50 protein-coding genes and 1 pseudogene are annotated in these 49,112 nt (G+C 69.9%); 19 read left to right on the top strand and 32 right to left on the bottom strand.

Features of this window, described 5'->3' with window-relative positions:
• Positions 1-199: MspA family porin (locus tag RT2_RS22870; protein WP_174556720.1), on the top strand; the 199-nt coding region annotated here is incomplete at its 5' end.
• Between the two features lie 55 nt (positions 200-254).
• Here RT2_RS22870 and dapE read toward each other — a convergent pair.
• From dapE to RT2_RS22840, 6 genes are all read right to left on the bottom strand, one after another.
• A complete protein-coding gene (gene dapE / locus RT2_RS22865; protein ID WP_092776509.1) occupies positions 255-1,340 on the bottom strand; it encodes a succinyl-diaminopimelate desuccinylase in 1,086 nt (361 codons plus the stop codon).
• Between the two features lie 91 nt (positions 1,341-1,431).
• The gene (locus RT2_RS22860; protein WP_072847102.1) at positions 1,432-1,662 is read right to left on the bottom strand and encodes a hypothetical protein; all 231 of its coding nucleotides are present in this window, start codon (positions 1,660-1,662) and stop codon (positions 1,432-1,434) included.
• A gap of 568 nt (positions 1,663-2,230) precedes the next feature.
• Positions 2,231-2,440, bottom strand: coding sequence for a hypothetical protein (locus tag RT2_RS22855; protein WP_072847101.1), 210 nt, complete (start codon positions 2,438-2,440; stop codon positions 2,231-2,233).
• Between the two features lie 68 nt (positions 2,441-2,508).
• The gene (locus tag RT2_RS25660; RefSeq protein WP_139191341.1) at positions 2,509-3,489 is read right to left on the bottom strand and encodes a hypothetical protein; all 981 of its coding nucleotides are present in this window, start codon (positions 3,487-3,489) and stop codon (positions 2,509-2,511) included.
• A 392-nt stretch (positions 3,490-3,881) separates the two neighbouring features.
• Positions 3,882-5,027 (bottom strand): hypothetical protein, encoded by a 1,146-nt coding sequence (locus RT2_RS22845; protein ID WP_072847099.1) that lies wholly within the window; start codon positions 5,025-5,027, stop codon positions 3,882-3,884.
• Between the two features lie 46 nt (positions 5,028-5,073).
• Entirely contained in the window at positions 5,074-5,292 is a 219-nt protein-coding gene (locus RT2_RS22840; RefSeq protein WP_072847098.1) for a hypothetical protein, read from the bottom strand.
• Positions 5,293-5,593: 301 nt separating this feature from the next.
• Here RT2_RS22840 and RT2_RS22835 point away from each other — a divergent pair, with 301 nt between their 5' ends.
• Entirely contained in the window at positions 5,594-6,040 is a 447-nt protein-coding gene (locus RT2_RS22835; RefSeq protein ID WP_072847097.1) for a GNAT family N-acetyltransferase, read from the top strand.
• Between the two features lie 171 nt (positions 6,041-6,211).
• Here RT2_RS22835 and RT2_RS22830 read toward each other — a convergent pair whose 3' ends face one another.
• Positions 6,212-6,754 (bottom strand): hypothetical protein, encoded by a 543-nt coding sequence (locus tag RT2_RS22830; RefSeq protein ID WP_245709568.1) that lies wholly within the window; start codon positions 6,752-6,754, stop codon positions 6,212-6,214.
• Positions 6,755-6,934: 180 nt separating this feature from the next.
• On the opposite strand from RT2_RS22830, the gene dapD reads away from it, so the two are divergent.
• Both dapD and RT2_RS22820 read left to right on the top strand, forming a co-directional pair.
• The gene (gene dapD, locus RT2_RS22825; RefSeq protein ID WP_072847096.1) at positions 6,935-7,888 is read left to right on the top strand and encodes a 2,3,4,5-tetrahydropyridine-2,6-dicarboxylate N-succinyltransferase; all 954 of its coding nucleotides are present in this window, start codon (positions 6,935-6,937) and stop codon (positions 7,886-7,888) included.
• Positions 7,888-9,282, top strand: coding sequence for an amino acid permease (locus tag RT2_RS22820; protein ID WP_072847095.1), 1,395 nt, complete (start codon positions 7,888-7,890; stop codon positions 9,280-9,282). The genes dapD and RT2_RS22820 overlap by 1 nt, the downstream gene beginning before the upstream one ends.
• 15 nt (positions 9,283-9,297) lie before the next feature.
• Here the strand turns inward: RT2_RS22820 and RT2_RS22815 are convergent, their stop codons facing one another.
• Positions 9,298-10,056 (bottom strand): SDR family NAD(P)-dependent oxidoreductase, encoded by a 759-nt coding sequence (locus tag RT2_RS22815; protein ID WP_072847094.1) that lies wholly within the window; start codon positions 10,054-10,056, stop codon positions 9,298-9,300.
• 186 nt (positions 10,057-10,242) lie between these two features.
• Between RT2_RS22815 and RT2_RS22810 the strand changes: the two genes are divergently transcribed.
• The 3 genes from RT2_RS22810 to RT2_RS22800 all read left to right on the top strand — a co-directional run bounded on the left by RT2_RS22810 (position 10,243) and on the right by RT2_RS22800 (position 13,208).
• Positions 10,243-11,052: an enoyl-CoA hydratase gene (locus RT2_RS22810; RefSeq protein WP_072847093.1), complete on the top strand. Its 810-nt coding sequence runs from the start codon at positions 10,243-10,245 to the stop codon at positions 11,050-11,052.
• Positions 11,053-11,186: 134 nt separating this feature from the next.
• Entirely contained in the window at positions 11,187-11,651 is a 465-nt protein-coding gene (locus RT2_RS22805; RefSeq protein WP_245709569.1) for a hypothetical protein, read from the top strand.
• 120 nt (positions 11,652-11,771) lie between these two features.
• On the top strand, positions 11,772-13,208 hold the full coding sequence (locus RT2_RS22800) for an HNH endonuclease signature motif containing protein (protein WP_072847091.1): 1,437 nt from the start codon (positions 11,772-11,774) through the stop codon (positions 13,206-13,208).
• Between the two features lie 95 nt (positions 13,209-13,303).
• Here the strand turns inward: RT2_RS22800 and RT2_RS22795 are convergent, their stop codons facing one another.
• The 11 genes from RT2_RS22795 to RT2_RS22745 form a co-directional block, all read right to left on the bottom strand.
• Positions 13,304-13,684, bottom strand: coding sequence for a PPOX class F420-dependent oxidoreductase (locus RT2_RS22795; RefSeq protein WP_169888516.1), 381 nt, complete (start codon positions 13,682-13,684; stop codon positions 13,304-13,306).
• A 75-nt stretch (positions 13,685-13,759) separates the two neighbouring features.
• Positions 13,760-14,146 carry a DUF2568 domain-containing protein gene (locus tag RT2_RS22790; RefSeq protein WP_092776473.1) on the bottom strand — a complete coding sequence of 129 codons (387 nt, stop codon included), beginning with the start codon at positions 14,144-14,146 and terminating at the stop codon, positions 13,760-13,762.
• Positions 14,143-15,177 (bottom strand): NADPH-dependent curcumin/dihydrocurcumin reductase, encoded by a 1,035-nt coding sequence (gene curA / locus RT2_RS22785; protein WP_072847089.1) that lies wholly within the window; start codon positions 15,175-15,177, stop codon positions 14,143-14,145. Before curA ends, RT2_RS22790 begins: the two co-directional genes overlap by 4 nt.
• 62 nt (positions 15,178-15,239) lie before the next feature.
• On the bottom strand, positions 15,240-16,637 hold the full coding sequence (locus tag RT2_RS22780) for an acyl-CoA synthetase (RefSeq protein WP_072847088.1): 1,398 nt from the start codon (positions 16,635-16,637) through the stop codon (positions 15,240-15,242).
• A gap of 44 nt (positions 16,638-16,681) precedes the next feature.
• The gene (locus RT2_RS22775) at positions 16,682-17,584 is read right to left on the bottom strand and encodes a proline dehydrogenase family protein (RefSeq protein ID WP_083577562.1); all 903 of its coding nucleotides are present in this window, start codon (positions 17,582-17,584) and stop codon (positions 16,682-16,684) included.
• A gap of 68 nt (positions 17,585-17,652) precedes the next feature.
• Positions 17,653-19,296, bottom strand: coding sequence for an L-glutamate gamma-semialdehyde dehydrogenase (gene pruA, locus RT2_RS22770; protein ID WP_072847086.1), 1,644 nt, complete (start codon positions 19,294-19,296; stop codon positions 17,653-17,655).
• 163 nt (positions 19,297-19,459) lie between these two features.
• The gene (gene dapC, locus RT2_RS22765) at positions 19,460-20,563 is read right to left on the bottom strand and encodes a succinyldiaminopimelate transaminase (RefSeq protein ID WP_072847085.1); all 1,104 of its coding nucleotides are present in this window, start codon (positions 20,561-20,563) and stop codon (positions 19,460-19,462) included.
• A 1-nt stretch (position 20,564) separates the two neighbouring features.
• Positions 20,565-20,888, bottom strand: coding sequence for a ferredoxin (gene fdxA, locus RT2_RS22760; RefSeq protein ID WP_072847084.1), 324 nt, complete (start codon positions 20,886-20,888; stop codon positions 20,565-20,567).
• Between the two features lie 138 nt (positions 20,889-21,026).
• Entirely contained in the window at positions 21,027-21,803 is a 777-nt protein-coding gene (locus RT2_RS22755; RefSeq protein WP_072847083.1) for a hypothetical protein, read from the bottom strand.
• The gene (locus RT2_RS22750) at positions 21,800-24,358 is read right to left on the bottom strand and encodes a bifunctional FO biosynthesis protein CofGH (protein WP_072847107.1); all 2,559 of its coding nucleotides are present in this window, start codon (positions 24,356-24,358) and stop codon (positions 21,800-21,802) included. The genes RT2_RS22755 and RT2_RS22750 overlap by 4 nt, the downstream gene beginning before the upstream one ends.
• Before the next feature lie 109 nt (positions 24,359-24,467).
• Positions 24,468-24,653 carry an Rv3202a family protein gene (locus tag RT2_RS22745; RefSeq protein ID WP_072847082.1) on the bottom strand — a complete coding sequence of 62 codons (186 nt, stop codon included), beginning with the start codon at positions 24,651-24,653 and terminating at the stop codon, positions 24,468-24,470.
• A gap of 156 nt (positions 24,654-24,809) precedes the next feature.
• On the opposite strand from RT2_RS22745, the gene RT2_RS22740 reads away from it, so the two are divergent.
• The 5 genes from RT2_RS22740 (at position 24,810) to RT2_RS22720 (ending at position 31,721) form a co-directional block, all read left to right on the top strand.
• Positions 24,810-25,289 carry a PH domain-containing protein gene (locus tag RT2_RS22740; protein ID WP_174556746.1) on the top strand — a complete coding sequence of 160 codons (480 nt, stop codon included), beginning with the start codon at positions 24,810-24,812 and terminating at the stop codon, positions 25,287-25,289.
• Positions 25,286-26,872 (top strand): PH domain-containing protein, encoded by a 1,587-nt coding sequence (locus RT2_RS22735; protein ID WP_072847080.1) that lies wholly within the window; start codon positions 25,286-25,288, stop codon positions 26,870-26,872. The genes RT2_RS22740 and RT2_RS22735 overlap by 4 nt, the downstream gene beginning before the upstream one ends.
• Positions 26,873-26,987: 115 nt before the next feature.
• Positions 26,988-27,929 (top strand): esterase/lipase family protein, encoded by a 942-nt coding sequence (locus RT2_RS22730; RefSeq protein WP_169888513.1) that lies wholly within the window; start codon positions 26,988-26,990, stop codon positions 27,927-27,929.
• 82 nt (positions 27,930-28,011) lie between these two features.
• Positions 28,012-31,011, top strand: coding sequence for an alpha-mannosidase (locus RT2_RS22725; RefSeq protein ID WP_072847078.1), 3,000 nt, complete (start codon positions 28,012-28,014; stop codon positions 31,009-31,011).
• Positions 31,012-31,031: 20 nt separating this feature from the next.
• Positions 31,032-31,721, top strand: coding sequence for a uracil-DNA glycosylase (locus tag RT2_RS22720; protein ID WP_072847106.1), 690 nt, complete (start codon positions 31,032-31,034; stop codon positions 31,719-31,721).
• On the opposite strand, the gene RT2_RS22715 is transcribed toward RT2_RS22720, so the two are convergent.
• The 7 genes from RT2_RS22715 to RT2_RS26895 all read right to left on the bottom strand — a co-directional run bounded on the left by RT2_RS22715 (position 31,718) and on the right by RT2_RS26895 (position 39,026).
• On the bottom strand, positions 31,718-33,067 hold the full coding sequence (locus RT2_RS22715; protein ID WP_245709553.1) for a YncE family protein: 1,350 nt from the start codon (positions 33,065-33,067) through the stop codon (positions 31,718-31,720). The genes RT2_RS22720 and RT2_RS22715 overlap by 4 nt on opposite strands.
• A gap of 100 nt (positions 33,068-33,167) precedes the next feature.
• Positions 33,168-33,584, bottom strand: a complete 417-nt coding sequence (locus RT2_RS22710) for a hypothetical protein (protein ID WP_072847077.1) — start codon at positions 33,582-33,584, stop codon at positions 33,168-33,170.
• A gap of 22 nt (positions 33,585-33,606) precedes the next feature.
• Positions 33,607-33,762 carry a hypothetical protein gene (locus RT2_RS26075; protein WP_169888510.1) on the bottom strand — a complete coding sequence of 52 codons (156 nt, stop codon included), beginning with the start codon at positions 33,760-33,762 and terminating at the stop codon, positions 33,607-33,609.
• 101 nt (positions 33,763-33,863) lie between these two features.
• The gene (mshB, locus tag RT2_RS26165; protein ID WP_217635632.1) at positions 33,864-34,757 is read right to left on the bottom strand and encodes an N-acetyl-1-D-myo-inositol-2-amino-2-deoxy-alpha-D-glucopyranoside deacetylase; all 894 of its coding nucleotides are present in this window, start codon (positions 34,755-34,757) and stop codon (positions 33,864-33,866) included.
• The gene (locus tag RT2_RS22700; protein ID WP_072847104.1) at positions 34,757-36,574 is read right to left on the bottom strand and encodes an ABC transporter family substrate-binding protein; all 1,818 of its coding nucleotides are present in this window, start codon (positions 36,572-36,574) and stop codon (positions 34,757-34,759) included. Before RT2_RS22700 ends, mshB begins: the two co-directional genes overlap by 1 nt.
• 152 nt (positions 36,575-36,726) lie before the next feature.
• Entirely contained in the window at positions 36,727-38,634 is a 1,908-nt protein-coding gene (gene typA, locus RT2_RS22695) for a translational GTPase TypA (RefSeq protein WP_072847076.1), read from the bottom strand.
• A 170-nt stretch (positions 38,635-38,804) separates the two neighbouring features.
• The gene (locus RT2_RS26895; protein WP_072847075.1) at positions 38,805-39,026 is read right to left on the bottom strand and encodes a LuxR C-terminal-related transcriptional regulator; all 222 of its coding nucleotides are present in this window, start codon (positions 39,024-39,026) and stop codon (positions 38,805-38,807) included.
• A gap of 154 nt (positions 39,027-39,180) precedes the next feature.
• Between RT2_RS26895 and RT2_RS26060 the strand changes: the two genes are divergently transcribed.
• The gene (locus tag RT2_RS26060) at positions 39,181-39,357 is read left to right on the top strand and encodes a hypothetical protein (protein WP_092776476.1); all 177 of its coding nucleotides are present in this window, start codon (positions 39,181-39,183) and stop codon (positions 39,355-39,357) included.
• 336 nt (positions 39,358-39,693) lie between these two features.
• Here RT2_RS26060 and RT2_RS22685 read toward each other — a convergent pair whose 3' ends face one another.
• Positions 39,694-40,107, bottom strand: a complete 414-nt coding sequence (locus RT2_RS22685) for a (deoxy)nucleoside triphosphate pyrophosphohydrolase (RefSeq protein ID WP_072847074.1) — start codon at positions 40,105-40,107, stop codon at positions 39,694-39,696.
• 15 nt (positions 40,108-40,122) lie between these two features.
• Between RT2_RS22685 and RT2_RS22680 the strand changes: the two genes are divergently transcribed.
• Positions 40,123-40,410, top strand: coding sequence for a 4a-hydroxytetrahydrobiopterin dehydratase (locus RT2_RS22680; RefSeq protein WP_072847073.1), 288 nt, complete (start codon positions 40,123-40,125; stop codon positions 40,408-40,410).
• On the opposite strand, the gene RT2_RS22675 is transcribed toward RT2_RS22680, so the two are convergent.
• The gene (locus RT2_RS22675) at positions 40,355-41,635 is read right to left on the bottom strand and encodes a mannosyltransferase (RefSeq protein WP_072847072.1); all 1,281 of its coding nucleotides are present in this window, start codon (positions 41,633-41,635) and stop codon (positions 40,355-40,357) included. The genes RT2_RS22680 and RT2_RS22675 overlap by 56 nt on opposite strands.
• Positions 41,636-41,999: 364 nt before the next feature.
• Between RT2_RS22675 and RT2_RS22670 the strand changes: the two genes are divergently transcribed.
• The 4 genes from RT2_RS22670 to RT2_RS22650 all read left to right on the top strand — a co-directional run bounded on the left by RT2_RS22670 (position 42,000) and on the right by RT2_RS22650 (position 44,499).
• A complete protein-coding gene (locus tag RT2_RS22670; protein ID WP_174556745.1) occupies positions 42,000-42,752 on the top strand; it encodes an Rv1157c family protein in 753 nt (250 codons plus the stop codon).
• Between the two features lie 104 nt (positions 42,753-42,856).
• Positions 42,857-43,210 carry a hypothetical protein gene (locus RT2_RS22665; protein WP_072847070.1) on the top strand — a complete coding sequence of 118 codons (354 nt, stop codon included), beginning with the start codon at positions 42,857-42,859 and terminating at the stop codon, positions 43,208-43,210.
• An 18-nt stretch (positions 43,211-43,228) separates the two neighbouring features.
• Complete coding sequence (locus RT2_RS22660) at positions 43,229-43,765, top strand: nuclear transport factor 2 family protein (protein WP_072847069.1); 537 nt, start codon at positions 43,229-43,231, stop codon at positions 43,763-43,765.
• Between the two features lie 245 nt (positions 43,766-44,010).
• The gene (locus RT2_RS22650; RefSeq protein WP_139191319.1) at positions 44,011-44,499 is read left to right on the top strand and encodes a hypothetical protein; all 489 of its coding nucleotides are present in this window, start codon (positions 44,011-44,013) and stop codon (positions 44,497-44,499) included.
• A 41-nt stretch (positions 44,500-44,540) separates the two neighbouring features.
• Here the strand turns inward: RT2_RS22650 and RT2_RS22645 are convergent, their stop codons facing one another.
• From RT2_RS22645 to RT2_RS22625, 4 genes and pseudogenes are all read right to left on the bottom strand, one after another.
• Positions 44,541-45,260, bottom strand: coding sequence for a DUF1906 domain-containing protein (locus tag RT2_RS22645; RefSeq protein WP_072847066.1), 720 nt, complete (start codon positions 45,258-45,260; stop codon positions 44,541-44,543).
• 152 nt (positions 45,261-45,412) lie between these two features.
• Positions 45,413-46,033: a CBS domain-containing protein gene (locus RT2_RS26655; protein ID WP_255312564.1), complete on the bottom strand. Its 621-nt coding sequence runs from the start codon at positions 46,031-46,033 to the stop codon at positions 45,413-45,415.
• Between the two features lie 48 nt (positions 46,034-46,081).
• A pseudogene (locus RT2_RS26650) lies at positions 46,082-47,491 on the bottom strand (chloride channel protein); the annotation flags it as partial.
• A 103-nt stretch (positions 47,492-47,594) separates the two neighbouring features.
• A complete protein-coding gene (locus RT2_RS22625; protein WP_072847065.1) occupies positions 47,595-48,338 on the bottom strand; it encodes a CPBP family intramembrane glutamic endopeptidase in 744 nt (247 codons plus the stop codon).
• Positions 48,339-48,508: 170 nt separating this feature from the next.
• Here RT2_RS22625 and RT2_RS22620 point away from each other — a divergent pair.
• On the top strand, positions 48,509-49,112 hold a 604-nt coding region (locus RT2_RS22620; RefSeq protein WP_139280382.1), incomplete at its 3' end, for a DNA glycosylase AlkZ-like family protein.

Below are 49,112 nucleotides of genomic sequence, written 5' to 3'. Positions count from 1 at the left end.
TGCCTACGGCGCCGAGAGCCACTCCGGCTCGCACTCGTTCAAGGGCACGAGCGGATCGGTCACCTACGCCGACTCGACCATGGCGGTCAACGGCTGCGCCGGCTACGCGCAGGCCCGCTCCTTCGCGACCGTCACGGTGAACACCGACACCGTCACCAGCACCACCACCCTGTGGGGCCAGCCCTTCAGCATCGGCTGAGACAGCCACACCCGTTCCGGCCCCGCCTCGTTCACCGAGGCGGGGCCGGACGCGTTCAGGCGCTGAGGTACCCGCGCAGGACGGCGGTGACGTCGGTGATCTGCTGCACCGGGACGCGCTCGTCGCGCTTGTGCGCCAGGTTCGGGTCGCCGGGGCCGTAGTTCACCGCGGGGATGCCCAGCGCGGAGAAGCGGGACACGTCGGTCCAGCCGTACTTGGCCCGGAACTGCCCGCCCGCGGCCTCGATCAGCGCGGCCGCCGCCGGGGCGCCCAGACCGGGCAGCGCGCCGGGCGAGGAGTCGGTCACCTCGAGGTCGAGGTCCAGGCCACCGAGCACCTCGCGGACGTGCGCGATCGCCTGCTCGACGCTGCGGTCCGGCGCGAACCGGAAGTTGACGTCCACGTCGGCCGCGTCGGGCACCACGTTGCCCGCCACGCCCCCGGAGATCCGCACCGCCGACAGCCCCTCCCGGTACACGCAGCCGTCGATGTCCACCGACCTCGGCTGGTAATCCGCGAGCCGCGCGAGGAGCGGGGCCAGCTTGTGGATCGCGTTGTCCCCCAGCCAGGACCGCGCCGAGTGTGCGCGGGTACCGGACGCGGTGAGCCGCACCCGCAGGGTGCCCTGGCAGCCCGCCTCGATGAAGCCGCCGGACGGCTCGCCCAGGACCGCGACGTCGGCCTGCAGCCACTCGGGCAGCTCGCGCTCGATGCGGCCGAGCCCGTTGTACTGCGCGGCGATCTCCTCGCAGTCGTAGAAGACCAGCGTCAGGTCGTGCGCGAGGTCGGAGATCGTGGCGGCCAGGTGCAGGAACACCGCGTCACCGGACTTCATGTCGACGGTGCCGCAGCCGTGCAGCACGTCGCCCTCCACCGCGTCCACGGTGCGCCGGCTCGGCACGTTGTCCGCGATCGGCACGGTGTCCAGGTGCCCGGCCAGCATCACCCGACTGGGCAGGCCGCGGTTGGTGCGGGCCAGCACCGAGTTGCCGCTGCGGATCACCTCGAAGCCGGTCGTCTGCTCGCGCAACGCGGCCTCGACGACGTCGGCGATCAGCGATTCGTCCTGGGAGACGCTGGGGATGTCCACCAGCGCGGCGGTCAGGTCGATGGGGTCGGCATGCAGGTCCAGGCGCGGCAGAGTGGTCACCCGACCAGGTTAGGCGGCTCCGCCGCCCGTGCGTCCTTCTGGCCCGTGGTGGGGCCGAAGAGACGCACGGGAGCGGGGTGCATCAGTTGTTGGTGATCTGGAAGCCAGCACCCGGACACGGAACCGTCGCGCCACTGTCCGTGCAGGTACGGCCGTTCAGGTTGGCGAGGATGATTTTGGCCGACTGGACAACTGCACCATAGGCGATGCCGAGGGAGGGGATGCCGAGGGCATTCCCTATGACGATCCCGGCCCACTCGTTGCCCCGGCCGATCTTGCGGCTGGATCCTTCTTCGGTAGCGAACCCGTCCACGACGGTGTCAACAACGAGTCCCAGCGCAGTGGCGTCACTACGCCTTCGCAAGCGACGAGCTCGATCCCGGCCACGACGTCGACTTCCTTGACTAGCCTGCCTCCCTCGACGACGACTGAGGCGCCCACTTCCCCGCAACTCCCTGAAATCCAGGGTGTTGCGGGGACCGCTAGAACGCGCCAGGTGAAGGGGCCGAACGGACAGGAACATCCGCGATGGGCGGGACTGACGGCAAGGACCGGTCCGACGCATACGGGCCGGTCCCCTTCACGCCACACGGTGGTCGGTGTCCTGGCAACCGCCGTCGCCCAGGGATGGACGGCCTGAAGACGACCCCGCTGCACCGGAGGCAGTGCGGCTGATCCGCTGCGGTCCGCAACGGATCCGCCGCCACCCCGGAGATCACATCAGCCCGAAGGGCCCCACCGTTTCGGTGGGGCCCTTCTTCGGTTCCCGGCCCGGCGGCCGTGGACCAGCTCGGTGCTGGCGCCCGGCACCAGTGATGGCGGGCTATCCCTCGCCGGGACCGTTCTGCGGTCGCGTTGGGTGGGTCGTCATGTGGCGCCGGTCAGTCGGTGGTGCCGGTCGGCTTGTAGGCGCGGGCGCACGCGGTGACGTAGCTGAGGAGCCCGACGAGGGCGGTAACCGCGAATTCGGTGCCGAGGAAATAGGCGAACACCAGGGTCGAGAGAACCACCACGATCACGGTGGTCAGGGGATGGGTATACCAGCAGAAGAGGCCGTTGCCTCGGGGGCGGTTGCCATCGGTCGAGTTCACGGTGTCTCCGTTGGGGTAGGGGCGGCTGAGGGGCCGGAAGTGGATGGATACAGGTATCGGGCGGGCGCTCACTCTCTGAGTGCCTTCTCCTGCGTCGGGTTCGGCTGGGAATCGGGTGCCGGCTTGCTCCGCTTCAGGGACTTCTTCCGGCTCGTGCTCAGACGGGAGGGCTTGTTGTCGGCGCTGGCGGCCAACTGTCGTGCCTCGAGCTCAGCCTTGGCCTGCTTCTGAAGGGCACGTCGTTCGTCGTAGCTGAACGGGCTGAGAAGGCTGTACCAGTGGCGGTCCGTTGCTCCGATCGCGGACAGCGAAGCCTTGACCCACTCGACCCGTATGTCGAGGAGGCCATGGTTCTTGAGATCCGCGATGCCGGCCTGGACAGACCGCTCGGACATGCCGTACCACCCCGCGGCGCCCTGGTTGGTCAGCCAGACCTCAGCCTTGTTGCTGGTCTCGGAGGCGATGATCAGTAGCATCGCCAATCCCGGGAGCGACAGACGCTCGAACCACTCCTCCGTCCAAAACTCGGGTGGGATCACGAAGTACGTCTCCCAGCGGTCGCCCTTCTTCTGCCCGGGCTTGCTGTAATCGGCCTTGCCGTCCTCGCGCCGCGGTTTGACCACCACGCCATGCGGGAGGCGTCTGCGCTCGACCAGTCCGCGGTCCTCGAGATCGTTCCACGCGGCTGAGACATGTGTGGGTGTCCACTTCCGGCCCTTCTCGGTGCATAGCGCCCGGGCCAAGACACCAGCACGCAGTGGAGGCTCCCCCTTGTCGTCTCGGGCCTGCACCAGGGACTGGACCGTGAGCAGCAGGAGGTATAGCTGAAGCGATCGACGCTTCCGGTCGGTGACGATCGGTCCGAGGACGCTTGGCCGATGAATCTCGGAATTGGGCTGCTGCACCAGGACGTGACGAGCCACCGTGTACCTGCGGCCGGTCAACTTGAGAAGGTCCTCCCTCGTTTCCGCTGGTGAAGATATGGATTCAGCAGGTGGTGTGCTGCTCGGCATCTCCGCGACTCGCCCGGATCTCTTGTTTGCTTGCATGCCACCAGAGTAGGCGTACTGATCGGACCATCTCCGCACTTACAGCCGTAAGTCAATGTTGGTTTGGTGCTGAACCATGGGAAGATACTTATGCGACACGCAAACGGGAAGCCGACGATGAGAAGCCCTGGGAAACCGTAAGAATGTAGGGCGGATACGCGCGGGTCCCCGTTGGTGGATCACCTGCGTCAGGGTCGGCGTGGAGCAACTGAGGTTTTTCGGCTCGTCGGCGGCATCAGGGCCTGGGCCGCGGCGTCCACCCCTCCGGCGGGCTTATAGCGTGCAAGTTGGCTCGCGGGCCGGGCGCCACCGCGGGCTGCTCCCGGCCAGCACGGCGTCGATCGCGTGGCCAGCCAGGCAGGTCCGCCGGGTGGTGCCGGTGGACGCGGAGCCTACGTCGGCTCCGCGGCGGGTTGGGTCATCCAGTCGTCGACGATCTGCTGGAGCACGGCGGGCCGCTTCTTCTTGACGGGCTCGATCGCCCCGACGTGGGCCTTGACCTTCTCGATCCACTCGAGGTCGAACTGGTAGGGCAGTCGCTCGGTGGTGCGCGGGGCTCTGGTCGGCGTGCGCCGCAGCTCGTCGTAGGGGAACAGATCGAGCATCCCGAGCATCTGCTGCGGCGTCGGTGCGATCGCCTTGCCGGGCTCGACCCAGCCGATCAGCGTGTTGCCGGCGCTCTCGACGCACACGCCTTGCTTGTGCGAGATGTCGTGGCGGATCTGGCGGACCTCGTTGAAGAACTCGGACCGGATGTCGTTCTTCGTCCACGGCTGCCCAGCATCGTCGGCGCCGTGTGCGGCAGCGAGGCGTGGACGGTACGTGTCCTCCCACGCGGCGTGGACGTTGGTGACCCACTGCTGATAGGACATCCGGTAGATCGGGGGAGGCGTACCTCCGGTCCTCAGGGTCTGCATGGACGCCGCGAAGTTCCCGTAGGTGGCGACGAGCGGCTCGACGGTGCTCGCAGCCGTCAGGCTGGACATGGGGATCGTGCGCTCGCCAGCGTCTGCGACGAACGTCATGGTGGCCACGTCCAGGTGGTCACCGGTGGCTCGATCGGCGGCCTTGGACTCCTGCCAGTGGACTACGTTCCGTGAGAGCGCGTGGTTTGCCGTGAGCGCGAGTATCAGCGAAATCCGGTACTCGTCGGCGAAGTCAGCGATGACCTCGTCGACGGTCTGGGTCGCCAGCCGGTCGTCGGTGGTGAGCGCGAGGTGCGCTACCTGGGCGGCATCACGAACACCGGACAGCAGGGCTCGGAGTTCGGCGGTCGTGCCGGGCGCGGTCGTCATGTCCTGATACCCGCGCAGAGTGGCGGCGAACGGGCCGACCACCGCGGCCAGATCACTGCCTTCGGGCGGAGCGTCTGCATCGCCAGCGTGAAGATAGTCCCCGAGCGCCCACTGGACTCCGCGGAACACGTTGTCGACCAGCACCCTCTGTCCATCGGACATCATGCCCAGGATCGGGTCGAGGGTGTCGCGAACGTGGCCCGTGAGTTGAATCCATCGGCCGAGCTGATCATCGAGATGCATCCGATGAGGCTACGAGGTGGCGCCTCAGGCGTGACGGCATGTCCCGTCAGTCGTCGGTGGGCGGGGTGCGGCGGCGGCGCTGGTGGCGGACCACCAGCGCGGTGCCAGCCGTGGTGCAGATGAGGATCGCGGCGGCGAGTGCGACCGCGAGGATCTGAGCGGCGGCCGGGTCGGCCTGGGCGACGCCGGTGATGGCGTTGGCTGCGGCGTTGGCGATGCCGGTGATGGCTTCTGCTGCTTCGGGCGTGGAGATCGTGCGGGTCATGGTGGCCCCCTTGGCTCGTGGGCCCGTGCTGGTCGCTGAGGGCCCTTACGTGCTTTGGTTCGAGTCGTGGGGGCGGTTCACAGGGTGGGTGCCGGTGCGGCCTGGGCCGGGGTCGCTGGCGTCTCGGGCCGGCACTTCGCCGGCACCGCGGTGTCGGCGTGGTCGGCCCGGTGTCGTGCTCGGGAGCCCGGGCGTGCGAGCCGCGGTCCGGATGTTGCGTTTGGGTGTCGTGACCTGTACCGATGACACGTCCTGCTGCCTGCGGTACGCCGTGCATCGGTGAAGGTCTCAAACTGATGGCATGACGTTGAAGTTGACCGATCATTTCGGCGCGGACCGCCGGTGGTGCCCGCCGTTCGACCGCGCGGTTGCGTACGAGAGGGAGGACTGGTGGGTCGGGCCGAGTCACTGCGGTGACGACCCCTGGTACGTGCAGGTGCTGGAGGGCGCTGCGGAGGTGGCCCGTGTCGAGCTGGATGATCTTGGTGAAATCAACCCGGAGCACGTGGGGGTGCCGGAGCTGGACCGGGATCGGTTGGAGATCCAGCGCGTCGAGGTGGCTATTGCGGCTCGGGGCCGCGGTGTTGGCACCGGGGTGGTGCGCGCTCTTGAGGAGCGGCATGCGGATCGGCGGCTCTTCGCGTACAGCGATGCAGACAGTTTCTGGGGTTCGTTGGGGTGGGATCGGTTCGATCCCCCACGGGGTGAGCGCGTCGCGACATTGTTTATTCAGCCGGTCCGCGAGTGAGTCCCAGCAGCCCGCCACCGCGGCGGTCGGGCCGTTTTGGCGACTGGTCGAGTCCGGCCCGGGAGTCACCCCGTATTGCCGAGGCCTCGACGACCACAGAGCACAGCGCCCGACGACCTCTCGAACGGCACCCGTGGGCGCGAGAGGTCGCCGGGCGGGCGGGCAGTTACGTCAGGGAACGACAACTTCCGTCGACACCGGGAAACTCGGGCGGTCGGTCCGCATGGTCAGCTGAACCCGACCCGGACCCGTGCCGACCTGCACGATCATCGGCCGGGAACTCGTATTGGACGCGGGTACGTACCGAGTCACGGTGCCGCTCTGACCTGTGTCGAGGTTCCGCCAGTCGACGATCGCATTGACGTCGCAGGCCAGGATGGTCGGTGCCCACTCCCCCAGCGGCGAGAAGCCCTGCGTGATTCGCAGCTCGACGGAATGGACGGCCCCCGGCACCTCCGAGTACTGCCCCAGCGGTCCGTCGAACGCATTTCCGGCGGCGGTCAGCATGCCGGCACAGATGCCGTTCCCCAGCGTCCATACCGGTGCCATCTTGACGGGCGCCTGTTCACAGGTTCGCGGCCCCACATTCGACCAGCCGAGCTGGCAGGTGTCCGCCGCGTCAGTGGCGCCGGCCACCCCCGGCGCCGCAACGGCCATCGCGGTGCCGATGAGTGCGGTCACCGTGGCCGAGGCAGTTCTCTTTGTAATTGTCATGCGCCAATCATTGTGTAGCGCTGCGTACCTTGCCCGGTATCTACCGAATGTTCCGAATCGCCGCCGGTCAGCCGAGCCGTGCCGGTCGCGGGGCCCTCGCGCGCGGCGACGGTCCGCCCACTCGCACCGTCGACGCAGGCCGGTCGGGGTCCACCGGCCCGGCCGGTATTCTGACTACCCGTGAGCATTCAGGGAGCATCCGCAGTCGGCATCGCAAACATCACCACGGGCGGCGTCGTCCTCGACACCTGGTACCCCGAGCCCGTCCTCGGCGAGTTCGCCCAGGCCGGGACCGTCGTACTCGACGCCGGCGACGTGCCCGCCGAGCTGTCCGCGCTGACCGGCGAGGACGAGGCCCGCGGGGTCCGCCAGGTCGCGGTCCGCGTGACCATCGCCGACCTGGCCGCCGCCCCCCTCGACGCGCACGACGCCTACCTGCGCCTGCACCTGCTCTCGCACCGCCTGGTCCAGCCGCACCGTCTGAACCTCGACGGCGTCTTCGGCCTGCTCGCGAACGTGGTGTGGACGAACTTCGGCCCCTGCGCGGTCGAGGGCTTCGAGCTGGTCCGCGCCAAGCTGCGCGCCCGCGGCCCGGTCACCGTGTTCAGCGTGGACAAGTTCCCGCGGCTGGTGGACTACGTGGTCCCGTCCGGCGTGCGGATCGCCGACGCGGACCGGGTCCGTCTCGGCGCGCACCTGGCGTCGGGCACCACCGTCATGCATGAGGGCTTCGTGAACTTCAACGCCGGCACCCTCGGCAACTCGATGGTCGAGGGCCGCATCTCGGCGGGCGTGGTCGTCGACGACGGCTCCGACGTCGGCGGCGGCGCGTCGATCATGGGCACCCTCTCCGGTGGCGGCAAGGAGGTCATCTCGGTGGGCAAGCGCTGCCTGCTGGGCGCGAACTCCGGCCTCGGCATCTCGCTCGGCGACGACTGCGTCGTCGAGGCGGGCCTCTACATCACCGCGGGCACCAAGGTGCAGGGCCCGGACGGCACCGTCGTCAAGGCCAAGGACCTCAACGGCACCTCCAACATCCTGCTGCGGCGCAACTCCGTCAGCGGCGCAGTCGAGGTCGTCGCGCACAAGGGCACCGGCGTCGAGCTGAACGCCGCCCTGCACGCGAACGACTGATGACCGCGAACTCGACCTCCCCGGCGCCGCTCGAGGAGCAGGGCGACGCCAGCCACCTCGGCCACGGGCTCAAGGTCCGTCATCTGACGATGATGGGTCTCGGGTCCGCCATCGGGGCCGGCCTGTTCCTGGGCACCGGCGTGGGCATCGCGAAGGCCGGCCCCGCCGTGCTGATCTCGTACGTGATCGCCGGCATCGTGGTGATCGCGGTGATGCGGATGCTCGGCGAGATGGGTGCCGCGATCCCCGCGAGCGGGTCGTTCAGCCACTACGCCCGGATCGGCATCGGCGAGTGGGCCGGGTTCACCATGGGCTGGCTGTACTGGTTCATGCTGATCATGGTGCTGGGCGCCGAGATCACCGGCGCCTCCGCGATCGTGCACGGCTGGCTGCCCGGGGTACCTCAGTGGGTGGTCGCGCTGGTGTTCGTCACCTTCTTCGCGGTGGTGAACCTGGCGAAGGTCAGCAACTTCGGGGAGTTCGAGTTCTGGTTCGCGGCCATCAAGGTCACCGTCATCGTCGCGTTCCTCGTCATCGGCGTGCTGCTGGTGTTCGGCCTGCTGCCGGACACCGACCCGGTCGGGATGACCAACCTCGTCGGGCAGGGCGGCTTCATGCCCAACGGCTTCGCCGGCATCGCCGCGGGACTGCTCGTCGTCGCGTTCGCGTTCGGCGGCATCGAGATCGTGACCATCGCCGCGGCGGAGTCGAAGGACCCCGAGCGGTCAATCGCGACCGCGGTGCGCAGCGTGGTGTGGCGGATCAGCCTGTTCTACATCGGCTCGATCTCCATCATGGTGCTGGTGCTGCCGTGGAACTCGCCGCAGCTGCAGAGCGGGCCGTTCGTCGCGGTGCTGAGCGAGGCGAACCTGCCGTACGTCGCGGGGCTGATGGAGCTGATCGTGGTGGTCGCGCTGCTGTCGGCGTTCAACGCGAACGTGTACGGCACCTCGCGGATGGCGTACTCGCTGGCCCGACGCGGCGACGGCCCGAAGGCCCTCGGCGTGCTCTCCAAGACCGGGGTGCCCACCAACGCGGTGGTGCTGTCCGTGTTCTTCGGCTTCGTCAGCGTGCTGCTCAACTGGCTGCTGCCGGACTCGCTGCTATCGATCCTGCTCAACGCGGTCGGGGCCGCGCTGCTGGTGATCTGGATCTTCATCGTGGTCTCGCAGCTGCGGCTGCGCCGGCGGCTCGAGGCCGAGGGCAAGCTGACCCTGCGGATGTGGGGCTTCCCCTACCTGAGCTGGGCCACCCTGGCCGCCCTCATCGGGCTGATCCTGTTGATGCTCACCGACGCCGACGCCCGCAACCAGCTGATCTCCACGACAGTGCTGTTTCTCGTGATCGCCGCGCTGTCGGTGCTCAACGCGAGGCTGCGCAAGGCCGCACTCTGACCGCCTCGGTCCCGCTCAACGCGCGGTGAAGCCGCCGTCGATCGACAGAGCCGCACCGGTGACGAACGACGCCTCGTCGCTCAGCAGGAACGCGACGAACGGTGCGATCTCGTCCGGCTGTGCAACGCGGTTGACCGGGTGCAGGGCGGCTATCTGCGCCATCGCCTCGTCGGTGGGTGCCATGGACCCGCGGGAGAGCGGCGTGTCGACCCCTCCGGTGGTGATGGCGTTGACCCGGACGCCCCGCTCGGCAACCTCCAGCGCGACGGACCTGGTCAGGCCCACGACGGCGTGCTTGGCGGCAACGTAGGGCGCGACCTCGGGGAGCGCGACGACCCCCAGGTTCGACGCGTTGTTGACGATCGCCCCGCGGGTCTCGAGGACCGCGGGAATCTGGTGCTTGAGGCAGTTGAAGACGCTGGTGACGTTCTGCGCGAACTCCGCGTCCCAGTCGGCGCCGTCGATACCGGATACCGGACCGGACGCATTGACACCGCCCGCGTTGTTGAACGCCCCGTCCAGCCGCCCGAACTCGGCGACCGCGGCGGCGACCAGCGCCGCGGCATCCGCCTCCACCGACACATCCGCCGGCACGAAGATCGCGGTGCCACCCGCGGCGCGGATGCTCACGGCAGCGTCCTCACCGACGTCCCTGCGGCGGGCACCGAGCACTACCGCGGCGCCCTCCGCCGTGAGCCGCCGAGCAACCGCGAGACCGATGCCGGAGGTGCCGCCGGTGACGATGAAGACCTTTGAGTCCAGGCGCGAAGACATGATGAGTCCTTTCGGGAGATCTACTGAAGGTGGCGACGTGGTCGCCTGAATCAGACTGCGAGATCCCGGGACTCGGCGCTGGCGGGAATCGGACGACGCGTTTGGCGAGCGCGTCTCGTCGGGTTGGCGCCGGATACGCCGTAGTGTCGGCGCGATCTACGTCCGTCGTTGAACAGGAGACCGGCAGTGAGCTTTGTCCTGGTCGAGCGGCCCCGCGAGAATGTGGCCCTGGTGACCCTCAACCGCCCGGAGCGGATGAACGCCATGGCCTTCGACGTGATGGTCCCGCTCAAGGAGTCCCTCGAGTCGATCAGCAACGACAACTCGGTGCGTGCGGTGGTGCTCACCGGCGCGGGCCGCGGGTTCTGCTCCGGAGCCGACCAGTCCTCCGCCGGCAGCCCGCCGCACATCGACGGCCTGACCAGGCCGTCGATCGCGCTGCGCGCCATGGAGATCCTCGATGACGTGGTGCTGGCGATCCGCCGCATGCACCAGCCGGTGATCGCCGCCGTCAACGGCGCCGCCATCGGCGGCGGGTTCTGCCTGTCGCTGGCCGCGGACATCCGGCTGGCCTCGCGCGACGCCTACTTCCGGGCGGCGGGCATCAACAACCGGCTGACCGCCAGCGAACTCGGTCTGAGCTATCTGCTGCCGCGCGCGATCGGCTCGTCGAGGGCGTTCGAGATCATGCTCTCCGGCCGCGACATCGACGCCGCCGAGGCCGAACGGATCGGCCTGGTCTCCCGCCTGGTCGACCGCCCCAACCTGCTCGACGAGTCGTTCACATTGGCGGAACGGGTCGCGGCCTTCTCCCGGCCCGGTGTGGAGCTGACCAAGCGGACGCTGTGGTCGAGCCTGGACGCGTCGTCGATGGCCCAGCACATGAACCAGGAGGGCCTGGGCCAGCTGATGGTCCGGCTGATGACCGACAACTTCGAGGAGGCCACCCTCGCGCGGCGGGAGAAGCGGGAGCCGGTGTTCCGGGACAGCAAGTAGGTCGGCCGGGCCTGGTGCGATCCGCATCGTTGCCATCCCCCAGGCACGAACACCCAGTAGCGACGGATACGCCTCGCAGTGAAATTGGGAGGCGACAGTTGGCCGGACGTAAGCGTTGGTCATGGCGAGCGGTGGTGGTTGCGCTGACCGCAGCCGCTGCGGTCACCTGGCTGACAGCCGTCGTGACCGCCGACATCCGCCGTGCGCCTGATGCGAATTGCATCGCTGTCGACTCCAGCTTGATGGACATGATCGCAGGTAGGCCGGCCTCCGACCCCCTCGAGCCGCTCGAGGCAGTCGCTGTCCGCGACCCCTGGACCCGCAGCAAGGCATCCGTGTCGCCATTCGACAACTACTACGCGATCGCCATGCAGTTCCGGAGGAGCGACGGTTCGACATCCCACGGCGTGTGGGGATTGGGCGGGGGCTCACTTCCCCCAGAGGGGCAAGCGCTGAAGGTGATCGCCGACAGCGCACCGCTCGTCAGTGTGGACCAATCAGCCCGACAGAGCACCGTCTGGCCAGACACCGAGATGTTCTTTCCCGAGGACGCCAACGCGGTGAAGGAAGCCCAACAATGTCTGGCCTCCAGGTCATGACCGAGCCCGCCCAGGACAAAGACCGAGCCCCTCGCGAACAGGAATTATTCCGATTCGCACCCCTTTTGACCAGCATAAATAAACTAGAAATCGAATGCACGTGCGAGTAGAATTTGGTGTATGAAACTCGACGCCATGCTCACCGACCCCGCCCGGGTCGAGGCACGGCGACTCGACGAAACCGAGATTTTGGCGGCGGTGCCGGAGCTGGTTCAGGACATGCGCATGAGGGAGGCGCTACTGGTCCGGTTGGTCCGCGATGCCGATCAGCGTTGCCTCCCCGAACACGTCGGCGCCGCCGACACCACCGCCTGGCTCGCCGGTGCCACCCGGATGCACCGTGCCCGCGCCGCCCAGATCGTCCGCCTCGCCCGCGAGCTGCCCCTGCACCCGCAGGTGGCCGAGGTACTGGACGACGGACGGATCGAACTCGCCCACGTCCAGGTGATCGTCAACTTCCTCGCTCGCCTCGCGAAACTCACCCGCGACTTCGACATCGAACCCGCCGAAACCGACTGGGAGCACCCCGACCCCGAGACCGGACGCCCAGACGACTGCGAGGCCTACCTGCTCATCGCCGCCCAGGTCGAAGACCCCACACAGCTCCGCAACAGGGCCCGTGAACTGGAGATCCTGTTCGAGCGCGACAACGACCTGCCGTCCGACGCAGAGAACCCCGAACTCAACGAGTTCCACGCCAGCGCCACCCTGGGCGGTCGGGTGCTCGTGAAGGGCAGTTTCGACGCCGAGACCGGCGAAGCCTTGCAGACCGCCCTGTCCGGCCTGTCGAAGCCGCACCCGAGCACCGACGAGCATGGCCACTCGATCCGCGACCCCCGATCCGCCGCCAAGCGCCGCGCCGACGCCCTCGGACAGATCATCCGCGGACACCTCGACGCGGCACGCGGACCGATGGAAGGTGGGGAACGACCCCACGTCACCGTGACCATCGACGTCGATGCCTTGAGAGACGCGGTCTCAGCGACCGCACCCACACCCGCGACCGGAGCGTGGCGAGACAACGACTGGGACTACCACCGCGACAACGCAACCGGACCAGTCGGCGCCGGACGCTACGACGGCTGTTCAGACGTCCGGCCGCCTCGGCACTACCGCCGACGCCGCCACGCCACCATGCCCTGGGCCGGCCCGATCTCCGCGGCCATCGCCGCACGCATCTCCTGCGACGCCCAGGTCACCCCGATCTTCGTCGACCGGGGCGGCAACCCACTCGACGTCGGCCGCACCACCCGAATCATCTCCCCGAAACTCCGCAAAGCACTGGTGGCCAGGGACTGCGGATGCGCCTTCCCTGGCTGCGGCCGACCCGCCGGCTGGACCGACGCCCACCATATTTGGCATTGGTCCAAGGGCGGCCCGACCGCGCTGTCGAACCTCGTGCTGCTCTGCAAGAAGCACCACACGATCATCCACAGGAACCACTGGGCCGTGCAGATCGAACCGGACGGGTTCCCGTGGTTCACCCCACCCGCCTGGGTGGACCCGCTGCGAAGACCGAGGCCGGCTCACAACCGGCGCGCGATCCACGGAACCTGACCAGGCACAGGCCTGAACACTCACCCACAACCGGACCGGTTGTGGCCGAGACACACTCGGCCGCAACCGGTCTGCGCGGTCCGACGGGCCGACTGTCAGCCGCCCTGAACCGACTCCAGCCCAAACGCGATGACCCGCTCCGGGTGGATGCGAATCAGCTCCGGCGACATGCCCGGAGCCCACGGCGCCACCCCGGTCAACGCCTCCGCCCGACCGCGGATCTCCACGCACCGCACCACCCACGGCTGGACCGAGGCCAGGTCGTCCACCACGAACGCGACCCGGTCGTTGGTCGCGAGGTTCCGGAACTTCTTGCTGGCGCCCAGATTCCGGCCACCGATGTCGATGGTGCCGAGTTCTGCGTTGTAGCGGAACCCGACCGGACTGTTCTGCGGCGCGACTCGCGGGTTGACCGTCGCCAGCCTGCCGAGTCGCTGCGTATCGAGGTAGGCGACCTGGTCCGCGCTGAGTGTCACCGAGGCTTCTGTCATGACAATCTCCCGTCGCTGGTCCGTGCAGCCGTCACGCTAGGACCTCGACCTCGGTTCAGGTCAAGAGCGCCGCGCCCGCATCTCTCGTCGGCACAGTTCCCCGAAGACCCCCGCCGCCACCACGAAGAACACCAGCCCCACGACTGGTCCCAGGAACACCCCGGCGACGACGGCCGTCGCCGCGAACAACGCGACCTGCACGTACAGCCTGGCCGGATTCGGCAGTCGGCGGCCTGACGTCGGCGCCATCCACACCGCCCAGACAGCCGCCGCAACCGCCGGCAGCGCCACCGCAAATATCACCTTCCCGAGCAGCGAATCCGTCGACGCGGCGCCGGCCAGCGCCAGCAACACCAGCATCGACAACTCGCACAGGAAGGAGACGACCTCGAGCGGGCCGACCCGCGGCACCGCGGTGGCATCGCGCACCTCGTGCGCCCCGCTCACTGCTCGGCCATTCCGACGTTGACGACGACCTTTCCGAAGTTGCGGCCCGCGAGCATCCCGATGAACGCCTCGGGCGCATTCTCCAGGCCGTCCACGATGTCCTCGCGGTACTGCACCCGCCCCTGGTGGATCCACTCGGACATCTCGCCGATGAAGTCGGCGTACATCGCGCCTACGAATTCGCTCTGGATGAACCCCCGCAGGGTGAGGCTCTTGGTGAGGATGTGACTCATCAGCGCGGGCGCCCGGTCCGGCCCCTCCGGCCGCGTGGTCAGGTTGTACTGCGACACCAGCCCACATACCGGCACCCGGGCGTAGGTGTTGAGCCGCGGCAGCACCGCGTCCCAGACCGCCCCGCCGACGTTCTCGAAGTACACGTCGATGCCGTCCGGGACGGCGGCGGCCAACTGGTCGACGAAGTCCGGCGCACGGTGGTCGACGGCCGCGTCGAAGCCCAGTTCCGCCAGGTACGCACACTTCTCCGGCCCACCCGCGATCCCGACGGCCCGGGCGCCCTTGATCTTCGCGATCTGGCCGACCGCGGAACCCACCGGCCCGGTCGCAGCGGCCACCACCACCGTCTCGCCCGGCTGCGGCTTGCCGATCGCCAGCAGGCCGGCATAGGCGGTGAAACCCGGCATCCCCAGCACCCCGAGCGCCATCCGCGGCGGCCCCAGTCGCGGGTCCAGCTTGCGGACGTGGTGGGCGTCCGCGGCCGCGTACTCCTGCCATCCCGAGAACGCCAGCACGACGTCGCCCTTGGCGAATCCCGGTTCCCTGGACTCGATCACGTCGCACACTGTGCCGCCGACCATCACGTCACCCACCGCCATCGGCGCGGCGTAGGACTTCGCGTCGCTCATCCGGCCGCGCATGTACGGGTCCAACGAGAGATACCTGGTCTTGAGCAGCAACTGCCCGTCGCTGATCGACGGGATCGGCGCCGACTCGATCCGGAAGTCGGACCTCTGCGGCTCCCCTACGGGACGTGACGCGAGCACGATACGGGTGTTCTCGGCAGGCAGGGTCATGCTTCCTGAGGCTAGTCCCGTCGGACGCGAAATGCGCTGCACACGCACCGGCGCTGCACGCTTCAGCCCAGCAGCTTCTTCTGCACCTTGCCCATCGCGTTGCGCGGCAGCGAGTCCACCACGCGCACCTCGCGGGGCCGCTTGTGCGCCGACAGTTCACCGGCCACGTGCGCGATCAGCGCGTCCGGGTCAACGCCCTCGCCCACCACGTACGCCACCAGTCGCTGCCCGAGGTCGGCGTCGGGCAACCCGACCACCGCCACCTCGCGCACCGTCGGGTGCCCGAGCAGCGAGGTCTCCACCTCGCCCGCCCCGATCCGGTAGCCCCCGGACTTGATCAGGTCGGTCGACTCCCGGCCGACGATCCGGTGGAACCCGCCCTCGTCGATCGCCGCCACGTCGCCGGTCTTGAACCAGCCGTCCTCGGTCCAGCACTCGGCGGTGGCGTCGGGCCGGTTCAGGTACCCGTCGAAGAGCATCGGCCCGCGCACCTGTAGACCGCCGATCGACTCGCCGTCGTGCGGCACCGGCGCCCCGTCCTCGTCGACGAGCCGGGTCGTCACCCCCGTCACCGGCAGCCCGACCCAGCCGGGCCTGCGTTCGCCGTCCGCGCGGGTGCTCAGTGTGATCATCGTCTCGCTCATCCCGTAGCGCTCGATCGGCGTCAGACCGGTCAACGCGACCAGTCGCTCGAACACCGGGACCGGCAGCGGGGCACTGCCGGAGACCAGCAACCGCGCGCCGGCGAGGGCCCGGGCCGACTCCTCGTCGCGGGCCACCCGCGACCACACCGTCGGCACCCCGAAGTACATCGACCCGCCAGCCCGCGCGTAGGCCTCGGGTGTGGGGCTGACGGTGTGCACGAGGCGGCTGCCCACCCGCAGCGGACCGAGCAGACCCAGGATCAGTCCGTGCACGTGGAAGAGCGGAAGTCCGTGCACCAGTGTGTCGTTCGAGGTCCACTGCCACGCCTGGGCCAACGCGTCCAGCCCGGCGGCGATCGCCTGGCGGCTCAGCAGCACGCCCTTGGGCGGCCCGGTGGTGCCGGAGGTGTAGAGGACGAAGGCGATCGACGAGGGGCGCGGTTCCGGGTGCCCGTGCCAGTCGCGGGCGTTCACCCGCACCGGGACGACCGGCAACTCGGTCCCCTCCGGCGCCTGTCCGAGCCAGGCCTGGGCACCCGAGTCGGACAGGATGTGTGCGATCTCCGCAGGACCGGAGTCCGGCGGCACTGGCACCACGGTGACGCCCGCGAACAGGCAGCCGACCACCGCGATCACCGTCGCGGCGCTCGGCGTCGCTAGGACGGCGACCCGCTTGGCTCCGGCGATGCGCCGGGCCAGGGCCCCGGCGCCCCCGACGATGTCGCTGCGCGAGAGCACGTCGTCGCCGATCCGGACGGCATCGGGCAGGTCGTCGCCCCGGGCGACAGCGAGGGGGTTCAGTGAACTCAGGAGCACGCCGCCCAGCGTCTCACACCGCGGCGGACGGCCCGTGGACCAGTTCAGCCGTGCGTCACCAGCGAACGCAGGAAGAAGGTGAGGTTGGCGGGCCGTTCGGCGAGACGCCGCATGAAGTAGCCGTACCACTGCGCCCCGTACGGCACGTACACCCGCACCTGGTCACCCTCGGCCGCCAGCCGCGCCTGCTCGACGTCCCGGATGCCGTAGAGCATCTGGTGCTCGAACTCCGCCGGACCGCGGCCCACCTGCCCCACCAGGTCCTGCGTCTGTTCGATCACCACCGGGTCGTGCGAGGCGACCATCGGGTAGCCCCGGCCCCGCATCAGAATCTCCAGGCACCGCAGGTACGACGCGTCGACCTCCGAGCGGCGTTGGTATGCAACCGATTCCGGCTCGTTGTACGCCCCCTTGCACAGGCGGATCCGCGAGCCCGCCACGGCAAGGTCCCGGCAGTCCCCCTCGGTCCGGCGCAGGTAGGCCTGCAGCACCGCCCCAAGCCAGTGGAAGTCGGCCCGCAGCTCGGTCACCACGGCGAGTGTCTCGTCGGTGGTGGTGTGGTCCTCCGCGTCGACGGTCACCCACACGCCCGCGGCCTGCGCTGCCGTGCACAGCGCGTGGGCGTGCTCGCGTGCCACCCGGAGACCGTCCCGCGGCAGCGCCAGGCCGAGCGCGGACAGCTTCACCGACACCTCCAGGCGGCGGACGCCGCCGACCGTGGCCTCGGGTTGGTCGGCGAGTTCGCTCAGCAGCGCGCGGTACTCGGCGAGCGCCGCGCGGGCCTGCTCCGGCTCGGCGGTGTCCTCCCCCAGGTGGTCGATGCTGATCGACCGGCCCGAGTCGAGGATCGTGCGGGCGGCCGCCAGTGCGGCCGGCCGGTCCTGCCCCGCGACGAACCGGGTGACGATGGACCGGGTGACCGGGGCCCGGGTGATCGCCGACTTCATCCGCGGCGAACGGGCCGCGGCGAGGATCGCCGGCCGCAGCGGGTTGCCCAACGCCCCGGACACGGCGATCAGTCCCGCGGTCCCATGTGCGGGTACCGATAGTCGGTCGGCGGGACGAAGGTCTCCTTGACCGTGCGGGCCGACGTCCAGCGCAGCAGGTTGATCGGCGAGCCGGCCTTGTCGTTGGTGCCCGATGCCCGCGCCCCGCCGAACGGCTGCTGCCCCACCACCGCGCCGGTCGGTTTGTCGTTGACATAGAAGTTGCCCGCCGCGAATCGTAGTGCGGCACCGGCTCTCTCGATCGCCGCCCGGTCGTCGGCGATCACCGCGCCGGTGAGCGCGTACGGGGCGGTGGTGTCGACGATGTCGAGGACCGACTCGAACGCATCGGGCGCCGAGTCGTCGTAGACGTACAACGAGAGCAGCGGTCCGAAGTACTCGGTGGCGAAGCATTCGTCGCCGGGGTCGTCCGCGAGCAGCACCGTGGGCCTGACGAAGAAGCCCTCGGTGTCGTCGTACTTCCCGCCGACGGCGACGCTCACCCCCTCGGCCCCGCGGGCCCGTTCGATGGCGGCGACGTTCTTCTCGTACGCGGCCCGGTCGATCAGGGCGCCGCCGAAGTTCGACAGGTCGGTGACGTCGCCGTAGCTGAGTTGGTCCACCTCGGCGAGGAAGTCCTCGCCCATCTCCGCCCACACCGACGCGGGCACGTAGGCCCGCGAGGCGGCGGAACACTTCTGGCCCTGGTACTCGAAGGCGCCGCGCACCAGCGCCGTCCGCAGCACGTCCGGGTTGGCGGACGCGTGCGCCACCACGAAGTCCTTGCCGCCGGTCTCCCCGACCAGACGCGGGTAGCCGTGGTAGCGGTCGATGTTGGAGGCGACCTCGCGCCACAGGTGTTGGAAGGTCCTCGTCGAGCCGGTGAAGTGAATGCCGGCCAACCGCGGATCACCCAGTGCCACATCCGATACCGCGGCGCCGGGGCCGGTCACCAGGTTGATGACACCCGGCGGCAGGCCGGCCTCCTCGAGCAGCCGCATCGTCCAGTAGGCCGCCAGCGTCTGGGTGGTCGACGGCTTCCACACCACGGTGTTGCCCATCAGCGCCGGCGCCGTCGGCAGGTTGCCCGCGATCGCCGAGAAGTTGAACGGGGTGACGGCGTACACGAACCCCTCGAGCGGCCGGTACTCCATCCGGTTCCACACCCCCGGACCCGACATCGGCTGGTCCGCCAGGATCTGCCGGGCGAAGTGCACGTTGAACCGCCAGAAGTCGACGAGCTCGCACGGCGCGTCGATCTCCGCCTGCTGCACCGACTTCGACTGTCCGAGCATCGTTGCCGCGGCGATGGTCTCGCGCCACGGCCCGGCCAACAGGTCGGCCGCGCGCAGCAGCACCGCGGCCCGCTCGTCGAAGGGCAGGTCCCGCCAGGCCGGACCCGCCGCGACCGCGGCCTCCACCGCGGCGTCGGCGTCCTCGTGGGTGGCGGATGTCAGGGTGCCGAGCACGGCGGAGTGCCGGTGCGGCTGCACCACGTCGATCCAGTCGCCCGAACCCTGCCGGTGGACGCCGCCGATGACGTGCGAGAGCGGTGTCGGTTCGGCGGCCAGGTCCGCGAGCTTCGAGGCCAACCGCGCCCGCTCGGGACTGCCCGGTGCGTAGGAGTGCACCGGCTCGTTGCCCGGACGAGGAACCTGTGTGACGGCATCCATGCTGCCTCCTGCCCACGGTGACGCTCCCGGGACGGTGCCCCGGCAACGAGGTACTCCGACCCCAGGCTAGCGCAGCGACAGCGCGCAACAGGAAGGACGCGCGCGATCGATGATCATCGATCGCGCGCGTCCTTTCGGTCGTTCCCGCTGACAGCCAGACGCGTCAGCGCTGGAGGCGTCCCGCCGCAGCCGCGATCCGCTCGTCCGTACCGGTCAGCGCGATCCGCACGTGCTGTCCGCTGCCCGGACCGTAGAAGTCCCCGGGCGCGACCAGGATGCCGCGGTCGGCGAACCAGTCCACGGTGTCGCGGCAGGGCTCGCCGCGGGTCGCCCACAGGTACAGCCCGGCTTCGGAGTTGTCCACAGTGAACCCGGCGTCCCGCACGGCACCGAGCAGCACCTCACGGCGCATCCGGTACCGCTCACGCTGCTCGTCCTCGTGGTCGTCGTCGCTCAGCGCCGCGGTCATCGCGGCCTGCACGGGCAGCGGCATGATCATGCCGGCGTGCTTGCGTACCTCGAGCAGCTCCGCGACCAGTGCCGGATCGCCGGTGACGAAGCCGGCCCGGTAGCTGGCCAGGTTGGACGTCTTCGACAGCGAGTGCACGGCCAGCAGGCCAGTGTGGTCGCCGTCGCATACCCGAGGGTCGAGGACGGAGTAGCCCTCCGCCTCCCAGGTCAGCCCGAGGTAGCACTCGTCGGAGACCACAATCGCTCCGCGCTCGCGGGCGAACTCGACCGTCTTGCGCAGGTGGTCGATGCCGAGCACCTTGCCGGTCGGGTTCGACGGCGAGTTCACGAAGATCAGCGCCGGGCTCTCCGGTCCCAGCCGGGTCATCCCGTCGGCACGCAGCACCCGGCAACCGGCCAGCAGACCGCCGACCTCGTAGGTCGGGTACGCGACCTCGGGAATGACGACCAGGTCGTCCGGCCCGAGCCCGAGCAGCCGCGGCAGCCAGGCGATCATCTCCTTGGTGCCGAGCGCGGGCAGCACCGCGTCGGGATGCAGTCCGGTGACCCCGTACCGGCGCGCCAGCGCGCCGACCGCGGCAGCCCGCAGCTCGGGGGTGCCGTGCGTCGTCGGGTACCCGGGCACCTCCGACACCGAGGCCAGGGCCTCACGGATCAGCGGCGCGACCGGGTCGACCGGGGTACCGACGGACAGGTTGACGATCCCGTCAGGGTGCGACTCCGCCTTCGCCTTGGCGGCGGCGAGGGAGTCCCAGGGAAAGTCGGGCAGGGCATGCGAGACGGCCGAGCGAGGCAATTTAGTCCTCGCCCATGGGCGGAAGTGCCTTGATGAACGGCGGGTCGTAGTCGACCTTGCCCAGCTTGGCGGCGCCGCCCGGCGACCCCAACTCCACGAAGAAGTCGACGTTCGCGCTGACGTAGTCGTTCCACTGGTCCGGGACGTCGTCCTCGTAGAAGATCGCCTCGACAGGGCAGACCGGCTCACAGGCGCCGCAGTCCACGCACTCGTCGGGGTGGATGTAGAGCATCCGGCCGCCCTCGTAAATACAGTCGACAGGGCATTCCTCGATGCAGGCCTTGTCAAGCACATCTACGCACGGTTCAGCAATCGTGTAGGGCACTGCCGCTCCCCTTGCCTTTCTCCACGGACCGGATGTTCTGGGCGTGTTCAAGCTACGAAACGCCCAGGGCCTCCTAGTATCACCCTTCCTCGCGACCAACGCCCGCGCAGGGTGCCCTCAGCACACGGGTCCCCGACCTCAGACGGTGCTGCCCCTGCGCTCGATGGCGTCCACCGCACCGCGGACCGTGTGCCCGTCGACCCACCGCATGGCCATCACCGCCGCCTCCACCAGTGCGCCCCGTTCGCCCAGGTAGTCGGCGACCGCACCGACGAACGGCACGCGGCCGAGCACCTGGTACGGCCGGGCCGGCAGCGGCCGCTTGTGCAGTTCGTCGGGGATCGCCCGCAGCGTCCGCGCCGTGTTCCACATGCCACCGAGCATCGCGAACGGCTTCCAACCGTCGCGCGCCGGAGCATCCTCGTGCGGGTTCGTCAGCTCGGTTCGGGCGTCGGTCTCGCGCTGGCACAGCACGGAGGCCAGCAGGTCGACCTGCGCGCTGCGCTCGGTCACCCCCAGCTCCCGCGCGACGGCGATCAGCACCAGCGCCTGGTTGGCGAACCCCAACAGGTCCTGCAGCGGCAGCCGCTTCGCGATCGGACCGAGCACGCCGGGGAAGGCGACCACGATGGTGTTGACCAGGCCGAGCCGGGTCAGCCACCAGCGGGCCCGGCGCTCGTCGCTGGCCCGCTCCCAGGCCGCGGTGCCCGGCACCTGCGCCACGTCGAGCAGCCACGCCGCCGCGTCCAGCGCCTTCTCGGCTGCGTTCCGCTGCTCCGCGTTCGGCCGGAACGTGCGGGCCTTGATGCCGAACGGGTCGGACGCGACCAGGTCGAGCACCGGATTGATCCCCCAGGCGGCACGGTCGAGGACCGCCACCACCCGCTCGTTGCCGATCCGGTCCTTGGCGGTCACCGGACACTCACCCGGTCCGCGTACTTGGTGGTGCGTTCGCGGGCCGGACGGCCGATGCCCTCGGCGATCGCGCGCAGTTCGGCCACGGTCTTCTCCGACCCGTGCTGCGAGCCGGCCATCCGCGAAATGGTCTCCTCCATCAACGTCCCTCCCAAGTCGTTGGCGCCACCCTGCAACATCGCCTGCGTACCTTCCGTACCCAGCTTGACCCAACTGGTCTGGATATTGTGGATCCGGCCGTGCAACATCACCCGCGCCAACGCGTGCGCGGCCCGGTTGTCGCGCCGCGTCGGGCCCGGCCGGGAGGCGCCCGCCAGGTACAGCGGCGAACTCTGGTGCACGAACGGCAGCAGCACGAACTCGGTGAACCCGCCGGTCCGGTCCTGGATACCGCGGAGCACGTTCAGGTGGCCCACCCAGTGCCGCGGCTGGTCGACGTGGCCGTACATCATCGTCGAACTCGATCGCAGCCCCACCTCGTGCGCCGTGGTGACCACGTCCACCCAGGTGCTCGTCGGCAGCTTGCCCTTCGTGAGCACCCACCGGACCTCGTCGTCGAGGATCTCGGCCGCGGTGCCGGGGATGGAGTCGAGTCCGGCCTCGCGCAGGTCGGTCAGCCAGTCCCGGACGCTCTGGCCGCCCCGCGAGGCGCCGTTGACGATCTCCATCGGACTGAAGGCGTGCACGTGCATCGACGGCACCCGGGCCTTGATCGCGCGCACCAGGTCCGCGTAACCGGTGACCGGCAGTTCCGGGTCGATGCCGCCCTGCATGCAGATCTCGGTGGCCCCGGCGACGTGCGCCTCCCACGCCCGGTCCGCAACCTCGTCGGTCGACAGGGTGAAGGCGTCGGCGTCGCCCTTGCGCTGCGCGAACGCGCAGAACCGGCAGCCGGTGTAGCAGATGTTGGTGAAGTTGATGTTCCGGTTCACCACGTAGGTGACGTCGTCCCCGACCGCGTCCTTGCGCAGGTCGTCGGCCAGTGCCACCAGCGCCTCGAGCCCTACGCCGTCCGCATTGGCCAGCGCCACGTAGTCGTCGTCGGAGCAACCCGCCGGGTCGCGCTCGGCGTTGCGCAGCGCGGCCAGCACGTCGGTGTCCACCCGGGCCGGCGCGCTGAGTTCGAGGACCTGCTCCCGCACCGTCTCCCAGTCGCCGAAGGCACTGCCCAGGTCGCTGCGGGTCTCGGTGTTGCGGCCGTCGGTGTCGATCTCGGTGTTCAGGTCGACGCGCCCACTCGACTCCCAGGCCTCGTCGGGCTCCTGCCACGGCAGGCCCACCGGGACCGTGTCGGGCCGGGCCAGGCCGGTCTCCGGGTCCGCCAGCGCGTGCACGTGCGCGGCGATCCTCGGGTCGATCCACGGCGAACCGGCGAGCACGTACTGCGGCTGCGCGGCGGTGCGTTCGGTCAGCGTGAAACCGGCCTCGGCGGTGATCGCGGCCAGGTTGTCGAGGTTGGGCCACGGACGTTCCGGGTTGACGTGGTCCGGGGTGAGCGGGGAGACCCCGCCCCAGTCGTCCACGCCCGACGCGATCAGCGCCAGGCACTCCGCGGGTGAGACCAGGTTCGGCGGCGACTGGATGCGCATCCCCGGGCCGAGCACGAGCCGGGCCACGGCGATCGCCGCACGGAACTCCTCGATTCCGGCGTCGGGCGCCGACCGCATCGCGGTGTCGTCCTTGGCCAGGAAGTTCTGCACGATCACTTCCTGGATGTGACCGAAGGCCTTGTGCGACTTCCGGATCGCCATGATCGAGTCGGCCCGCTCGGCCATCGTCTCGCCGATGCCGACGAGGATCCCGGTTGTGAACGGCACCGAGAGCCGGCCCGCGTCCGTGAGCGTGCGCAGCCGGACCACGGGGTCCTTGTCCGGGCTGCCGTAGTGGCACTCGCCCTTGTCGGTGAACAGCCGGGTGGCGGTGGTCTCGAGCATCATGCCCATCGACGGCGCCACCGGCTTGAGCCGGTTGATCTCCTCCCAGCTGAGCACCCCCGGATTGAGGTGCGGCAGCAGGCCGGTCTCCTCCAGCACCCGGATCGACACGGCGCGCAGGTAGTCCAGTGTGGAGTCGTAGCCGCGGGCGTCGAGCCACTCCTGCGCCTCCGGCCAGCGCGCCTCCGGGCGGTCGCCGAGGGTGAACAGGGCCTCCTTGCAGCCCAGTTCGGCGCCCCGACGGGCGATGTCGAGGACCTCGTCGACCTCCAGGTACATGCCGTGCCCCTCGGCCCGGAGCTTGCCCGGCACCGTCACGAAGGTGCAGTAGTGGCACTTGTCGCGGCACAGCCGGGTCAGCGGGATGAAGACCTTGCGCGAGTAGGTGACGGTGCGGGGCCGGCCCGCGGCCTCGAGTCCGGCGTCTCGCACCCGTGCCGCGGAGGCGCACAGGTCGTCGAGGTCGGCGCCGCGCGCGTGCAGCAGCACCGTCGCCTCGTCGACGTTGAGGGTGGCACCGTCACGTGCTCGGCGTAGGGCCCTGCGCAGCGCGGACGCCGACGGCCGCTCCAGTCCGGCCGCCGGTCCGGGGCCGGAAGGCATCGCCGGGTCGGGGAGCATCGCGGAGGCGGGCAGTATCGCCGAGGCGATCGGGGCGTCGTCGTGGGATGTCACGCGTTCGATCATGCGCCATGACCCGAGACGACGGCCACTGTAGGTCTCGGCTCGATCAGCCGTGGGGGTACTCGTCCTCGTCGGGGACACTGCGCCGCTGCTCGGCGGCGTCGGCCTCGTTGACCTCGAGCGAGTCGGTGGAGTCACTCGTCTCGGGGTCCTCCGGCTCGTCCGGGGCGCCGGCCGGCGTCACCTGCTCGACACGGTCCGCCTCGGGGACGTCGGGCTCGAATCGGTCCATGTGGGTTCCCTTCCTCGCCTGCACCCAGGCTAGCCCTCCGCCCGGCGAGGGGACGGTTCCCGGAACAATCGTCGGGCGGGCACCGGCGACTGCGACACCGTCACCGGTTTTTGGCAGGCTGAGGGCGTGAGCACCCCACCGACCACCACCGTGACCATGGCCGACCCGCAGTGGCGGCCCAGCACCAGGGCACCGCTGCTGTGGGCGGTCAACGCCGCGCTGTTGTGGATCCCGATGTTCGTGGCGCAGCTGGTCTGGGCCGTGGTCGACGGCACCGCCACCAGCTGGCCGCACGTCGGCGTGTTCGCTGCGAGCGTGGTCGCCGCGGTTGCGCACGTCGCGGGCATGCCGCAGTGGCGCTACCGGGTGCACCGCTGGGAGATCAGCGACGACGCGGTCTACACCAAGACCGGCTGGTTCACCCAGGAACGCCGGATCGCCCCGATCTCGCGGATCCAGACGGTGGACACCGAACGCGGGCCGATCGACCGGATGCTGGGGTTGGCCACCGTGACCGTCACCACCGCCTCGTCCGCGGGCGCCGTGAAGATCACCGCGCTCGACGAGCGGGTCGCCGACGCCACCGTCGCGCGGCTCACCGAGATCGCCGGACGCAACGTCGGGGACGCGACATGAGCACCCCCGAGCCGGCGACCGCGCCGACCCGCACCCCGGCACCCGGTACCGCGCCCCCGGAGTCCTCGGGCGCGGCGGCGCTCGCGGCCGAGGAGGACCAGCCCTGGCTGCGCCTCGACAAGCGGATGCTGCTCGTCCACCCCGTCGACGAGGTCGTCAAACTTCTTCCCGTGCTGCTGATCTCGGTGGTGGTCGGCAGTCAGAGCGGAAACCACGCGTGGGGCCTGATCGCGGTCACGGTGCTCGTGCTGTTCGCGATCGCGCGGTGGTTCACCACCAGCTACCGGATCGGCCCGGTGCACGTACAGCTGCGCAGCGGCGTGTTCCAGAAAAAGCTGCTCTCGGTCCCCCGCAACAGGATCCGCTCGGTGGACGTGGAGGCCGGTCTGCTGCACCGGATCCTCGGCCTGGCGGTGGTGCGGATCGGCACCGGCCAACGGGCGGAGAAGACGGGCGACTCGGCAAAGTTCGAACTCAACGCGCTCGACGCCCGACTGGTCCCGGCGCTGCGTGAGGCCCTGCTGGCCCGCCGCACCGACGACGCCTCCGAGCCGGCGCCGACGGGCGAGCGGCCCGTGGTGCCGGCGACCGAGATCGCGCACTGGTCGCCGGCCTGGGTTCGGTACGCGCCGTTCTCGACGACCGGCGTGCTCACGATTGCCGCGATCGTGGGCGTCGCCTTCCAGTACGGTGTCGGCGCGCAGATCGCGGAGTCGTCGACGGTCTCGCACGGCATCGACTGGGCGCGCGGATTCGGCACGGCGGCCGTGGTGGTCGTTGGCCTGATCGTGCTGCTGACCGCGGCCAGTGCGCTGGCTTGCGTGCGCTACCTCGTCGCGTTCGGCAACCTCACGGTGACCGACGACCGGCACGTCCTGCATGTCAGCCACGGCCTGCTCCGGAGCCGGCAGACGACGCTGGACCGGGCGCGGTTGCGCGGCACCACGGTGCACCTGCCGCTGCTGCTGCGCCTGGCGCGCGGCGCCCGCCTCGATGCGATCATGACCGGCGTGTCCACCGAACGACAGCACTCGTCGATGCTGTTGCCGCAGGCGCCGCGCGCGGAGGCCGAGCGGGTGAACGCCGTGGTGCTGCGCGAGCACGGCTTCCCCGTCGACGTCGCGACGCCGCTGACGGCACACGGCCCGGCCGCCCGCCGTCGCCGCTACAGCCGGGCGTTGCTGCCGGTGGCGGCGGTCGCGGCCGGTGTCGCGGCCGCGGCCGGGCTGGGTGTTCGGGTGCACTGGTCGGTGTGGGCGGTCCTCGCCACGGCCGCCGTTGCCGCCGCCGCGCTGGCCTGGGACCGCTACCGGGGCCTCGGACACGCCGCCCCCACCGGCTGGCTCGTCACCAGTAGCGGCTCACTCGACCGCGGCCGGCACAGCCTGGAGGCGGACGGCATCATCGGCTGGACGGTGCGGCAGAGCTTCTTCCAGCGCCGCGCCGGCGTGGCCACCGTGGTCGCGGCGACGCCCGCAGGCACCCGCCACTACGAGGTCCTCGACCTGCCGGCCGAGCGTGCCTGGGACCTCGTCGAGGCCGTCACGCCCGGCGCCGGCGACATCTGGATCCGCAGGACCTGACCGCGCGCGAATCGGCACGGACCGCGACATTCCCCTGCGCTTACCACGCCATCGGTGCTAGAGAGGACAGTTGCACCATATCGACTGTCCCACAATGATTATCAGGAGTTTCCACTTGACTACCCGACTCCGCGCGGCCACCACGAGTCTCGCGACCATCGCACTGCTGACCCTCGGCGCCACGCTCATGCCGACGGCGACCGCCTCCGCGCAGCTCGGCTCGTCCGGCTCCGCCGGTGGGGCCACCGACCCCAACGACTACAAATGCAAGTCGACGCAGCATGAGCGACCGGTCGTGCTGGTGCACGGCACCAACATGGACTGGCAGGGGACCTGGCCCGTACTGAAGACGGCACTCGAGGGCGACAATTACTGCACCTTCGTGTTCAACTACGGCGGAAGGACTGTCATCGACAAGGACGGCAAGCTCGCGACAGAGTGGGGAACCGGCCCGATCGAAGATTCGGCGAAGGAACTGAACACGTTCATCGAGAAGGTGCGCTCCGAAACCAAGTCCGCGCAGGTCGACGTCGTCGGCCATTCCCAGGGCGGCACGATGACGCGCCAGTACCTGCGGTTCCTGGGCGGTGCAGAGCGCCACACTGTCCACACGCTCGCCATGCTCGCACCGTCGACCCACGGGTCCGATCTCGATGGCAAGTTCCCCAACGAGGCCGCGACCAAGGCTGCCGGTTTGCCCGTGGCCTTTCAACAGCAAACCGTCGGGTCGAGCTTCCTGACCGCCCTCAATGCGGACAACAAGGAGACCTTCCCGGGGATCGAGTACACGGTCATCGCGTCGAACACCGACAAGATCATCACCCCGACCCCGCCCAAGGTCCCCACGAACCCCGCGTTCCTCATTCCCGCCCCCGGAACCGAGGGCTCGGTCCACAACATCACCGTGCAGGACGCGTGCAACGACCCGGGCCTCGAGATCAGTCACGCCGGCGAGTCGACCGCGGGAGATCCGACTGGCATGCTCAACCATCCGGCCCCGCTGTTCCTGGTTCGCAAGGCCCTCGACCCGACGCTCGCGGGCCCCGTCCCCTGCTAGAGCCGATCGCCGCGGTGGGCCCGGCAACCCGGGCCCACCGCGGGTAGCGTCGGAACGGTCGCCGCCGCCGAGGGAGGCCACGATGCACGACGACCGGCAGATCGTGGAGGACCGGCTGCGCCGGTTCGTGGACCAGAGACTCGGGCCCGCGCTGTACCGAGATTCCGTGCCCGCGACGCTCACGGCCTGGACGGTGCCCGGCGAGCCGGTGCCGTTCGCCGAGGCGGTGACGCAGGAGTTCACGCCCGTCGAGGTCGGGGCATGGTGGGGCCGTCCGTGGGGCACGGTGTGGCTGCACGTCACCGGGGCCGTCCCGCCGCACTGGCTCGACCGCCCGGGCCTTGCAGTGGAACTCGTGGTCGACCCCGGCTTCACCGGCGGTCCGGGGTTCAACGCCGAGGCCCTCGCCTACCGCCCCGACGGCACTGTGGTCAAGGCGATCTCTCCGATGAACGCCTACCTCCCGCTGGACCCGCGCGCCCCGCTCGACGTCTACCTCGAACTCGCAGCGAACCCGGACGTGGCCAACAGTTCCGGGTTCCAGCCCACCGCGCAGGGCGACCCCGACACTGCCGGGCGGGACCCGGTGTACCGGCTGCGTCGGGTAGACCTGGCGTTGCGCGACATCACCGTGTGGGAGCTGACGCAGGACATCGCGGTACTCGAAGGCCTGATGCACGCACTGCCGTTCGACCTGCCGCGCCGGCACGAGATCCTGCGTGCACTCGAGCGGATGCTCGACGGCGTCGACCCCGACGACCTCGCCGGCACCGCGGCCGCCGGCCGGGACCTGTTGCGGGAGGTCCTGTCCCGGCCCGCGTACGCCAGCGCACACAACCTGGTCGCGGTGGGACACGCGCACATCGACTCGGCCTGGCTGTGGCCGGTTCGCGAAACCGTCCGCAAGTGCGCGCGCACCTTCGCCAACGTGGTGGCGCTGATGGACGACCACCCGGGCTTCCGGTTCGCATGTTCGTCCGCGCAGCAGCTGGCCTGGGTCAAGGAGGGATACCCCGAACTGTTCGAGCGGATCCGCGAAAAGGTGGCTGCCGGCCAGTTCGTGCCCGTCGGCGGCATGTGGGTCGAGGCCGACACCAACATGCCGGGAGGGGAGGCGATGGCGCGGCAGTTCGTGGCGGGCAAGCGCTTCTTCCTCGACGAGTTCGGCGTCGACACCCCGGAGGTGTGGCTGCCGGACTCGTTCGGCTACTCGGCGGCGCTGCCGCAGTTGGTGGCCGCATCCGGGTCGCGGTACTTCCTCACCCAGAAGATCTCCTGGAACCAGAGCAACAGGATGCCGCACCACACCTTTCGCTGGGAGGGCATCGACGGCACCCGGGTGTTCACCCACTTCCCACCCGTGGACAAGTACAACTCGGACCTCTCCGGTCACGATCTCGGTCACGCGCAACGCAACTACCGCGAACAGGGCGTGGGCACCGTGTCACTGGTGCCGTTCGGCTGGGGCGACGGTGGCGGCGGGCCGACCCGCGAGATGCTTGCCGCTGCGGCGCGCACCCGCTCGTTGGAGGGCTCACCCACGGTGACGATCGACTCCCCCGTCAACTTCTTCCGCCGTGCCGAGGCCGAGTACCCGGCGCCGCCGGTGTGGTCCGGGGAGCTGTACTTGGAACTGCACCGGGGCACCTACACCTCGCAGGCAAAGACCAAGCGCGGCAACAGGAGAAGCGAGCACCTGCTGCGCGAGGCGGAACTTTGGGCGGCGACCGCCACCGTCCGGTCCGGCGCTCGATACCCGTACGGCGAGCTCGAGCAGATCTGGCGGCTGGTGCTGCTCCAGCAGTTCCACGACATCCTGCCGGGCAGCTCCATCGCCTGGGTTCACCGCGACGCCGAACGCAACTACGCGGCCGTGGCCGCCCGGCTCGAAGCCGTGATCGGCGCCGCGACGGCCTCCCTCACCGGCCCAGGCGAGAAATCCCTGACGCTGAACGCGACGCCGGACACCCGGTCCGGTGTGCCGGCTCTCGGCATCGGCGAACCCGACCACTCCGCCGAGCCGACCCGAGTCACCCGGCTCGGCGACAGTTTCGTCCTCGACAACGGGCTGCTTCGCGCGGTGATCTCGGCCGCCGGGCTGCTCACCTCCCTGGTCGACGCCGGCACCGGCCGCGAGGCACTGGCGCCTGACGGTGTCGGCAACCTGCTGCAACTGCACCGGGACACCCCGAACCAGTGGGACGCCTGGGACATCGACGAGTTCTACCGTCGAACGGTCACCGACCTGACGGACACCGACGAGGTGACCATCGACGGCGACGCCGTGGTGGTCCGACGCCATTTCGGCGGTTCCAGCGTGGTGCAGCGGCTCACGGTCCCGCCGGGCGGCCGGTCCCTCGAGATTGCCCACGAGATCGACTGGCACGAGAGGCAGAAGCTGCTCAAACTGGCCTTCCCATTCGATGTGCACGCCGACCGGAGCGCCGCCGAGACCCAGTTCGGGCACGTATTCCGGCCCACCCACTCGAATACCCCGTGGGATCGCGCGAAGTTCGAGATCTGCGCGCACCGGTGGGTGCACGTCGGAGAACCCGGATACGGCGTGGCGGTGGCGAACGACGCCACCTACGGACACGACGTCGGCCGCAACACCCGCGACGGCGGCGGCACCACCACCACGGTGCGCCTGTCCCTGCTGCGCGCACCGCTGTACCCGGACCCGCAGGCGGACCAAGGCCGGCATGCCATGACGGTCTCCGTGCTACCGGGCGCATCGATCGGCGACGCCGTCACGGAGGGCTACCGTGTCAACCTGCCGCCCCGAACCGTCAAGGGCGCCAATGCAGTCGCACCGCTCGTTCGGGTGTCGAACCCGGCCGTGGTGGTCGAGTCGGTCAAGCTCGCCGAGGACCGCAGCGGCGACGTGGTCGTGCGACTCTACGAGTCGACCGGCGCACGGTCCGTCGCACGGGTGACGCTGGACTTCCCGCACACCGGCACCCGGTTCGTCGACCTGCTCGAACGGCCACTGGACCCGCCACCCGACTGCACGGCCGACCACGGTTCACCGGTGTTGACGCTGCGCCCGTTCCAATTGGTGACCGTGCGGGTGCAGCGGTGACGTTCCCGACGCTCGACGAGATGGACGCCGCGCTGATCGACTGCCGGCTCTGCCCCCGCCTGGTGGCCTGGCGCGAGCGGGTGGCGCACGAGAAGCGGGCCGCGTTCCGCGACGAGACCTACTGGGGACGACCGGTTCCCGGCTTCGGACCGACGGATGCCGCACTGCTGGTCGTCGGGCTGGCACCGGCCGCGCACGGCGCCAACCGCACCGGACGGATGTTCACCGGCGACCGCAGCGGCGAGGTGCTGTACGCGGCGATGCATGCCGTGGGCCTGGCCAGCCAGCCGACCGCCACCCACATCGGGGACGGCCTGACGCTGCGCGGCACCCGGATCACCGCACCGGTGCACTGCGCGCCGCCCGCGAATAAGCCGACCACCCTCGAACGGGACACCTGCCGCCGCTGGCTCGACGAGGAACTGCGACTGCTGACGCCGACGCTGCGAGCGGTGCTGGTGTTGGGCGGTTTCGGTTGGCAGACACTGCTTCCCACGCTGCGGGCGGCCGGCTGGGCGGTGCCCGTCCCGAGACCGAAGTTCGGGCACGGGGCGCACGTGAGGCTTGAACCGGAGACACCCGGGCGAGAACCGCTGCACGTGTTCGGCTGCTACCACGTCAGCCAGCAGAACACCTTCACCGGACGGCTCACCCCCGCCATGCTCGAGGCGGTGCTCACCGACGCCGGACGCACCGCCGGACTGCTCTAGGACCCGGCACTCCCGGTATCAAGGCTCCCGGTATCAAGGCTCCCGGCCCCGAGGCTCCCGGTGCCCCCGACGTCGGGGGTACCGGCCCAACCGGCGGGGACGTGCCCGATGCGTACCCGCTGCGGGTGATCGCCCACGGCCACGGTCGCCACCTTCTGCCCGGTCGCGAAGTCGATCGCGCTGACCGAATCGCTGGCGCTCTCGGAGATGACGCAGTGCGTTCCGTCTCCGTTGACCGTGGCCCAGTAGGGCTTTGCCGCCGGAACAGTCGGGGACTCCTGCAGGGTGACCGTGTCGACAATGGTCACGTAGTCGTCCATCGTCCCGGCGATGCACAGCTTGCCGCCGTCGGGACTGATGGACATGCCGTGGTGGCGTGAGTCGTTGACCCAGGTGGTCCGGTCCGGATTGGTGTCCGGGTTCTTCGGAAGTTCCTTGACCCGGGTGATCTTGTCAGTCGCAACGTCGTACTCGACGAAGCCGTTGAAGAAGGACACCTGGAAGTACAGCTTGCTCTCGTCCGGACTGAATGCCACGGGCCGCACCGAGTCCGAGAGATCTTGGCGGCCAAAGGCGTCCAGTCGATCGCGCATGTCGATCACCCTGACCGTCTGGAAGGTCTGGGCATCGACCACGGTGATCCTGCGGTCGCCCTTCGTCGAGTCCTGCGACGGGTCGTCCGTCCCGGTGTTCACCTCGCCGATGGACATGTTCCACAGGTAGCGGCCGCCGTCGGTGAAGACATTCTCGTGCGGCTTGTCCCCGGTCTTGAACGACCCGACCTGTGCACCGGTGCGAATGTCGAGCACATGCACCGTGTTGCTGGTGGACGCGGAGACGGCGACCCGGCTGCCGTCCGGCGAGACCGCCATGTGGTCCGCGCGGAATCCGGACACCGGGAAGCGCCAGTTGATCTTTCCGCTGGCCAGGTCGATCGAGACCACGTCGGCGAAACTTGGCCGGGACGCCACCACCGCGGACCCGTCCGGGGTGGTGTACATGTCGTCGACGAACTGGTCGTGGCCCTCGCCGGCGGTCAGTCGCACCCCGAGGAAGAAGGCCAGCTTGACCGGGTCGAGGTAGATCTCCCCGAGTCGCTCCTGCTTGTCCGGAATGATGTTCACCCGCCCGACCTTGGCGTAGTTTCCGGTCGACTCGATGACATCCGCGGTGCCGTCCCAGTTGTTGCCGACGAAGAGCACCTCGGCGAGTCCGGCCGCGGGCTGCGCGACGGCGGGTCCCGCGCCGGTGCCGACCACGAAGGTGGCGGCGACGGCGGTGACCGTTGCGGCCGTGGCCCAGCCCTTCCGGCGGCCGCGGGTCATCCTGCTCGATGCCTCGATCACGTGTCTGCTCCAGTCGTCGCGCTGCCTCGGTCGACCGGACGCTAGCAGCCGTCCGTCCGCAACCAGCGGCAATCGGCGAATCGAACCCCGGAGGTACGAACTAGCTCGGGCGGGCCGATGTACCGCGCGCGACCGCCGCGTCCGAGGCGAACTTCAGCAGCAGCAACCCTGCGGGCACCAGCCCGCAGACCAGCAGCAGCAGGGTGCGCCAGTCCGCGAGCAGCAGTCCGTCCCCGCCGGGCCCGGACATGCACAGCACGATCCCCACGAACCAGCCGATCACCGGCAGCGCCATCCGCGACGTCCGGTCGGTGACGGTCCGCGCACCCAGCACCAGCAGCACATTGACCACCCCGGCGACCAACACGCTGACCGGGAACGGCACGGTACCGAGCCGGACGGGCAGGAACAGGACGGCAAGCACGGCGGTGAGGACGCCGTCGAACACCAGCAGCGCGAGGATCGCGGAGTCGAGGATTCCGGGCGCGGTGTGGGCTGGTCGAACGCTGGCCGTCATACGACGATCGTAGGCGGCGTGGTCAGTCGACCGGCGGGTAGCCGAGCATGGTGAGCAGGTGGCTCTGCATGTCGACGAACGAGTACAGCCCGTTCATGTACATGTCGTGGTAGAGCTGCGCATTCGGCCGGAGGGAGTCGACGAACGCCACGATCGAGTTCTGCAGGTCCCAGTTCACTGTCGGGTTCCTCCCTGGCTGCCACACCGCCACCCATGTGACGTACCGCACACCCTATGCCGTCGGGGGCGCGCTGTCGCCACCCCGACGGCCGTGCGGGGTCAGCCGACCGGGACGCCGGCGAACAGGTCGTGTTCGCGGCCGTCCGCGCCGACCGGGCCGAGCTCACCCCGGGCCAGGGTGAAGTGTTCCTCGCCGAGGATCGGCAGCGCGATGTTGTTCGACAGCGCATATTCGGGGCCGAGGTCGGAGACGGAGACCTGGGTGGCGTGGGCGGCCAGCGCCGCCCGCTTGGCGGCCAGTACCCCCGTCACGTCCACCGCGGTGGTCACCGTCTCGTCGGCGACACAGGCCCGCTCCCCGGGCTCCGGCAGGCGCCAGGTCTGCGGCAGCTCCCCGATGGCGCAGATCCCGTTCTCGAGCGCGGCGTGCTCGGTGACGGTCCAGTACAGCTTCGCCACCTCCCAGGGTGCGCCCGCGTCCGGGTGGGCGCCGGTGCCCGCGGCCTCGACGGCGGCGGTGACCAGCCGGTGTGCCTGGACATGGTCGGGGTGCCCGTACCCGCCGTTCGGGTCGTAGCAGACCACCACCTGGGGCCGTAGCTCCCGGATCACCGACACCAGTGCGGCGACCACCTCGTCGCGGTCGGCGTTGACGAACCCCCGGGGGTTCTCCGCGGACGGCGTGCCCGCCATGCCGGAGTCACGCCAGCGCCCGGCTCCCCCGAGGAAGCGCGGACCCGCGGCCCCGAGCTCGGCCAGCGCGGCGGTGAGTTCGTGGATCCGGTAGCCGCCGAGCTGGTCGGCGCGGTGGGCCACCAGCTCCGCCCACTCGTCGCCGATCACCTCGCCCTCTTCGCCGAGGGTGCAGGTCAGCACGGTCACCTCGGCACCCTCGGCGGCGTAGCGCGCGATGGTGCCGCCGGTGGTGATGGTCTCGTCGTCCGGGTGCGCGTGCACCAGCAGCAGCCGTCGGGCATTTTCGTTGCGCGCCATCACTTCTGCTTCCTCGACCAGTGGGCGGAGTCGGCGAAGATGCCGACCTGGATCGGACCGACCAGGGAGACGCCCTCCACGTCCGGGCCGGCGGCGACCACGGTGGTGTCCTGCAGCACCGGCAGCACCGCGGCGAGGTCCCACAGCCGGGGCTCGGCCTGGGCGATCACGTGGGCGACGTCCGCGGTGCCGCGCAGCGCGTCGTCGATGCCGACCTGCAGCGCCGGGTCACACAGCCCGGACAGGTTGCTCGGCCCCGTCCCCGGCGTGGACTCGTCTGTGCCGGTGGGCGTTTCGTCGCCGTCGGGCGACACCGTGGTCGGCACCCCGGGCGGCGGGCAGCTGAACCGCGAGGCCAGCGACGTCGCCGGGTCCGATCCAGCGCGAACCCAGCCGACGATCGCGTCGACCTGTCCGCTCAGCACCGCGCGGCCGTACAGCTCGTCGGCCCGTAGCGTATTCACCGTCACCTCGACACCCGCGCCACGGAGCTGGTCGGCGGCGGTGTTCGCGACCGCGATGGCGCTGTCGTCGTTCTCCGGCGCACCGATGACGATCCCGAACTGCTTGCCGTCCTTCATCATCCGACCCAGGGTGCGCTGCGCCGGGTCGTCGACGGCCGGGACAGCGGGCTCGTACAGGTAGCCGGCCTCGGCGAGCAGAGCCAGCGACTGCTCGGGCGTCCTGCGCGGCGGCGCGGTCGGCGCGTAGCCCGGGTCGGACGGCGCCAGCACCTGGGCACGGACCACCGTGGCGTCCGCCCCGTCGGGAGTGCCGACGCGGGCCAGCAGCTCGGGGTCGAGCAGGCCGAGCAGGCCGCTGCGGACACGCGGGTCCGCCAGCGCCGGTACCCGGCCGTTGAGAGTCAGTTCGAGGACCCGCGGCTGGAAGGTGGTGGCGGCACGGACCTTCGGGATCGCGGCCAGCTGGGACTGCAGGGGTGCCGCGCCCCGAACCTCGGCCACCTGGGCGTCGCCGGACCGCATCGAGTCGGCCAGTTGCGAATTCGAACCGCCGCGGCGCATCAGGATCCGGTCGGCGACTGCCGGCTGCCCCCAGAACCTGTCGTTGCGCTCGAGCAGGATCTCGTCGCGGCCGCGATCGATGGACTTGATGTGGAAGGACCCGCCGGAGACGGGGATGTTCTCCGCCAGGCCGCGGGCGAACCCACCCGGGGTGTCCTTCACCAGGTGCGACGGCAGCAGGTCGGTGAACAGTTCGCGCCACGCCGGGTAGGGCGAACGCATGGTGACGGTGACGGTCTTGCCGCCCTCCGACGAACCGATGTCGTCGATCAGGGCGTATCCGGCCGGGTCGACAACCCCGGGCTGGCTGGTCATCTGCTGCCACAGGTAACGGAAGTCCTCGGCCGCGATGGGCGCGCTGTCGGACCACTGGGCCTCGTTGCGGAGCCGGTAGGTGACGGTGAACGGCTGCTGCGCGGTGACGTCCGCGGAGATCAGCAGGGACTGGTCGGGAACCCAGTCGGTGCCGCCGGGATGTCCGGGGGTGGGCACCGGGCGGAACGGGCTCGGCAGCACCATCGAGGTCACCGCGGAGGTCACCGGCGACTGGTCGGAGAGCAGGTGCGGGTTGAAGCCGAGTCCCACGTCGTCGATCGCCACCACGACGGTGTTCTTGGTGGTGACGGTGGTGGTCGGCTTGGGGCTGCCGGTGCTCTCCACCGGTGGCGGCGGATTCGCGGTGCAGCCGGCCAGGGTCAGACCGGCGACCAGGGCACCGGCGATCGGCAGGATCCGCCGGTCACGGCGGAGCGACCAGGTTGCGCCGGGGCGGAGCCCGCGGAGCGACCACATTGCGCCGGAGCGGAGCCTGCGGAGCGACCACATTGCGCCGCGTCGTCCTGCTCGGTGCACTCGACCGTCCCTTCGTTTGCGGCTGAACCGACCGTGCGCGGTTGACGGGTCCGCAGACCCGTCAACCGCGCACGGTGCGCGAAGCGCAGACTTTACAGCGCGGCCTTGTCACGGGACTTCGCACGCGAACGCTCGCGGGCGCGGTCCGTCTGCGACAGGTGCACCTTGCGGACGCGGACCGCCTCGGGGGTGACCTCGACGCACTCGTCGGCGGCACAGAACTCCATGGCGCCCTCGAGGCTCAGCTCGATCGGCTTGGCCAGGGTCTCCATCACGTCGGCCGAGGACTGACGCATGTTGGTCAGCTTCTTCTCACGGGTGACGTTGATGTCGAGATCCTCGGCGCGCGGGTTGATGCCCACGACCATGCCCTCGTAGGTGTCCGCACCCGGCTCGACGAAGAACGTGCCGCGGTCGGCCAGCTGGATCATCGCGAACGGGGTCACCGTGCCGGTGCGGTCGGAGACGAGCGAGCCGGTGTGGCGGGCACGGATCTCGCCGGCCCACGGCGAGTAGCCGTGGAAGACGGCGTTGGCGATGCCGGTGCCGCGGGTCTCGGTGAGGAAGTCGGTGCGGAAACCGATCAGGCCGCGCGACGGGACGATGAACTCCATACGGACCCAGCCGGCACCGTGGTTGGCCATCTGGACCATCTTGCCCTTGCGGTTTGCCAGCAGCTGCGTGATGGCGCCGAGGTACTCCTCGGGGGTGTCGATGGTGAGCTCCTCGAAGGGCTCGTGCACCTTGCCGTCGACGAGCTGGGTGACCACCTGCGGCTTGCCGACGGTGAGCTCGAAGCCCTCGCGACGCATCTGCTCGACCAGGATGGCGAGCGCCAGCTCACCACGGCCCTGGACCTCCCAGGCGTCCGGGCGACCGATGTCGAGCACCTTGAGCGAGACGTTGCCGACCAGCTCCTGGTCGAGCCGCGACTTGACCATGCGGGCGGTGAGCTTGTGCCCCTTCACGCGGCCGACGAGCGGCGAGGTGTTGGTGCCGATGGTGACGGAGATGGCGGGCTGGTCGACCGTGATGCGCGGCAGCGCGACGGGGTTCTCCAGGTCGGCGAGGGTGTCGCCGATCATGATGTCCGCGAACCCCGCGACGGCCACGATGTCGCCGGCGACGGCGAGCTCGGCCGGCTGACGCTCGACGCCGACGGTGGCCAGCAGCTCGGTGATCTTGGCCTTGGTGACAACCGGCTCGCCGTCGACCTCACGCATCCACGACACGGTCTGGCCCTTGCGGAGCTCGCCGTTGTGGATACGGACCAGCGCGAGCCGGCCCAGGAACGCCGAGGCGTCGAGGTTGGTGACGTGGGCCTGCAGCGGCGCCGCGGCGTCGCCCTTCGGCGCCGGCACGTGCTCCATCAGGACCTTGAACAGGGCGTCGAGGTTCTCGGCGGCGGGCGCCTCACCGTTCGCGGGCTGCTCGATGGACGCCTTGCCCTCACGGCCGGACGCGTAGAGCACCGGCAGGCCCAGGGCCAGCTCGGCGGCCTCGGCGGCCTCGTCGGACAGGTCCGACGCCAGGTCGAGAAGCAGGTCCTGCGCCTCGGTGACGACCTCTTCGATGCGGGCGTCGGGGCGGTCGGTCTTGTTGACCACCAGGATCACCGGCAGCGACGCGGCGAGCGCCTTGCGCAGCACGAAGCGGGTCTGCGGCAGCGGACCCTCGGAGGCGTCGACGAGCAGGACAACACCGTCGACCATGGACAGGCCGCGCTCGACCTCGCCACCGAAGTCGGCGTGGCCGGGGGTGTCGATCACGTTGATGACGGTGACGGACCCGTCCTCGTTGTGCTTATGCACCGCCGTGTTCTTGGCGAGAATGGTGATGCCCTTCTCGCGTTCGAGATCACCGGAGTCCATCACGCGGTCGACCAGTTCGGCACGTTCGGCGAACGCTCCCGACTGGCGGAGCATGGCGTCGACGAGGGTGGTCTTGCCATGGTCGACGTGTGCGACGATGGCAACATTGCGGAAGGTGGTGCTAGGCACGCTGCGGTCTCCTGGCTGGCTGATTCCGCCACGCGAAACTTAGGCTCGCACGGCTCGGGCGGCCGCGTCGCGAATGCGAATTCAACAGGCACAGAAACGTCCTGTGCAGGCATTGCGGCCAGCTAGATACTACCTGCCAGAACCAATTCCTCCGAAAAGTGCAGCGTAGATCACCCGAATCTGCTAATCCGCGGCCGCTTCCGAGAACCGGCCGGACGGCCCCACGGCACCCCCAGCCGGGGTGCGGAGTGGTCCATGGACACCCCCGACACCAACTCCCGCCGGCTCGAGACGCCGGCCTTGACGACGACCGTCTCGAAGTGGTCCTGGACGGTGTACGGCGACAGGTGCAGCGTCCTGCCGATCCCGGCCGTTGACCCGCCCTGGAACACCTGCCCACCACGTCCCGCTCCCCGGGCGGCGCACGGCCGGCGCCGCCGGTCAGTCCGAACTCCTGTGTGCCGAGCTCACTACTGAGGGTCCGCTAACGTGGAGGGTGTCCCGGACGACCGGGTCTCACGTTCGAGCGGGAGGACCGGGCCGCACATGGGCAAGGTCAAGGCAAAGAAGGTCTCACGACTCAAGCCCAAGAAGAAGTGCTGCCGCAGCAAGAAGCGGTGCCTCAAGTGTCCCGTCGTCATCATGCGGATGAAGAAGCTCGAGGACGAGGGCGTCAAGGGCAAGGACCTCAAGAAGGGGCTCAAGAAGGCGCGCGCCGCGTGAGCGCACGCCTCCCCGGACCCCTACCGGGTCAGCAGTTGCGTGTAGTCGGGTGCCCGACGACCCGATCGTCGAGCCACTTGTAGGCCGGCCGGATTCCTACCCAGGCCGTAGCGCACTGGTCGACCCCGGGACCCGAGGCGTACTGGACGTCGAATCGCGGCCCTGACGAAACCGGCTGGGGCCGCCGGTTTCCCGACGGCCCCAGCCGGTTTCGGTTGTCACGTGCAGGTGTTCGGCGCGGGCTTGTGCGCCCACAATTACGTTTCGCCAAGCGGGAGAATTCGGGCGCCACCGATGACCTAGGTCGCCGAGCTCGAATTCTCCGAGAACGGTCCGCTACTGCCGGGCGCTTTCCACCCGCAACAGCGTCAACAGGTCCGGCAACCAGACCCGGTCGTTCGGGACCAGTTCCGCGGCCGAGAGTTCCGCCGGTCCGACCCAGCGCACCGCCGAGTGCTCGAGTGCCGCCGGCTCACCGTCGAGCAGCGTCACCCGGTAGGCGCGCAGCACCATCCCGTTCGGCAGCGGGACGTCCGCCCCGACCCGTCCGCCGACCGCGGTCAGCACGCCGAGTTCCTCGACCAACTCCCGGCGCAGCCCCTCGGCAGGTGTCTCCCCGGGCTCGATCTTGCCGCCCGGCAGCTCCCAGAGCCCGGCCAGCTCGGGCGGGCCGACACGCTGCGCGAGCAACAGCCGACCGCCCGCGACGATCGCCGCCGCCCCGACTTCTCGCGCTTCGTCGCTCTGCATGGGACCATCATTGTCATGGCTGACTTGCTGCCGGACACCGAGGTCGACGCCGCGCTCGCCGCACTACCGCACTGGCACCGCGCCGGTGACACGCTGGTCCGCACGATCAAATCGCCGACCTTCCCGGACGCCGTCGCACTGGTCGACCGGGTCGCGGTGGCCGCCGAGACGCGCAATCACCACCCGGACATCGACATCCGGTGGCGAACCGTCACCTTCACCTGCGCCACCCACTCTGCGGGCGGAATCACGGCACTGGACGTGGAACTCGCTCGGGAGATCGACCGGCTGGCTGCGGGCTGACCCGCCGCGCCCAGATCAGCCACAGGTAGAAGGCCACGGCGCCGATCACGTTCACCGCACCCAGCCAGGCCAGCACACCGGGCCGGGAGATGAGCCAGATCGAGTCCTGGAAGAAGCTGAGCACCCACGGCACCCCGACCAGGATCGCGGTCAGCCAGCAGGCCGCCAGGACCCGCGACCCGCGCCGATCCGAGAGCGGGCCGTGCACCAGCCAGATCAGCATCGGGATCAGCCACACCCAGTGGTGCGACCACGAGATCGGCGAGATCAGCAGACCGAACACCTGGACGACCACGAGGGTGCCCAGCAGGTCCTCCGCGCCCAGCGACCGCCACGCGAGCAGCGCCAGTACCGCGGCAACGGCGACGGCGGTGAGCCACAGCCACCCGCTCTCCACGTCGTGGCCGAGCAGCCTGCTCAGCGCGCCGCGCATCGACTGGTTCCACACCGACCCCACGGGACCGATCCGGGAGGCGTCGCCGAGCAGGTGCTCGAAGTACCGCCGCGCTTCCGACCCGACGACCAGGTAGCTCAGCCCCACGGTCCCGGCGAACGCGACCGCCGAGAAGGCGGCAGCCCGCCAGCGCCGCCGCAGCACGAAGTACAGCCCGGTGATCGCCGGGGTGAGCTTGATGCCCGCGATCACGCCCACCAGCCCGCCGGCCACCCACCACCGACTGCTGCGGACCGCGACCATCGCACCGAGCGCGAGGAACACGTTGACCTGCCCGTAGTCGAGCGTCGAGCGCACCGGCTCGGTCCACATCCCGATCGCGGTCCACACCATCGCGATCGACGTCCAACGTGGGTCGAGCGCACGCGAGCCCAGCAGCAACTCCAGGCTCATCTTGACCAGCAGGTAGAGCGCACCGATGGTGAGCAGTTGCCAGAGCACCCCGACCAGTCCGAACGGTAGGTAGTGCAGTGGGAGGAACACCAGCGCCGCGAACGGCGGGTAGGTGAACGGCAACGGGAAGTCGGGCGTCAGCTCCGAGTAGGTGTAGTCGTACAGGTTGCCGTCGAGTAGCGCGGCCGAACCGTCGACGTACACGTGCAGGTCGACGAGGTTCATCCCGTTCTGGCTGAGGAATCCCCACGCCATCCGGACCAGCACGGCGACCGCCAGCAGGACCGGCGCGAACCGCAGCAGGCGCTCCGCGCGGGGTCCGGTGCGGGGGCTGCGCGCCTCCGTGAGAAGCGCAGGTGCGTGAGGTGTCTCGGACACAGTGTCGGGCTCTCCCGTGTGGTGTGGGGCGACGGGTCGAACCCGAAGTAAGTTCGCGGGCGAGCCTACGTCAGTCACGCAGCGGGCCGCGAAGGCCCAAACCTCCTCCATAACAGTTGCATCAACAACCTCTGGCTTCACTCTGTTCACAGGCTATGGTCACCAGACAGCCGCCAACCGCAGTATGTGTGAATAGAATGCCTGGCAACAGCCGAATCGCCATGGACATGGGCCGCAGATCGGCACCGCCGCGAGGCTGGTTTTTCTAACGCTGTACAACCGCCAGGCTGCCTGCATAGAGTGGCCGCTCGACACGAGTGGCCGGCCAGGCCGGCCGACGCTTGAGAACAAGGATGGGGAGACCGTGCTTCGTACGCGAGGAACGCGCAGAACGATCACCGGGTTGGCGATTGTCGCTGCCGCCGCAATGGCGGTACCGGCAGGCGTATCCGCCCAGCCCGCACCGGCTCCGATCCCCGAGGGCATCGAGTCGCTGGCGGCCATCGCTCCGGCCATCATCGGCGCCGCTGCCGGACCGATGGACATCGCCGGCGGCCCGCAGGCCGACCTCCTGGCCCAGGCCAAGGCCATGCTGGAGGCCGCGAACCTGCCGCCGCAGACCAAGGCGACCCTCGAGAAGGTCATCACCTTCCTGGACGGCAGCGGCGGCGGCGGCCCCGAGCTCCCCCCGGCTGACGGTCCGGCCATCGCCCAGTTCCTCTACCCGTCCATCGGCAAGGGCTGCATCGACGGCACCGGTGACTCGATCGCCACCGCGCTCGCCGTGCCCGGCCCCGCGCACCTGCCGCCTCCGGGACCGACCGCCGAGCAGGCCGGGTTCGTCTTCACCGCCCTGGGCACCAGCAAGGCAACCGCCGAGCAGCCCAACCCGCTGACGGTCTCGTGGGTCAACATCGACAACCAGCGGACCGGAACGGACACGCTGACCACCGCGTCGCGGATCAACCCGGACGGCCCCGCCACCCTCTCGGCGATCGCCAACACCGGCCGCGGCCGCGTGCTCGCGGTGATCTCCGGCGGTCTCACCACCGAGTCCACCCCCGCACCGGTCACCTGCAGCTTCCTGCCGACCCTCGGGATGGTCACCGTCGGCTGACACCGCCACCCGATCCACGCAGAAGGGCCCCTCGCCTCGGCGAGGGGCCCTTCTGCGTGCGCCGGCCAGGTGGTCGAGCCGGGAGTCCTGTGGTAGACCGAGGAATGACCTCCTCCTCCAGACGCTCCGGGTCCGGTCGTTCGTGGAAGTCCAACCACTCCCGACGCTCGATCCTCTCGATCCGCTCGGAGGGCTCGATCCTCTCGATCGGCTCGTCCTACTCGATTCTCTCGATCGGCAGTGTCGGCTCGATCCTGTCGATAGGCTCGATCGGATCGGCCGGCTCGGCGCTGTCCACCGGTTCGTTCGGCAGCATCGGCTCGGCGCTGTCGGGGCTGTCCCAGTGGTCGGTGCTGTCGTGGCGCGCCACCCGCGAGAGCCCCGGCGAACGTCCGCTGCGCGTGCTGCCCGAGGAACCGGAACTGGCGGCGTCACCGCTGGCACACACCCAGACCTGAGCGAGGGAGAAGATCCACGTGACCGAGCCGACCAGGCCCGAGACCGACCGGCAGACGACGAGTCCGCGCTGGAGCAGGGCCGAACTGGAGAGCGCCTTCGAGGACTACCAGCGCACCGTCGTCGAGGCCACGGAAACCGGGAACTGGAACCTCTTCGCGGACATGTTCACCGAGGACGCGACCTACATCGAGCACGCGTACGGGAACTTCGCCGGGCGCGAGGAGATCCGCGAGTGGGTGGTTCGCACCATGACGTCCTTCCCCGGCAACCACATGCCCGAGTTCCCCGCAGCGTGGTACACGGTGGACGAGGACCGTGGCGTGGTCATCTGCGAGATCCGCAATCCCATGCGCGATCTCGGCGACGGCAGGACCCACGAGGCCTCGAACCTGACCATCCTGCACTACGCGGGCGACGGTCTGTGGTCGTGCGAGGAAGACGTCTACAACCCCATGAAGTTCCTCCAGATGGTCAAGCGGTGGTGCCGCAGCGCCGATGCCGCGGGAACCCTGCCGGACGAGGCCCGGAAGTGGCTCGCCGCGGTCGGCGTGTAGCGGACTACTCCGGCGTCGCCTGGGTGGTCGGCGGCGTGGCGGGGGCGGTCGATCCCGCGGAGATCCCCGCGTAGAGGTCTGCGGCGACCGTGTACAGCAGGTTCACGATGACGTCCATGTCTTCTCCGATTCCGTTGTGGGCATGCGTGTCTGACGACGGTACCGGGCTGACGGGCTGCTTCGGCACGAACCGCCCGACCGTCGACATCCGGCGCGGAGCGCTCTGACGGGGCTACGCTCCGAACATGAGAATCGCAGCAGCTGTAATCACCGCCTCTGCCATTGTCTTCGCCGTCGCGGGCTGTAGCTCGAACGACAATGGCAGCACCGAAACCACCCCGAACAGCGCCAAGGACAACGTGTCCGCCGCGCTCAGTTCAGCGGCCAACGCGGCTGAGGGGGCGGTGTCCTCGGCCAGCGCGGCGGCCGGGTCGGCCATCTCCTCCGCCGGCGCCGCGGCCAGCACGCTGGCCAGTCAGGCCCGAGGCGCCGTAGACACGGCCAAGGTCTCGACCTTCACTGTCGCGTTCAAGACCAGGTACCCGAGCCTCGCGGAGGGCCGTGACGACGCGGTGATCGGCGACATCCTCAACCAGACCTGCGCCGACATCAACGCGAACAAGCCCGAGTCCGAGGTCGTCACCTCGCTCGAGGCCAGGGCCGGGAACGAGGGCACGGCCGCGACCCCGGAGCAGGCGCAGGAAATCTACAACATGGCCAAGCCGCTCTGCTGACACAGCGACCCGGCTGAACCCGGGTGGTGGTCGTTGACCGGTCAGGCCAGCGACCACTGCCCGTAGTCGGCGCGCAGGATCGCATTGAGGTCGACGCCGACGCCGTCGACGGCGCGCTTGTCGATCTCGTACTGGTGCAGGTGGGCGTCCGGGTGCACGTAGCCCTTCGGCGTGCCCCAGTTGTGCTGCCAGTAGAACGAACCCAGTCCCGCCGCCCGCAGCGCGTCCAGCGTCCCTGAGTTCGCGTACACGCCGGCGTTCTCGTGTCCCACCACCGACTCCCAGCCCTCGATGTACGGCAGGACCTGGGTCGCGATCTCCGTCGCCGTCGGCTTGTCGTCGATGGACGCGTAGATCGGCCGGTTCTCCGGTCCGCCCGCCGCCAGGTGCAGTTCGAGTCCGCGCTCGGCGTGCCGTCGGCCCGCCTCGAACCCGCCGTGCCAGTCCGCGGTCGCGGCCTTGCCGAACTGGTAGCAGGACACCACCTCGAGGCCGGCATCGGTGAGTGCGGTCGCCTCCGCTGCGCGCATCGGCTTGCCGGTCATCCACGTCGCGTCGGGCCTGGGGTCGGAGACGTAGCGGATCGCGCCGGTGTGCCCGGCGGCCAGGATCGCCGCCGCGTCGGGCACGCCGCCGGAGTAGTCGACGAGTGTCCCCAGGCTGGGCGCGGCGACGGCGGGGGTCCCACCGAGCGCGGCCACCCCGATCGCGGCGGAACCGACCGCCGCATACCTGAACAGATTCCGACGTGACACGTCCACGTTTGCCTCGCAATTGCTGAAGGGGTCGGCCCACCGAAGATCCTGTGCATTCCATCACACCACCGCCAGCCTCGCCAGTTCACTTCTGTTTCACCAGTCACATCGTTCGGTCGCGTGCGTGGCAGTTGGCAATGCCCCCCCCAAGCCGAGGGTCAGTCGCTCGGGTCGTTTCCCGCCACCGTCCGGCTGGCGATCTCGAGCAGGTCCGGACGGCCGAGCACCGTCACCACGTCGCCGACTCGCAGGACCGTCGAGGCGGCGCCCGGCAGCACGGCGTCACCGCGCTGCACCGCAAGCACGAGGCAGCCGCTGGGCAGCACCCCCTGCCCCAGCGGGCGTCCCAGCACCGTGGCGCCCATGCCGACCCGCGCCTCGAGGACCTCCACGTGCGAGCCCACGTTGGTGACGCGCCGCTCCTCGGCCTCCACCTCGGCCCGGTAGCCGCGGACCAGATCGCGGACGGCGACGATGCCCCGGACCCGGCGGCGGCCGTCGACCACCGTCGTCCACCGGACTCGATCCGACATCGCGTCCAGCGCCTGGTCCAGGTTTCCCTCGACGTCGACGGTCGCGGCGCTCACGTCGACCCGGCGGGCGAGCGGTCCCGCCGCCTGGTCGTCGGGCAGACCGTCGAGGTCCGTGCGCGTCACCGTCCCGGCGAAACGCCCCTCCCCGTCGACCACCGGGGCCCCGGGCACGCCGGCCGCGTGCATCCGCTCGGCCGCCGTGGCGCAGGAGGTGTCGGCGCCGAGGACCAGCCGCGGCTCGGACATCGACCCCGCCACCGCGACCCGGCCGAGCAGGGGCATCCCGAGCCGCAGGCGCGCCGCGCGGGACTCTTCGCGGGTGCCCAGTTGTGAGCGGTAGATCGTCTTCCCGGTGCGCTGGACGATGAGGTACGACAGCCCGACGGCGAGCATCCCGGGCGCGAGAACGGTCAGGCTGCCGGTCATCTCCCCGACCATCACCATCACGGCCAGCGGCGCGCGGGCGATGCTGCCGAAGCAGGCCATCATCCCCACGATGACGAACGGCGCCGGGCTGTCCGGGATGCCGGGCGCGAAGGGTTCGAGCAGCCGCCACACCGCGGCCCCGATGAACGCGCCGATCACCATGCCCGGTCCGAAGATTCCGCCCGAGCCGCCGGTGGCGATGGACAACGAGGTGGCGAGGATCTTCGCGACCGGCAGCACCAGCACCACCCACAGCGGCATCGCCATCAGGGACTCGCGCGCCAACGACTGCTGCACCCAGCCGTACCCGCTGCCGAGCACCTCGGGCAGCGCGAGCGCAAGCAGGCCGACCAGCAGCCCGCCGATCGCCGGCTTGAGTACTCGACTGCACGGGACCCGGGCGGACAGGCCCGCGACGCCGTAGAACATGCCCGCGTACAGCAGCCCGATCAGCCCGCCGAGAACCCCGATGACGGCGAACCACACCAGGTGCAGCGGATCGGTGAACCGGTAGTCCGCCGCCGCGTAGCCGAACAGCGGCTCGAAACCCAGCAGCGAGCCGAACACCGAGTAGCTGACGATCGACGTGATCAGGCCCGGGATCACCGCGTCGAAGTCGAAGTCGTCGCGGTAGGCGATCGAACCGGCCAGCAACGCGCCGCCGAGCGGTGCCCCGAAGATCGCGCCGATGCCGGACCCGATGCCGACCGCGACCGCGATCCTGCCGTCGCGCGGCGAGAGGTCGAGGACCCGGGCCAACAGTGAACCGAAGCCCGCCGAGATCTGGGCGGTGGGCCCCTCCCTGCCGCCGGAACCGCCGGACCCGATCGTGATCGCCGAGGCGACGAGCTTCACCACCACGGTGCGGACCCGGATCTTCCGGGGGTTGTGGTGGATCGCGTCGATCGCGTCGTCGGTGCCGTGGCCGGCGGCCTCCGGCGCGAAGGTGAACACGATGAAGCCGGACGCCAGCCCGCCCAGGCACACGATCAGCGGAATGGCCCACGGCCGGGTGAAGTCGCCACTGCCTGCGCCGCCGCCCTCGCCCGCCGCCTCGGGCGGCGTGTAGCCGCCGAGGACCCCCAGCAGCAGATGGGTGGCCTGGGTGAGTGCGAGGTAGAAGACGACGGCGCCGAGGCCGGCGATGACACCGATCGCGGCGCCGAGGACGAGCCACTTGCGCAGGTAGCTCGACCGGCCGATCCATCCGCCCAGCGAGGTCCCGGCCGACCGCACGGTCTCGTGCCATCGGTCCGTCGCCGCGCGGGCCGCGGACACCTCAGCCCGGTCCGGCCGCCATGGCACTGGCGAGTCGACAGTCGCTGGCCGTCACGGCTTCTGAGCCTACGGCAGCTTTTGCCTGTTCGGCGGGGTTCCCGGGTCAGATCACCGACATGTGCCAGACGACCGCCGCCGCCAGCGCACCGATGCCGTTGAGCGACCAGTGCAGTGCGATCGGGGCGAGCAGGCTGCCGCTGCGCCGACGCAGCCAGGTGAACACGAACCCGGCCGCCGCCGTCGCGAGCACGGCGCCGACGATCCCGGCGACCTGCCCGAACACTCCCCCGCCCAGGAACCCGGTGAGTCCCTTGTTCCCACTGGTCAAACCCATCGACGACGCGATGTGCCAGAGCCCGAACAGCAGCGACCCGGCGGCGAAGACCCCGCGGGCACCGGTGATCCGGTCGAGGGTGCCGTGCAGGACGCCGCGGAATGCCAGCTCCTCGGGGATCACCGTCTGCAGGGGGATGACGATCATCGACGCGATCAACGCGCCCGAGATGGTGGCGTAGCGGTCGGCCATGAAGAACGGCCGGGTCAGCGGAAGCAGCACGCCGATCCCCACCACCGCGAGCACCAACCCGACGGCGCCGAGCGCGTACAGCGAGCCCCTTCGCCAGTGCCGCGGCGAGAGCCCCAGCTCCGCCCAGCCGAGCCCGCGTCGCCTGGTCAACGCGACCAGGACGACCGCCGCGATCGGCACGCTGGCGATGCTGGCCCACGCGTTGGTGAAGTGCGCGATCAGGTTCGTGCCGACCAGGACCAGGACCACCACGGCCACGTCGAGGTAGGCGTGAAACGCGTGCCGCTCGGCCGACGGAGCCGGCGCGTCCGCGACTGCCATACCGGCGGCGGGGAGGGCTGCGACTCCCGAAGCGGGCAGGGCAGCGACTCCCGAGGCGGGGAGAGCTGGGCCGAGTTCCCGAAACTGCATTGGACCCAGTGTACGGATACGCCGTCCGGGGCCACCCGATCCGCGACCTCGGTGTCTGTGTCCTCCCCTACACTCGCGCCATGCCGACCGGGGTGGACCGCAGACAGGTGCTGGCGTACCGCTGGCACGCCCAGCAACTCGACCGCGCTCCCGGGACCGCGGGTCCGACGGACTGCGACATCCTCGACCTCGGCGTCCAGAACACCGGCCCCGACGGCGCCGCCTGGGCGCTGCGACTGCGCGGCGCGGCCGAGCCGGGGCCCGACGAGCGCGGCAGGCTCGCCCTCGCGTGGACGCTGCGCGGAGCGCCGCACCTCTACCGTCGCGGCGACCTGCCCGCGGTCGCCGTCGCCACCGCACCGCTGTCCGAGACCGACGCCGGCAAACGCATCTTCGACGCCAACAAGCCGCTAAAGGCGGCCGGCATCCCCGCGCTCGACGCCCTGCGCACCGTGGCCGGCCTGATGGACGAGATCGTCACCGAACCCACCGTCAAGGGCGCCATGTCCAGCGCCCTCACCGCCCGCGTCGAGGCCCCTTACCTACGGTTCTGCCGGCCCTGCGACGCCACCCACCTGTACGAGATGCCGTTCCGGCTGGCCGCCCTGCAGGCCGGGCTCGAGCTGCGGCCCGGCACTTCCCCGCCGGTGCTCGAGAAGATCCCCGGCTGGCGGCAGGCCGCCT

Source organism: Rhodococcus tukisamuensis NBRC 100609 (genome assembly GCF_001894985.1).
Lineage (GTDB): Bacteria > Actinomycetota > Actinomycetes > Mycobacteriales > Mycobacteriaceae > Rhodococcus_G > Rhodococcus_G tukisamuensis.
Note: the sequence above shows the minus strand (reverse complement) of the source record. Positions and strands in the feature narration are given on the sequence as shown.

Coding starts and splice junctions, on each gene's coding strand:
- RT2_RS25660 (WP_139191341.1), bottom strand. CDS start 3,489: ATGCAAGCAAACAAGAGATCCGGGCGAGTCGCGGAGATGCCGAGCAGC.
- RT2_RS22845 (WP_072847099.1), bottom strand. CDS start 5,027: ATGCATCTCGATGATCAGCTCGGCCGATGGATTCAACTCACGGGCCAC.
- RT2_RS22840 (WP_072847098.1), bottom strand. CDS start 5,292: ATGACCCGCACGATCTCCACGCCCGAAGCAGCAGAAGCCATCACCGGC.
- RT2_RS22835 (WP_072847097.1), top strand. CDS start 5,594: ATGACGTTGAAGTTGACCGATCATTTCGGCGCGGACCGCCGGTGGTGC.
- RT2_RS22830 (WP_245709568.1), bottom strand. CDS start 6,754: ATGACAATTACAAAGAGAACTGCCTCGGCCACGGTGACCGCACTCATC.
- RT2_RS22820 (WP_072847095.1), top strand. CDS start 7,888: ATGACCGCGAACTCGACCTCCCCGGCGCCGCTCGAGGAGCAGGGCGAC.
- RT2_RS22815 (WP_072847094.1), bottom strand. CDS start 10,056: ATGTCTTCGCGCCTGGACTCAAAGGTCTTCATCGTCACCGGCGGCACC.
- RT2_RS22800 (WP_072847091.1), top strand. CDS start 11,772: ATGAAACTCGACGCCATGCTCACCGACCCCGCCCGGGTCGAGGCACGG.
- curA (WP_072847089.1), bottom strand. CDS start 15,177: ATGACCCTGCCTGCCGAGAACACCCGTATCGTGCTCGCGTCACGTCCC.
- RT2_RS22775 (WP_083577562.1), bottom strand. CDS start 17,584: ATGAAGTCGGCGATCACCCGGGCCCCGGTCACCCGGTCCATCGTCACC.
- pruA (WP_072847086.1), bottom strand. CDS start 19,296: ATGGATGCCGTCACACAGGTTCCTCGTCCGGGCAACGAGCCGGTGCAC.
- RT2_RS22750 (WP_072847107.1), bottom strand. CDS start 24,358: ATGCTCCCCGACCCGGCGATGCCTTCCGGCCCCGGACCGGCGGCCGGA.
- RT2_RS22745 (WP_072847082.1), bottom strand. CDS start 24,653: ATGGACCGATTCGAGCCCGACGTCCCCGAGGCGGACCGTGTCGAGCAG.
- RT2_RS22740 (WP_174556746.1), top strand. CDS start 24,810: ATGGCCGACCCGCAGTGGCGGCCCAGCACCAGGGCACCGCTGCTGTGG.
- RT2_RS22735 (WP_072847080.1), top strand. CDS start 25,286: ATGAGCACCCCCGAGCCGGCGACCGCGCCGACCCGCACCCCGGCACCC.
- RT2_RS22725 (WP_072847078.1), top strand. CDS start 28,012: ATGCACGACGACCGGCAGATCGTGGAGGACCGGCTGCGCCGGTTCGTG.
- RT2_RS22720 (WP_072847106.1), top strand. CDS start 31,032: ATGGACGCCGCGCTGATCGACTGCCGGCTCTGCCCCCGCCTGGTGGCC.
- RT2_RS22710 (WP_072847077.1), bottom strand. CDS start 33,584: ATGACGGCCAGCGTTCGACCAGCCCACACCGCGCCCGGAATCCTCGAC.
- mshB (WP_217635632.1), bottom strand. CDS start 34,757: ATGGCGCGCAACGAAAATGCCCGACGGCTGCTGCTGGTGCACGCGCAC.
- RT2_RS22700 (WP_072847104.1), bottom strand. CDS start 36,574: ATGTGGTCGCTCCGCGGGCTCCGCCCCGGCGCAACCTGGTCGCTCCGC.
- RT2_RS26060 (WP_092776476.1), top strand. CDS start 39,181: ATGGGCAAGGTCAAGGCAAAGAAGGTCTCACGACTCAAGCCCAAGAAG.
- RT2_RS22685 (WP_072847074.1), bottom strand. CDS start 40,107: ATGCAGAGCGACGAAGCGCGAGAAGTCGGGGCGGCGGCGATCGTCGCG.
- RT2_RS22680 (WP_072847073.1), top strand. CDS start 40,123: ATGGCTGACTTGCTGCCGGACACCGAGGTCGACGCCGCGCTCGCCGCA.
- RT2_RS22665 (WP_072847070.1), top strand. CDS start 42,857: ATGACCTCCTCCTCCAGACGCTCCGGGTCCGGTCGTTCGTGGAAGTCC.
- RT2_RS22650 (WP_139191319.1), top strand. CDS start 44,011: ATGAGAATCGCAGCAGCTGTAATCACCGCCTCTGCCATTGTCTTCGCC.
- RT2_RS26655 (WP_255312564.1), bottom strand. CDS start 46,033: ATGTCCGAGCCGCGGCTGGTCCTCGGCGCCGACACCTCCTGCGCCACG.
- RT2_RS22625 (WP_072847065.1), bottom strand. CDS start 48,338: ATGGCAGTCGCGGACGCGCCGGCTCCGTCGGCCGAGCGGCACGCGTTT.